The organism is Myxosarcina sp. GI1(2024) (genome assembly GCF_053543375.1).
In genome coordinates this window covers 56,782-114,452 of record NZ_JBKGTY010000012.1, presented here as the reverse complement: position 1 = coordinate 114,452, position 57,671 = coordinate 56,782, and the positions used below count along the sequence as shown (strand labels likewise).

Here is a 57,671-nt window from a genome sequence, read left to right as displayed (position 1 = left end):
CAGGAACTCGATCGTGCTAAATCCCAACTCAACAGCGTTAATGATGAAGTTCGGCAGATCCTACAAAATGCTCGACAAATGAACCAGGGGTTAGAGGATGAGGTAGAAAATTTCCGACAAGAGTTAAATTGCCAGCGAGAAACTATCTCTGGGTTAGTATCAGAACTTGGTAGTGCCCAACAGCAGGGAGTTAAAACTATTAACGGTGAAATCGATACCTATCGAGAAACATTAAGTAAATTAGAGGTTAAATTCACTAGTCAACTGAAAGAACTGGAAATAAATAGCGAAGAACAAAGAGATCTCTTGCTGCAAAATTTGGCAAGTTTGAGTTCTGAGTTTACTCCTCAGCTCGAGCGAATTCAGGCAGAGGTTGAGGAAAAACAAAAAACGGTAGTTGGAGAGCTAGAAACATCAGCCAGCGAGTTTGCCGTTCGACTTACTCAATTTAAAAATACCACTGAAGAACGACGGGATTCTCTGCTTCGAGATTTGGCAAGCCAAGCCAGTGAATTTGCTCCTCAAATCTCTAGTTTGCAAGCAGAAGTTCGTCAACGACAAGATAGTCTTTTACAAGAGCTACAACAAGCACGAACTAATTTTACAGAGCAGTTATCTAAGCTACAAGCAGAAGCGCAACAACAAAAGAATGAATTGGGACGACAGCTCAAACAATTAAGTTCTCAACTAGCACCTCAACTTACCAAACTACAATCCGATTTACAGGAACACAAGCAACAGTTTCGAGAAAATTTACAAAGCTCAAAAACTGAATTTATCAACCAACTATCAACGCTGCAACAGACAGCACAACAACATAAAGATACCATTGTCCGCAGTCTGACCAAACTAGAATCTAAATTTGCCAAACAAATCTCCGAATTACAAACCAATGCCGAACGAGAAGTGCAGCAACAGCAGGAAATAACCACCAAGAATTTGGAGTACTTAAGGACAGAACTCGCTACTCAACTATCAGATTCACAATCCCAAATCGAGCGGCAAATCCAACAGACTCTAGAAAATTTACGTCAGCTAGAAACAGAATTTGCCACGCGCATCTCTCAAGAAAACGCGGGAATTGAAGCTCAAAAAGAACGGGGATTGCAAAACCTCGCCCAACTACAAACCGAAATTGACGCTCGATTTACTGAAGCACGAGCGCAAATACAACAGCGTCAGGAATCAATAGTGCAAAATCTAGAACGCTTGCAAACCGAAAATGCTACCCAGCTTTCGCAACTATACTCAGATGCCCAAACTCAAAAAGAACAAATCTTGGCAGATTTAGCCCAGATTAATCCACAAGAGATTGCTGGAACTGCCCTAACCGAAATCCAACAAAATCTGCAAAATCTCAGCGAACCACTAGAAAGGCTTCAACAGAATCATCCTCAATTATTTCTCAATCCCGATGATTTTATCGAACGAGGAAACCAACAATTAGCTCGAGAAAATTATCAAGAGGCGATCGCATTTTTTGACCGAGCTTTAGAACTCAAGCCAGACAATCCTAGTGCTTGGAATCAACGTGGCATTGCTTTAAGGGAGTTACAAAGATCGGAAGCGGCGATCGCGGCTTTTAATAAAGCAGTTAGAATTGACCCCAATTTTTACGAGGCTTGGTGCAATCGCGGCATTACTTTAAGCCGGATGAAACGCTATCGAGAAGCGGTTGCTAGTTACGATCGAGCAGTAGAAATTGAACCAGATTATTATCAGGCTTGGGTAGATCGTGGTGTTGCCTTGGGGATGTTACTGCAACACGAGCCAGCTTTTCAATCTTTCGAGCGTGCCGTAAAAATACAACCAGATAGTGCCGTTGCTTGGATGAATCGCGGCATGGCTTTAGAGATGTTGGAACGCTACCAAGATGCACTGACTTCTTTAGATAAGGCAGTAGAGTTGAATCCCGAATTACTTAAAGCTTGGAACTATCGAGCCAAAATTGCGATCGAGCTAAAACAGTATGAAGAGGCAATAACTAGTTGCGATCGCGCTTTAGAGCTTCGTGCCGATTATGCTGCAGCTTACTATAACAAAGCAATCTGCTATGCTCTGACAGGTCGAGTCGAGTCAGCCGTCGATAACTTAAAGCAGGCAATTAAACTCAATTCTAAATACCGACAACAAGCTAAAACCGATCCCCATTTTAAAGGTATTGTTCAAAATGAGCTGTTCGCTCGCCTCGTGGGACAACAGGGGTACTCAAAACCTGTGGATGGTAAGTAGATCTTTAACAAGAGATCGCTCTTTGAGCATTCTGGCTTAACTTGTCACCGATGTTTCTTGGAAGGGGCTCAAGCTTGTTTCGAGCCGGCGACAACTATAGCCGACCTTCCTAAAAAAGTAGTGACAGATGGACTCGCTTCCTATCCTGGCGCAGTTACGGCAACTTGAGGAGAAGAGGTCGAGCATCAAGTCAGAGGTTGTCAAGCTAATCCGCTCGAGCAGAGCCATCGAATAGTGAAGTGACGCTACTATCCGACGCTGGGTTTCCGAGAGTTGGAGACTGCCCAGAGTTTTGGTCAAACCCTTGATGAAATCACTCAATTCTGCCGCCCCAGGAAGTCGATGACAGAAGTCGTGTCCTTATCTGAGCAGAGGCAACTATTTCGAGAACGGGTCGATGAGCTACGTTTCTTGCTTCAAGCAGCTTAAGGAATAAAGAGTCACTAACAAGTCTGTTCAAAGAAAATGAGCAGATTTTAAAAGTCAATCCTGACATTTTCCTTTCTTGTAGTTGGTCAATAATTGTTTACTTAGTTGATTGTGACTGATAATCTCGCTAAAGTTAAGTTATATAAATAATTTAAACTTTTTGAACCACAAAATCCACCCCGCTCGGGGGTTTGAGTTTCATAAAAGCTATAAAAGTTAACTTAAGTTTTAAACTTATGTCCCAACGAATTCTCTATGTTCGTCTTCCCTGCAATCCAATCTTTCCCATCGGAGTCGTCTATCTCTCAGACCACGTTCACAAGCTGTTTCCTCAAGTAGAGCAAAAAATTTTTGACTTGGGAACGGTACCGCCATTAGACTTTAATCGAGCATTAGATCGCTGTATCGATGAGTTTAAGCCCACCTTGTTGGTATTTTCCTGGCGAGATATTCAAATTTATGCCCCGGTGGGAGGTAGAGGAGGTAATCCCCTCCAAAATGCCTTCGAACTTTATTACGCTAAAAATCCGTTAATTAAACTCAGGGGTGCTTTAGGAGGACTTAAAGTTGCAGCGGCTTACTACGGAGAACTCTGGCGCAATCTTGGTTTGATTAAGCGCGGGTTGAAGCGAGCGCAGCGGAATTGTCCTCACGCTCATGCGGTAGTAGGTGGAGGAGCAGTTAGCGTGTTTTACGAACAGCTTCAACAGCAATTACCTCGCGGCACTATTGTTTCAGTTGGAGAAGGAGAACAGTTACTCGAAAAGTTATTACAGGGAAAAGAGATTCGCGATGAGCGATGCTACATCGTAGGAGAAAACCAGCCGAGAGTGGGCATGATTCATGAATGGCCGACTCCCATCGAAAAAACTGCCTGTAATTACGATTATATAGCCGAAATTTGGTCTGAATTTGACTATTATCTTCAAGAAAATGATTTTTATCTTGGCGTACAAACCAAAAGAGGCTGTCCTCACAACTGCTGCTACTGTATTTATACGGTAGTTGAAGGTAAACAGGTGAGAATTAACCCTGCTGATGAAGTAGTCAAAGAAATGCGTCAGCTATACGACAGAGGCATTCGTAACTACTGGTTTACCGATGCCCAGTTTATTCCCGCCCGTAAATTTATCCCAGATGCGATCGCTCTACTCCAAAAAATTCTCGATTCTGGCATGAAAGACATCCATTGGGCGGCTTATATTCGTGCTGATAACCTCACACCAGAACTGTGTAAATTAATGGTTAAAACGGGGATGAACTATTTTGAAATCGGAATTACCAGCGGTTCTCAAGAGTTAGTCCGCAAAATGCGCATGGGCTATAACCTGCGTACCGTCTTAGAAAACTGTCGCGATTTAAAAGCGGCAGGTTTTAACGATTTGGTTTCGGTCAACTACTCTTTTAACGTCATCGATGAAACCTACGAAACAATTCGACAGACTATTAGTTATCATCGAGAGTTAGAAAAAATTTTCGGTGTGGATAAGGTAGAACCAGCGATTTTCTTTATCGGACTTCAGCCCCACACCCATTTAGAAGAGTATGCTTTCGAGTATGACATACTCAAGCCTGGTTACAACCCAATGAGTTTGATGCCTTGGACAGCAAAGAAACTGCTATGGAATCCCGAACCGTTGGGTTCTTTTTTTGGAGAAGTTTGCCTTCAGGCTTGGCAGCAAAATCCTAATGACTTTGGGAGAAAAGTGATGCAGATTTTAGAAACTAAATTGGGTCGCGCTCCACTAGAAGAAGCACTCTCAGCACCTGTAGAATCTAATAATCGGAAGTTAACGGCGACTGGATCGAGTCAGTAAAACCCCGTACTGGCGGGATCTGGCGCGATCGCCGATTATTTTTACTAAATAACTAATAACAAGATATGTTAAAAGGCTCGATCTTACAGAAATTAAATCAGGCTCATTCCAGCGACAAAAAACCGCTAAATTTAGGAGTCTACTATAAAAACACTTTGGTAGTGCTGTGTCATGCTTTAGAAGATTTTATTTTGCAATCTCAAAGCTCTCCCCTGATAGTTACGGCTTTCCAACGTGGTAAGTGGTATTTACAAGAAGCAGACCGCTACGGCAATTTAGCTCAAAAAGCAGACTGGATTGCGATTATGGCTGCGCCGGACTCTGGATTTGATACTCATCCTACTAGCCAAAAAAACAACGTAGACTTAGTTCATCTCCAACCAGGCGATCCGGTAGAGCAAGAGTGGCACTTGATAATTTTGTCTCCTACCTATACCGCAATGGTTCTTTGCCAAGAACTATCCGAAGCCGATTATGGAGAAAATAAGCCACAAGAAGATTTAGAGCGTAAATTTTACGGCTTTTGGACTTTCGAACCAATATTAGTCCGCGAAACGATAAATCTAGCTATCGACCACATTAACAACTACCGACCCGAGCTCGCCCGAATGTTGGCAGCCAAGGCAGAAGCGGTTAACGCCCAATTTAACGCCAGACGGCGAGACGATATCGATGCAGTAGTATCACTAGTGGTGAGATATCTACAGGCTTCCCAAAAAAATTTACACCAACCAGAAACACAAGCAGACATCGATATGTTTGAGGCATTGGATCGCAATATAGTTTCCAATGGAATGCAAGCCTTTTTACGCATGGCACAGCTTTTAGACCGCACCGATGTTAGCAATCCTATGGCTGCTTCTGAAGTGACGGCAATGGCAGAAGCTATGGCGCAACTGCTCGATCTTCCCGCTTGGCAAGCCAAACGGTTATATTTAGCTGGATTATTACATCGAGTGGGACTACCCAAACTTACTAAAACCCACAAACAATCGTCTGCCCAACAAAAAATTTTGCAACAGAAAGATGCTTTACCCAATGCATCGGTATTGCGCGTTATGCCCCAATTAGAGGCAATTTCCAAAATCTTGCTCTATCAACGGGAATCTTGGGACGGTTCGGGAATCCCAACGGGATTGGCTTACGATGATATTCCCCTAGAATCGCGGATTATCGGTCTACTTACTGATTTTCAGCAGAAAATGAAAGCTTACAAACGATATGCCCCAGATAAAGATCCCTATATTCAGGCATTGTCTGATTGTCAGGCTTTAGCGGGTAAGAGATACGACCCCAAATTAGTCGAAGCTTTAGGTTTATTGGTTATGGGATTACAGCAGGGAATGAGTCTGCAAGCCTATCAACCTAAAATTTCTGGGGGAATGTGGCTGATCGATTCTGAGAAAATGCCCGAGACTCAGATTCAATCGACTTGAATTGGCTTGAGTTTTGACCGAAAAATTCTTTAACGTTTAATTAACCAGATCGACAATGATATTATGACAACTGAAGTAGACGCAATTCTTGCGGGGCAAAGCAAACAGTTCCCAGGAGTCGATTTAGAAGATGAAGATCTCTCTGGCTGTCAGCTAGAGAAAATTAATTTAGCTGGAGCTAATTTAGTCGGTGCTAATTTATCTGGTTCTAATCTCAAAGGAGCTAGATTAGATGGGGCTAATCTTCTAGGTGCGCAATTCAAATTAGCCGACTTGAGAGCTAACCTTTTAGGAGCGAGTTTAATGCAAGCAGACTTGAGTAACGCTGACTTGCGCGGTAGCAATCTTCGCGGCGCTAATCTCATGGGGGCAAAATTGACTCGCGCTGCACTAGCAGGCTCATTTCTCAGCGGTGCCAATCTTACTGGGGTCGATTTTCAAGGTGTAGATTTGCGGGGTGCAGACTTAAGAGGAGCCAATCTCAACGGTGCCAATCTTAAAGGGGCAAATCTCGCTCAAGCTGATTTACGAGGTACTAATCTCAGCGAAACTAATTTAGAAGAAGCCGACTTGCGTGGAGCTAATTTAGCCGGAGCTAATTTAGCCGGAGCTAATTTATTGTGCGCCGAAACCGAAGGCAGCCATTTAGACGGCGTTAATTTAGAGCGGTCTTGCACTATCGGTACGGCGATCGCCAAATAGGCAAGGATTTATTCTTAAATAATTGCTATATTTGACTCGTCAACGGGACTGGCCGGATTTGAACCGGCGACCTAGCGCTTCAGATTGGTGTGAGTTTCCTCACTCTCTGGACTATCTCTTCACCTTGGACATTTTCCTATGTCTTTAGGTGGTGGTCGTTATGTTCTAGGTACAATTCGCTTGATACCAAGCAATTTGATGAACTTTTCCTTGATTTCGTACCTACAACTAGTCTCTGCACCTTCTCTACCAAGAAATATAGAGCTTGGCTCAAGATTACCTTGTTCGACAGGGCGAATTTAGGCTTCCCTGAATTAGACCACATTCACAGATGAAGTTTCCCTCATCGTGCCCGATTTTTCAGGAGGCGCTTGCTCTATCCTGCTGAGCCACAGCCCCAGGCAACTTTAGTATATAGTCAGAGATTACTGCGCAGTAATCTCTGTCTTACAGATTCTAAAACAGATTCTACTTGTCGAGCTAAAAATTAGGATTTGCTAGCAGATTTAGATAAAAAACTTTACTTAATTAACAAATATTGCAGCAATAATTAGTCAGCGATCTTTGTAAGGCTTTAAGAAATATAATAATTTTCAATTTGACATCATAAAATAAACGGAGGAATTATTTTGTATTATTTAATAGCCGCAGCATCTTCTACACCGAATACCGTCTCATGGAGTTATAAAGTAGCCATAGTAATGATTTTTTGCAACATCGTGGCGATCGCTCTAGGAAAATTTGCTTTAAACAACTATAGTGCCTACAGTGCAGAACCGAGTTTGCCTTCTCCCGAGTTTTTTGGCGGTATGGGTTTACCCGCCTTATTAGCAACGACTAGTCTCGGTCATATGATCGGTGCGGGAGTCATTTTGGGACTCGCAAATATTGGTGCCCTTTGAAATTAAATTTTGTTTGGCTTTGGGGCGAATTGTTGATTTGCCCCAAATAAACCCATAGAATCTCAAAAAAATTTCATAAATTTGCTAGTTCCTAGTTAAATAATTAGGTACTGTTAGAGTATTTTAGAGTGTTTCTGTTTACTAGTACCTATTTTCTATAGACCTGTTATGAAAATGAATCTTTTATACCCTTGTATCTTAAAAGAGGTAGTTAATGATGATTCGTGCGAGAAATCTTATGATTTTCCTTCAACACAGAGGTCTAATTAAAATCGATCTTCGATCCATTAGTTTTCTCAAGTAAAATTGCTTCTCGGTCGTGAGCTAGTTTCAGAAAATACAGGTTACCCTAGATAGACTCGATAGAATAGTTGGTGGAAGACTGCCAGATGTCGAGCAAACTTGTTTAATCACTGTCAAATCAAACCGATGAATTTAGTCGATGCGATCGCCACAATTAAATCTCAGTTGGAGCAATTGGCGCTTAGAGAACAAGCCAATCAAGAAGAACAAGCTACAATCAATCAGCGTGTTAGACAACTAGAGATAGAAATTGAGCAAAATCAGCTACGTCAAAGTCAGTTAGACGAAGAAGCAATCCAACTATACGGATGTGCAGAGTCATTAAAATTTAAATTAGCCAAACTAGAGCGTATTGTCCAACTATCTCAAGAATTTCAAAATTTACGCTCTGAGTGTCAACAAGATCGAGATTTACTCGATGCTTTACATGCTTCAATATCTGAAACACCATTATCAGAAAACCCAAGTCAGGGTAATAACTGGCAAACTGAAAGCGAATTAAATTTTAGCCGAGAGCGGGAAATTAGCGATCGCCAAATAACTATCGATACTATCAAACAAACTTTGCCCAATGCCGAAAAATTATATCAACAGTTAGTCGCCAACTATATAGAAATCTGTAATAACTATCAAAATTTTCTGGTGGATGACTTAGATGTGATTTGGTGTTCTCTGGCATTTATTGCTTTCGGGCGACCTTCTTATCGTCAAATGTGCTTGAAATTCCATCCCGATCGCCAAGGTTGCGAACGCGCGATGCAGCTAATTAATACTGCTTGGGAAATTGCTCGACAATATCTAGAAAATGTAGAAACGACTGATAGTGTCCAAACTCTTTAGGAGGGAAAATTTGAAAGAGACAGAAGTTAAATCATCGAACTTATGCTTGGGGAAATACGAGCTTTACCAGTCGAAGTAATAGATTTAATTGCTGCAGGAGAAGTAATTGATTCTCTAGCGGCAGTAGTACGGGAATTGGTTGAAAATGCTTTGGATGCAGAGGCAGATCGCATTAGTATATCTATAGTTCCCGAAGTGTGGCAGGTAATAATTACTGATAATGGCAAAGGAATGTCTCTCGAAGATCTTCAAGCTTGCGTTCGACCACACAGCACCAGTAAAATTCGTACTTGTCACGACCTCTGGCATATAACTAGCTTGGGCTTTAGAGGAGAAGCACTACACAGTATCGCTCAGGTAGCAGAATTGAAGATTAGCAGTCGCTGTTTGGGAAGAGACAATATTGGTTGGCAAGTTAGCTATCGACAGAACCAGTTAGTCAAACAAGAAGTTGTAGCCATCGCTCCAGGTACCACTGTTACGGTTTCCAATCTATTTGGTAACATACCCGTACGTCGTCGGGGTTTACCCCCATTGCCTCGACAGCTCAAATCGATCCAGAAAATAATTTATCAAATTGCGCTGTGTCACCCACAAGTTACCTGGCAAGTTAAACTCCAACAAAAGTCATGGTTCAATCTCAGTCCTGGTAAGAATGCCAGAGACATATTACCTCAAATTTTGAAAAGGATCGATCGGGGAGATTTGCACTATCTCAAGCTAGAAATCCCTACCCCTCAAAACCCGACAGAAGTAGTGCAAGACGAAGAAATCGAAAGGTTGGGGGAATGGGCACACGAAAAAAATGCTAACTCTCAATCCCCCATAGAATTGGTAATTGGGTTGCCCGATCGCTGCCATCGCCATCGAGCCGACTGGGTTAGAGTTGCAGTAAATCGACGGTTCGTGCGCTCGCCAGAATTAGAGCAGACGATGTTAAACGGTATGGCAAAAACTCTGCCCCGCAACCGCTATCCCGTCTGCTTATTGCACCTGCAAACTTGTCCCAGTCAAATAGACTGGAATCGACACCCAGCCAAAACTGAAATCTATCTCCATTCTCTAGCTTACTGGCAAGAAAGAGTCAGTCAGGCGATCGAGGAAGCATTAAAACTCAATACCGATAAACTTCCCGCTCAGGTTGGCGATCGCCGTATCGGTAAAATACTTCAGGTAGCTGAAGCCAGAGGCAAATATCATATTAATTCCAACCTAAATCCGCCACTAATTAGAGAACCAAAACCCAAAATTAGTTCTCTTGCCTTAAAAGCAGTAGCTCAGGTTAATCAAACCTATATCGTTGCCGAACATACTAATGGTATGTGGCTCATAGAACAGCATATTGCTCACGAAAGAGTATTATACGAACAGCTACAGGATGACTGGCAGTTAGTTTTGCTCGAAACTCCGATAATTTTACCTAATTTAAGCCTCAGACAAATCGAGCAGCTAGAGCGATTGGAAATTGCCCTCGAACCTTTTGGGGAGAAGCTGTGGGCGGCGAGAAACATACCGCGAATGCTAGCCCAACGAAGCGATCGCAGTGAAGCTCTAATAGAACTAAGCTGGGGCGGTGACTTACAAACCGCTCAAGTTGCCACCGCCTGTCGTAGTGCTATTCGCAACGGTACGCCTTTGAGTATAGAAGAGATGCAAAACCTCTTAGATCGCTGGCAAGTAAGCCGCAATCCCCGTACTTGCCCTCACGGTAGACCAATTTATCTCTCCCTAGAAGAAACCGAACTGTCTCGCTTTTTTCGTCGTCACTGGGTAATTGGTAAAAGCCATGGCATTTAAACCAGAGTTAGTTTAAGATCGTTTAGGTGATCGCTTAGCTATGAATTAATTGACTGCAGGGAACTCTTATCGGATCTAAACGTAAATTGCTGAGTGAAGTATTCTTAACCCCAATTTATCAGCGGCAGTTAGAGCTTTTATCGCATATCAAGAGGTTTAAGGTGCGGTCGCACCAGTACTACTATTGATATATTAATGATATATTGATATACAGCTCTAGCACCAGCATCTTCAATAATGCTCGTTACCCCTTTGACTTTGTGGGCAGGTAAATTATCCATTACTACTACTGCCCCAGACCATAATTTAGGTAGCTAACTTTTCTCGCAGAAATTGTTGAAAATTTTCTCCGTTCATCCCTTTGTCAAGATTTTTTATTCCTAAGCAACAATTGATAGTCATTGTCCCCATTACCGTAATTCTTTTACCTCGATAAAATGGCTTGATGTCATACGCCTTTTCTCCTCTAAGACTTCTTGCATGAGTTCGCATTAAACCTAGCAGGACTCCCATTTCAGCGATAAATATTAAGTCTTTAGTTTCTACTCCTTTTATCTGTGACCAATACTCTAATCGCTGTTGCTGTTTTTCTTCTGTTGCTGCTTGAATAATACGTAGCGTTTTTTTAATTGTCCATTTTTGTTTTTGTAATTCTCGGCACATGGTACTGGCACTAACTCTTACACCTGTTTGTTCCTGCCAATATTCACAATCGAGTAAGGTTTCATTTAAATATTAAGAGCGCGATCGCCTGCTTTGGATAGCTGAGATTGTTAGATTATATTTGCAGCAATTATCGTTTCATATCGATATGCAAACCGCTGTAGTAGAAATTAATCTTAACTATGTGTTTTTTAATACTAAACAACGAGTCGGCAGTAATAGGAGTGTTGCCACTATTTGTTGCCACTATTTTTTATTTTGTAAACTACCAAACGTAAATATTATTGACGATAGTGCAAACTTGAGGCAGCGCATTGGGCGGGTTCCCCAACTTGAAGCGACTGCCGTGTCGTCGCCAAAGACATTCTGTCATTGAATTTTTCTGTACAAGCAATGGTCAATCCTTCAGTAGAGGCACCAACTTTAATTCCTCAACTTTAGTCATGAATCCTTACTGATTGACAGTTAAAATTTTTTATTTTTATTGTTGCTAAAATCGGGCTTTAATTGCGAGAATTTTATTTAAGTAAAATCCCGTAGATATCATAAAAATTTCGTACATACATAATCCTAGAGCAACTCAAGTTGATTTGAGTGTCCCAGTTCCTTTAAGATAAATAAAAATTTGCTTTACCAAATCTTTAAGGTAAAATTCAACCGTGAAATCTACAATTATTTATGAAGAATAAATGAATTGCCATACAATTCAGCGAACAAATACAATTCAGTGAATAAATTTACTTTACTATTAAAGCTTTAGACGAGACAAAATCATGAAGGTAGCTATTCTTGCTGGTGGCTTAGGAACCCGTATTGCTGAAGAAACTGAAAATAAGCCAAAACCAATGGTAGAAATTGGCGGACAGCCAATCCTCTGGCATATTATGATGCATTACTATCAATATGGTTTTCAGGATTTTTGCATTGCATTAGGTTACAAAGGTGCGGTAATCAAAAAATATATGGTAGATTACTGCGCACTCAACAGCAATCTTACCGTAGGATTACGCAATGGTGAAGTAAAAACTCATGGCGGTTATCAATTAGATTGGACTGTAGACTTAATTGATACGGGAGCAATGACCAACACGGGTGGTCGCATCAAGCGTCTCGCCCCTTATTTAGGTAATGAAACTTTTATGTTAACTTGGGGTGATGGAGTTTCCGACATCAACCTTCGAGAATTACTAGCTTTTCACCGCGCTCATGGCAAGTTAGCTACTCTTACTGCCGTCCGTCCTCCAGCCCGCTTTGGTCACTTGGAGTTAGAAGGAGAACAAATTGTCGAATTTTCTGAAAAACCACAAACTAAAGAAGGTTGGATTAATGGTGCTTTCTTCGTTCTCGAACCAGAAGTCTTTGACTACATTGACGGCGACGAAACTCAATGGGAAAAACAACCCCTAGAAAGATTAGCTAGAGATGGTCAGCTCATGGCATACAAACATGATTCTTTCTGGCAGTGTATGGATACTTTACGAGATAAAAAACGTTTGGAAGCATTGTGGGAGAGTGGTAAAGCACCTTGGAAAACATGGGAGGATAGCAAATATGAAAGTACTATTAACTGGGCACAAGGGATATATCGGTACGGTTCTGGTGCCAATGTTGATGGACAAAAAGTATGAGGTCGTCGGTTTAGATAGCGATTTTTACGAGAGAAGTACTTTTGGCACGGGAATTAAAGAGATTCCCGAACTGAGAAAAGACATTCGGGACATAGAACCAGAAGATTTGTCTGGTTTTGAAGCAATACTACACTTAGCAGGGCTTTCTAACGATCCCTTAGGTAATCTCAATCCTCAACTAACTGATGAAATCAACTATCAGGCTTCGGTAAGATTGGCAAAATTAGCCAAACAAGCAGGTGTCAGTCGTTTCGTTTTTTCTTCTTCTTGTAGTAATTATGGTGCGGGAGGACAAGACTGGCTGGATGAAAACTCTCAGTTTAACCCCGTAACTCCCTATGGAGTTTCCAAAGTTCGGGTAGAACGAGATGTCAGTAAGCTAGCAGATGAGGACTTTAGCCCTACTTTTTTACGGAATGCTACTGCCTTTGGCGTTTCTCCGCGACTGCGATTCGATTTGGTACTCAACAATTTAGCTGCCTGGGCTTTTACTAAAGGTCTAGTTTATATCAAAAGTGATGGTACTCCTTGGCGGCCAATCGTACATATTGAAGACATATCTAGAGCTTTTATTGCCGTTCTCGAAGCACCGCGAGAGTTAATTCACAATGAGGCTTTTAATGTCGGACGCAACCAAGATAACTATCAAATTCGGGATTTAGCCGAAATTATTAGAGCTACAATTCCTAACTGTCGCGTTGAATATGCTCCTAATGCCGGACCAGACAAACGCTGCTATCGAGTTGACTGTAGCAAGATAGCTGAAACTCTAAATTTTCAGCCTCAATGGGATGCTCGCAAAGGAGCTATGGAGCTTTACCAAGCTTTTAAACGAGTGGGACTAACTTTAGATGAATTTGAAGGTCCCAAATATCAAAGAATAGCTCACATCAAATATCTTATTAGCAATGGATTATTAGATAATAACTTGCGCTGGCAACATGAAACTTTGGCTACGATCGCTTAAAAATAACCGATAGGCTAGCTAAGAAATAATCAGATTGAATGAATTGAATTATCACTCATCCTCTAGTTTAGTCTTGCTTAGCTAGTAAAACTATCCGACGGTCAAAGGTTACTCACTGCCAAGCAGCAAAGTAATTTTTGACTAGAGAAATTAAGTTTTTGATTAAATTAATAATTTGTCAACATAACTATTATGAATAGCGATCGCGCTACCTGTCTTTCCTGCGGTTACTCCGCTTTAGATACGATTATTTCCTTTGGATATACTCCCTTAGCAGATAATCTCTTAACTAAGGAGCAGCTAGTCCTACCAGAATATACCGCACCATTAGATTTGGCTTTCTGTCCTAACTGCTCTTTGGTGCAAATTACCGAAAAAGTACGACCAGAAATCTTGTTTGGGCGAGATTACCCCTATTTCTCTTCTGTTTCTCCTTCTTTACTCAAGCATTTTGGAGATAGCGCACTAAATCTAATCGCAAAGAGGAAGTTAGATCGTGATAGTTTAGTCATCGAAGCTGCCAGTAACGACGGCTATATGCTGCAATACTTTCGCGATCGTCAGATTCCCGTTCTCGGGATCGATCCCGCACTCGAACCGGCAAAAGTTGCTCAAGCCAAGGGAATTGAGACTTTATGCACTTTTTTTGGCAAAGATTTGGCAGTAAAACTCAAAGGCAAAGGTAAACAAGCCGATCTATTTTTAGCTAATAATGTTTTGGCGCACGTACCCGACCTCAATGGCTTTGTGGAGGGGATCGCTATTTTACTCAAGGATATTGGCGTAGCGGTTATTGAGGCTCCTTACCTCGTAGATCTAGTCGAACACTGCGAATTTGATACGATTTATCATCAGCATTTGTGCTATTTTTCGGTTACGGCTTTAGATAAATTATTTAGGCGACATTCGCTGTATCTCAATCAGATTGAGAGAACTTCAATTCACGGAGGATCTTTGCGGCTGTACGTCGAGCCTCGAGAAGCAGTAGGAGAATCGGTTAAATCCTTACTAGAACGAGAACGAGAACTAGAAGTAGATTGTCTCGATTACTATCGTAATTTTGCCGACACGGTAATGTCCTTAAAGTATTCCTTGTTAGATCTTCTCTGGGACTTGAAAAAACAAGGAAAAAGAATGGTTGGCTATGGTGCTGCTGCTAAAGCCACTACCATGCTAAATTATTTGGGAATTAACAAAATTCTTCTCGATTATGTCGTCGATCTCAATAAATTCAAACATAACCGCTTTATGGGGATCAATCATTTACCTATTTTTCCTCCAGACAAACTCTTAGAAGATAAGCCAGACTACGTCTTAATCTTGGCTTGGAATTTTGCCGATGAAATTATCAAACAACAAAAAGAGTTTCGTGCTCATGGCGGTAAGTTTATCGTTCCCATTCCTACGCCTAAAATTATTGAGTAGCGAACCTGGCTGGTTTTTATTGATGTATCTCTCCATTCCACATAGACTTTAACTTTAAATACATTCAATCGCTCTTAACATGGTTCAAAATTCCCTACGCCACGATGACCAATTACAGCAACTATCGACTAAATCGAGTTTAATAGAACGTACTTGTCCTAGCTGCGGTCATTTGGAACTATCAGTTTTCTATGAAGTTCGTAACGTACCCGTTCATAGCTGCTTGATGTTGTCAAGTCGGGAAGAAGCCTTAAACTTTCCTTGTGGCGATGTCGTTCTAGGCTTTTGTAGCAATTGCGGTTTTATTACTAATATTGAGTTCGATTCTAAATGGTCGGCTTATGCCCCTAACTACGAAGACCAACAGAGTTTTTCTCCTACTTTTAACAAGTTTGCTCGTAATTTAGCCAACAAATTAATTGAGAAGTACGACCTGCACGATAAAGATATCGTAGAAATTGGCTGTAGCAAAGGCGATTTCTTATTAATGCTATGCGAATTGGGTAATAATCGCGGCATAGGTATCGATCCCAGTGTCGTTCCCAACCGAGTTCAAAGCAAAGCTGCTAGCCGAGTTACTTTCATCCAAGAGTATTATTCCCAACAGCACGCTAAATATGTTGGCGATTTTATTTGCTGTCGCCATACCCTCGAACACATTCAACCTACGGCGGAATTTATTAAAACAGTACGCAGCTCGATTGGCGATCGCTTAGAAGTTAACGTAGTTTTTGAAATTCCCAGCAATACTAGGGTTTTACGAGAACTAGCTTTTGAAGATATCTATTACGAACACTGTTCTTATTTTAGTCCCGGTACTTTAGCGCGTTTGTTCCGCCATTGTGGCTTTGAAGTCAAGGATCTCTACTGCGACTATGGCGAGCAGTATTTAATTATCGAAGCGCAGCCTAGAGATACGCCTTCAGCAAAGATTCATTCGTTAGAAGAAACAGTAGCTCAAGTTGCTAGTGATGTCCGATACTTTGCCGAGAATATTACCAGCAAGCTTAACTACTGGAAAGAATATTTAATCGATGCACAAAAACAGCGCCAAAAGGTTGTGGTTTGGGGTTCGGGTTCTAAGTGTGTTTCTTTCTTAACTACGCTCAATACAGTCGATAAGATCGAGTATGCGATCGACATTAATCCTCACCGTCACGGTAAATTTATTCCTGGGGTAGGCAAGGAAATCATGCCACCAGAATTTCTTAAAACCTATCAACCCGATCGCGTTATTATAATGAACTCAATTTATCGTGAAGAAATTGGCAAAATGCTTCGAGACATGAATGTTTCAACTGAAGTGGTATCGTTATAAATACCCTAAAAAAAATCTAGACTAAACATCGATCGAGGGTAACGTACTAGCAATTAATGCTTTTCGTTACTCTTTATTTTCAGGAGCAAATTAAATAAAGCCGTAAGTTTGGGGAGCGAAAGCAAGTAGTGAATCGTCATTTTTGGTATTATTGCTTAACTGCCAGTGTTATCTTGGTAATCGCGGCGACTCTCGCTCCATTTAATTTTGTCATTCCAGAATATATAATATCGCAGTCGCTAATTTTCGAGGAGTTTCGATATAGTAGTACTGTTAAAGACTATTGGCAAAATATTTTGCTTTTTCTGCCGTTTGGTATTAGTTTGGCAGCAGTTTTATCGACTACAAAACTCAAGTCTGCAATCGTTTTAATTCCTGCAATTCTTGCTAGTTGCACTCTATCTTTGTTGGTAGAAAGTCTGCAACTTTTTTTGCCCATTCGCGTTTCTAATTTTTCTGATGTGGCAACTAACACAATTGGCGGATTTTTGGGCACTAGTTTGTACTGGTGGCGGAACTCAATTGTCTCTCTCGCAAGAGCAATTTTAGGTGAAAATAGTAAGCGCCGGTTAAAGTCATTAATAACCGTTTTTGTCTGTTATTTTTTTGCTATTTACTTGGCTACTTATGTCATCTTAATTAATATTAATTTGAGAAATTGGAACGATGATTTTTATTTAGTAATTGGCAATGAAGCCACTGGCGATCGCCCTTGGCAAGGTTATATAAAAAGTTTTCAAATTAGCGATCGCCCCCTATCTTTCTCTGAAATCGAGAAAGCATTTTCAGAACGACAATTACCTGTTAATAGAGCGGACTATATCGTTTCTTATCAATTCGAAGACCAACGAGAAAGCTACATATCTTTAGGCGATAGTGCCAATGTATTGGTTTGGCAAGAAAATTCATCTTCAAACACAGACAATAGTAGATCGGATCAGACTGAAGTCGATCGTAACTCGATTTTAGTTAATGGCGATCGCTGGTTGATTTCCCCAACCCCAGCTTCTAAATTAATTGACGAGCTAAAAACAGCAGATCGATTTACTTTGAGCATAATTTTAGCGACCGATCGCACTCAGCAGATAGGACCTGCAAGAATTATTTCCCTTTCCAAAGATATTGTTTCTCGTAACTTTACCATCGGACAAGAGCAAAGTAATTTAACCTTTCGCTTGCGATCGCCTATAACAGGAGACAATGCCAGTCAACCAGAATTGGTAATTCCTGAAGTTTTTAATGATACTAATTTTCATCATTTATTAATTACTTTCGCTCGAAACCAACTGAATTTTTATATCGATCGCGAGAGTAATAAATATAGCTTTTTATTTCAACCAGAAATAAATTTTTTAGCTTATTATCCTTTGGCAATATCGAATTGGCAAATTAATCTGGCAGATTTTGCTCCACTAAAATATTATCTTGCTTTTTATGGAATAGCTTTTATCCCCTTGGGTTTAATCGGCGGGTTCATTTTGTCTCTAATTAGAAATAATTCTCTGGTTAAAATACTATCAATAGTAATTATCTGCTTCGTGCCACCGATATTACTAGAATTATTGTATGCTTCAATGACTTCCCAGCCATTTAGAAAATCAAACTTGTTACTTGCTACTTTAATGCTATTAACTACTGCTTTAATCGTGAACAAGGAAAAACTTAATTATGCCAACTAAAGATTATTAATTTGTTTCTAATTTGGCGTAAGTAGCTGCTTTTGGGGATCGGTTGGATTTAGCCTTACCTTGATAGCTTTTCTCATGCGACAATTATACATACCATTGTCACTACGGATATATTTTTGCTGTCCAACTAATAGCTAATCTCAGCGTTGGTAAGTAAGTAATGCTCTAAGAAAAAACAGAGGCGGTATTAGATCTAAGATAGTGTAATAGCAACCGAATAGAATACTTGAGAAAAACCAAAGATTTGGAATAGCAAAGAGTTTTACGGTGCAATCGAGCTAAACTAAATAATGTCTCAAACGAGTATTTTCACCCTCAACTCTGGTCATGTAAGTTTTGGAGATGAGATGCTCTTCTGGTTCTATGTACATTGGATAAACTTTCCATCCATCCGTTAGGTACCAAAAGCTATGCCAACACTTGATAATTGACCAAAGAACCGCAAATGTCTGATGAGAGCGATCGCCTATAGTCCAAATAATAATACCTTTTTTCTGGTGATTGACCACTGTCCAAATCGAGTATTGGTTTCTTTTGTTGCCCACAAAAGCTCGCCCGTTCACCTGAATTTGATTCAGGTGCTTGCGGGCGAGTGCATTCGGCATTTGAAGTTCATCAATTTCAGTAATTTCGGGCAGTTGTTCATCTTGAGGTTCATCCAATAAAGATTCTCCTGCTTCTTTAATCCAGTTCAAGATAGTAGGATGACTAATTTTGGTTACTCTTGAAATTCCTCTGATACCGATGCCATTGAGCTACATTTCAATACAAGTTTGTTTGGTTTGTGGAGAGTATGCTCTTGAACAGGAATGAGCTATATATTGAGTCCCACAATTTTTACACCTATATGACTGTTTTCCTCGGCGAAAACCATTTTTCTTACTTTGAAACGATATTCCATGAGCCACAAACTACCAATCCCAACTACTCGATTTTAGACCCAATAGCATTACGCATTTACCAACGCCAATATCACTTACTTCTGAGGTTGACCGCCAGCGATCGCCCGATCTCGGTTTCACCAAAAGCGTGCAAGAGCCTTTATTGCTAAAGTTTACACTTTTCTTTTCTCTTAGGATAATTTTAAAATCATCTTTTATCACTAAGTGTTATTACTTACTCCATTGTTGGGATGCACTCCACCTTTAAGCTGTCCTTTCCGTATCATGTTATCGCTTCGTAACCTCTAAGGGGACGTCGAGCAGTGTGGAAAGAACCAAAACCCAGACCAGGTTTGACTAAACGCTTGAGGAAACGATGGTCTTGTTCGACTGTGTTATTCAAGTATCTCACCTGCCGAAGTTTGCTGGTTTTAGGAAGATGTCGCTCGGCTTTGAGGTCGTCAATTGCTGCGGGATAAGCTGGATTGTTATCGACATTAATCAGACGTGGTTTTTGAGTAGGAGTTGCTTTCAAAGTCTTACGAAAGAATCGCTTCGCTGCTGCTTTATTCTGCTCTTTGTCCAAAGTCCAATAAAGTTCGAGATTCGAGCATTTCTAGCCTACCATCAAGCTATTTGTGCGACACAACCGCCTGCTTAATGTAAATTTACGAACAGTCTCTTAAAATACCAACCTCTGTACGATACTAATAAACGCATCTTCTAAAGAAAAAGGAATTGCTCGTTGCGAGTAAATATCTATTTGTTTCTCTGCTAAACTTTGTTTTATCTGGGATAATTCTAGTTCGGGATTATCTAAGACTAAATGAAGGCGATCGCCGAAAATGGAAACTCGCCAAGATTCTAATAGTATTTTGAGTAAGTTAGAAGCGGTTTGAGTATCCGATACCATTATTTCGATTAATTTTCCTGGTTGTTGGGCTTTAATTTCACTGGGCGAACCTTGAGTAACGATTTCTCCTGCTACCATAAACCCCATGCGATTACAGTTTTCTGCTTCTTCTAAATAGTGAGTCGTAACCAAAATTGCCGTTCCCTGTTGAGCAAAATCCCGAATTAATCGCCAAAATTGTCTTCTTGCCAAGGGATCGACACCAGAAGTAGGTTCGTCTAAAAATAAAATCTCTGGTTCGTGCATTACCGAAGCACCAAAAGCAACGCGCTGTTTCCAACCCCCAGGAAGTCTACCCGTCACTGTATTTTCTTTCCCTACTAAACCACAAGTAGCTAAAACCCAGTCGATCTTCTCCCGTCGCAACTTACGAGGAACGCCATAGACACCACAGTAAAATTCTAAATTTTGTCTGATGGTCAGGTCATCATATAAAGTAAATTTTTGACTCATATAACCCAAGCGAGAACGAACTGGAGAACTATGCAAATTCTCAGTTTGACCAGCTAGAATCATCTCTCCACCACTGGCTGGCAGCAAACCGCAGAGCATTTTAATTGTAGTCGTCTTTCCCGCTCCATTTGCCCCTAATAAACCGTATATTTCCCCATATTTAACTTCTAAATCGACTCCTTTTACCGCTTGAAACTCCCCGAAAGTTTTTTGTAAATTGTTTGCACCTATGGCAATTTGAGATGTTACCGAAATTTTATTTATCTGCCCTGCACCTCTGCCCCTCTGCCCCTCTGCCCCACGATAACGGGGAAATTCAATAAAAGCCGGTTCTGAATCTTGTTGGCGCAAGCGCGTGACAAAGACATTTTCTAAAGTCGGTTCATCTGGTTGCAGGCTATCTAATTCTAATTGCTGCTGTGTTAATACCTGACGAATTTTCTTGGTGCTTTTTTCGAGATCGGAAACTAACACATCCAAGCGATCGCCAAAAGATTGTAAATCGGAAATGCCATTTTCTAGAGAATTAACCGACAATGCTTTTTCTACAGCAGATAAATTTTTTGCCCTCACTTCAAGGCGATACAAACCCAAACTTTCCCTTAATTGGGTCAAAGTACCGATTTGTTGAATCTTTCCTCCATAAATCAAAGCAATGCGGTGACAGCGTTCTGCTTCATCTAAATAGGGAGTTGCTACCACAATACTCACTCCTTCGGCAGCGACGGAGGCGAGTAAATCCCAAAACTCACGACGGGATACGGGATCGACTCCTGTAGTCGGTTCGTCTAATAACAATACTTGGGGTTCGGCAATCAAAGCACAACAGAGGGCTAATTTTTGCTTCATCCCTCCCGAAAGTTGACTGGCAAGACGATTAGGAAATTGCTCCAAACTAAATAGATGCAGTAGTTTGGCTTTTCTTTGCTTGAATTTCGCTTCTGGCACTCGACGCAAACCAGCACTGTAGTGTAAATTTTCTTCAATGCTCAAATCGGGATAGAGAGAAAACTTTTGCGTCAGATAACCAATGCCCAAACGAGCTTCACGAGGTGGTTTACCCAAAACCTCGGTTTTACCCGCACTAGCTTCCATTACCCCCGCTAAAATCTGAAAAGTAGTAGTTTTACCCGCCCCATCGGGACCAATTAAGCCAAAGATTTCACCTTGCCGAACGGTAAAATCAATTCCCTTAACGGCTGCTAGTTTGCCATAGTGCTTATGCAGTCCCGTTACTTCAATTGAGGTTATATTTTGAGTCAATTGGCTGTTTTGCATCGACCTGCGATCGCTTGTAGTTTTTTTGGTGTTTGCTTTCTAGCACGATTAAGTCCAGATTAGATTGATGGATATTATGATTAATCATATACATTATTTGATAAAGACAGAAGATAACTCACTGCTTCCCTATTCCCTTTTTCTTTCCTAATAATTTCTCCATCGGCTGGCATTCCTGGTTTGGCAAAGCCGTTAGGGTTTTTAATCTGAAGTTTTAAGCCAAATACTTGCGTAACGCGATCGCTCTGGAAATATATATTTTCTGGGGTAAAGGAAGCTTCGGAGTCTATTTGAGTTACAGTAGCATCTAAGGGTTTGTCTGGTGCGGAATCTAAAAATACTTGCGCTGCTTGTCCGACTCTTACTAATCCTATTTCTCCTTCGGGTAGATAACCTCGTAGATAGACATTGTCGAGATTTACCAGAGTCATCAAAGTCGTTCCCGTCGCCACGACTTCCCCAGGTTCGCTAGTGCGGGTTAATACCACTCCATCAATGGGACTGGTGATTTTGAGATCGTCTAACTTGGCTGCAATCTCTGCTTGGGCTGCTTTGGCATTAGCTGCTTCTGCCTGGGCTGCTTCTAATTGTGCCTCTGCCTGTGCCAGTTGTTTGTTTAAACCTGCTATCCTGGCTGTATTGATTTCGGGATTTAAACTGCTAGTTTTTGCTTGGGTTAAAGCAGCTTGAGCTACATTAACTTGTTTTTGGGCAGCTTCTACTGCTGCTTGTGAAGCTTGCAGGTTGGCTTGGGCGGTATCGAGTTGAGTCTGGCTTCGGTCGAATTGTTGCTGGGGAATTACCCCATCTTGTAGTAAAGTTTTATAGCGATCGCGGTCTACTCGTGCTAGTTGTTTTGCTGCTTCTGCTTGGTTTACCTGTGCCTGCGCTTGTGCTAATTGTGCCTCAGCAGCAGAGACAGTTTCTCGTGCCTGGTCAATTCTTCCCGTCGCATCTTCTGTAGATTGTCGTAAGTTGAGTCTTGCTTCTTTTATTTGACTGCGAACTACATCAATTTGTAAGCGAGCCTGGTTTACTTGCTGTTGGGCGGCATTAAAACGGGCTGTGGCACCTTCTAACTGGGCTTGTAATTCTGCATCGTTGAGTTGGGCGATAACTTGTCCTGTAGTGACGCGATCGCCTTCTCTTAGTGCGATCGATTCGATTTTTCCATCTACTTTAGCTCCTATATCGGTTTCATAACCTTCTATTCTGCCGCTAAGTTCTAAATTATTATCTTCCGACTGACCAAAAAAATAGTAGCGTACTCCGATCCCTGTTCCTAGCAACAACAAGATCGAAGGAATTATTAGGCGTAGTTTACCCAAACGTCGCTGTGGTTGTTGAGAAGGAACGACTTTTTCTTCCTGAAAATGAGAAGTTGTCTGAGACATGGCATTTAGCAGTTGGTTACGAGGGAAATTAGCTATTCTATTTAGTTTTTGTATGGTGAATAAAACTATACTGTATAGTCCTATTTTATATTTTTATACTATACGGTATAGTTGAAAATATAAAGCCAGCTAGTTAAGAAAATTTATCTAAGAGATGACCGCAGCCAAGTCAAAATCCGATCTTATAGAAATCAATCCCAAACGGGAACAAATTTTGCAAGGGGCAATGCAAGTTTTTCTCGAACAGGGTTATGCAGCTACCAGTATGGATCGAGTAGCAGAGGTAGCAAAAGTCTCTAAGAATACCATCTACAATCACTTTCAGGACAAAGAAGGGCTATTCACCGCCCTGATCGAACAGGTTACGACTAATCGCTTTCAAATCGTGTTTGGTTCGGTTCCCTTACAAGGAGAACCTGCGGTTGTTTTACGTCAAATTGCCGAGAAATTGCTGACGACAATTTTACCTGATCGCGAATACATCTCTTTTCTGCGTCTTTTGATCGGGGAATCAGAACGCTTTCCTCAACTAGCGCAGTTGTTTGTCAGCAATTTACCAAAGAAAGTTTTGTCAATTCTGAGTGAATATTTTCGTTCCCATCCCGAATTAAATTTACCGAATTACGAAGCAACGGCGCGGATTTTTATGGGTTCACTGATGGGATATGTGGTTACTCAAGAGATTTTAGGGGGTAAAGAGATTTTTTCTTTAACTCAAGAAGATTTAATTGAGAATTTGATTGTTTTAATCGCGGAGCGAAAACATGAACAGGATTCTAGCTCAATGTCTTAAAGAATTAAATCAATTCAGGCGCGATCGCTTGTCGGTAGCTTTGGCTTTAATTTTGCCGTTGGGAATGTTGCTCATCTATGGCTATGCAGTTCGTTTGGAGACAAAAAATATTCCTTTGAGTATCCAAGATTTTGATAATAGTTTTCTCAGTCGCAGCTATGTAGAAAGAATATATGCGACTAATCAATTTATTCCCGCACCGACAATAAACGCTTCCCCTATCGCCGCGCTCGATCGCGGTGTTGCCAAAGCAGTAGTAGTGATTCCCCCAGATTTTTCCCGTCAGATTAAATCAAACAAAGCTGTTGACGTGCAGGTATTGGTAGATGGCACCGATGTCAATAATGCTAGAGTCATTCAAAATAGCGTTCGCGCCACGACAAACTTTTTTTCACAGAGTAATAATCTTCAGCCTAGTACTCAAAAAATAAGTACTAGAATCCGTCTTTGGTTTAATCCAGGAAGAAAAGAAACCTTGTATATCATCCCAGGGATTTATGGGGTGACTTTGTGGGTCTTTCCGTCTATGTTAACTGCGATCGCTATGGTACGGGAAAAGGAACAAGGTACGATTATTCAAGTTTATGCTTCCGATCTCAGTGCTGTAGAGTGGTTGTTGGGTAAAGGTATGGCATATTTACTAGTAGCACTAGCAGAAACGCTGGTAGTTATGGGGGTGAGCGTTATCTTATTCGGACTGCGCTTGCAAGTAGAACCAATTCCTCTAATCGTTGGCACTCTAACTTTTTTAGCTGCCAGTGTTTCCTTTGGGTTATTCGTTGGCACTCGCGCTAGTAACCAAACCGTTGCCGTTCAAGGAACTGCGATCGCGGGTTTTTTAACTGCCTTTTTGCTTTCTGGGTTTATCTATCGTCTCGAAAATATCCCTTTTCCCCTATCTCTAATTTCAAATATTATCCCTGCTCGTTACTATATCTTAATTACTCGCGATGCTTTTATTCGGGGTACGGGTTGGGCTGGAGTTTGGTACGTGCCTTTGATTGTGGGATTAATTGGCAGTGTAATTTTTATGGCAGCAACTCGCAATTTAAAACGAATGCAACTTCCCGATTAATTAAATTTAACGGTATTGCCTTTATATCTATATATCTATATATCTATATATCTATATATCTATGATAATTCTCCGTCGCCTATTAGAAAGTCGTTTTTGGGCGTTAATGCTCAAAGAAATTCGCCAAATTTTGAGTAATAAACAACTAATTTTCTTGTTGATTTTTCCGCCTACAATCCAGTTATTAATTTTTGGTTCGGCACTTAGTCCCGATGTCGATCGCTTGAATTTAGGTTTGTTAGATTATGCTAATAGTCAAGTAAGTCGGGAATTAGTCTCTGCTTTAACTGAAAACCGCATCTTTCAAGTCAAATCTGCACCTAATAGTCAGGATGTACTGGATCGACAAGTTCGTACTGGTGAAATTGATGTTGGTTTGGTAATTCCACCAGAATTCGATCGCGATTTATCTTCTCAGAAAACGGCTGAAGTTCAAGTAATTATTGATGGTGTTGATGCTAATACCGCTGGTATTGCCCAAGGATATATAAACCAAATTGTGGATCGATATAGTCAAAAGTTGCGTTGTCAAAAAGTTAGTTGTCCTCCCGCACCAGTACGACCACAAGTAAGATTTCTCTACAATCCTGGTTTAATTAGTAGTTGGTTTTTCGTACCTGGGGTAATTGGAATTGTTTTAACCCTAACTGGTTCGTTAGTTTCTTCTGTAACTTTAATCCGTGAAAAAGATGTTGGCACTCTCGAACAACTACTAATGACTCCCGCCGCCGCCTGGGAAATTTTACTGGCTAAAATCGCGCCTTTATTTATCTTGTTAATGGGAGATGTGTTGTTAGCTTCTGGAGTATCTCGTTTGGTTTTTAAACTGCCTTTTCGCGGTAATTTTGGCTTATTCTTACTATTATCGGGACTTTATCTGTGTGTTTGTATTGGAATTGGTCTTTTACTGGCTACCTTATCCCGTACCCAACAACAAGTAATCTTGACTTCTTTCTTTTTTAACGTGCCGATTATTCAACTTTCTGGCGCGATCGCACCTGTTGAAAGTATGCCTGTTTTATTTCGCTTTTTATCTTTCTTCGATCCCCTACATCATTATGTTGCTATTAATCGCAGCCTGATTCTTAAAGGTGTGGGTTTTGGAGAAATTTGGCATGATGCGATCGCTATTTTAGTCTTGGCGATCGTGTTGTTAACTATTAGCATCAAACGTTTTCGCTCTCAGCTTACCTAAAAAGGTTGTGTCGCAAAAAAGCGATCGCCTATAGTCCAAATAATAATACCTTTTTTCTGGTGATTGACCACTGTCCAAATCGAGTATTGGTTTCTTTTGTTGCCCACAAAAGCTCGCCCGTTCACCTGAATTTGATTCAGGTGCTTGCGGGCGAGTGCATTCGGCATTTGAAGTTCATCAATTTCAGTAATTTCGGGCAGTTGTTCATCTTGAGGTTCATCCAATAAAGATTCTCCTGCTTCTTTAATCCAGTTCAAGATAGTAGGATGACTAATTTTGGTTACTCTTGAAATTCCTCTGATACCGATGCCATTGAGCTACATTTCAATACAAGTTTGTTTGGTTTGTGGAGAGTATGCTCTTGAACAGGAATGAGCTACATATTGAGTCCCATTTATCTTCAAGGTCTTAAAGCTATGAAGCGCATACAGAGTATACTTTAGCATGGTTGTCACCCCGTCAGGATCTCATATCTATTTTATGCTTCAGTCAATAACATGGCTGTAATAGCGGGATCGCGCCATGATAAATTTAGATGAGAGTTGGTGGTGGCGATCGCTTTAGTTTTTTTGCCCCGATGTTCGATTCTGGGTTTCGCCTTCCTTGCCCCCAATTCTAGTTCTAGAAAGAACTACTGTTTACTTACAAAATTAGAAAGATTAAATTAGGTAATTAAAAGAGAATATTTTATTGAGTGAAACATAACCAGAGAATTCGCGGTACGACTCCAGAAATCGAACTAGCTGCAAAGAAATTAAGAAACAATCTGACATCAGCAGAAGCTCGCTTATGGCAAGCACTCAGAAATAAGCAACTTGAAGGGTTGCGTTTTCGTTGTCAGCATCCTGTGGGCAATTTTATTTTAGATTTTTACTGTCATGCTTGTAAGTTGGTCGTAGAAGTTGATGGAGATATTCACCTTAGTCAGACTGAGTACGATGAAGCGAGAACTGCGGAACTAGCAAAATATGGTTATAAAGTGCTGAGATTTAGCAATGAACGGGTGATGAACGATTTGCCGCAGGTTTTGGCGGAGATTAAGCAGGTTGCACTTTCGCCGTAGCTTCTCGGTTTTGCCCCCCTAACCCCCCAACTCTGGGGGGAACAAGATCTCAAAGTCCCTGCCCCCTCTAATCTTCCCCAAATTTGGGGGAGACCATTCGTTCCCTCCCCAGCATTGGGGAGGGGTAGGGAGGGGCGGGAGATATAGGGGGGCTGTATTCCTGCGCAGTTCATGTGTTTCGCCCCCTAGCCCTCCAACTCTGGGGGAAAGTACTCTAAATCTCTGTTTACTTGTCAATCTAACCGACTAATCTAAGTCCCCCAAGCTTGGGGGATATAGGGGGCTGTATCCTTTTTCACTTCATAGGTTTCGCCCCCCTAGCCCCACCAAAGCGATCGCTAAAAACTTTTAGGTGAGAGCGGCTGAATCTCAGTTAACTCTTCAAAAATTATTCTCCAGAATTAATGATAATCGACTATTTCTACATCATAGGCATTACTTTTATCCCAAACAAAACAAAGCCGCCATTGCCGATTAATCCGAATACTATCTAAGGTTTGTCACATATAAACGACAAATATCAGTAAAATTAATTTATGGAAAGCCGACAATGGGAAATTAGAAAATATGTCACAGCAGATGGAGCTTGTCCTTTCGATGAATGGTTCGATAAGCTTGATTCGACTCTACAAGCTAGGATCGATGTCAGACTAGATCGAGTACGGCTGGGAAATTTCGGAGACAGAAAAAGTCTGAAAGGAGGAATTTCTGAGCTTCGGTTTCAGTTTGGGGCAGGTTATCGGGTCTATTTTGGACTTTTTAAGAATCAGATAGTGCTTCTACTCGTCGGTGGCTCTAAGAGAACCCAGAAGAAAGACATTAAAATAGCCTGTCGCCTCTGGCAATAGTATCAGCAAGAACAAGGAGAAACTTAATTATGCCAACTAAAGATTATCAATCCGATTTACTTCAGCGATTAGCCAATCCTGAATATGCGGCACAGTATTTAAAGGTAGCATTCGATGAAACTCTAGCCGATGGTAACAAATCGGCTTTTTTACTGGCTTTAAAAAATGTAGTAGAGGCTAAGGGAGCAATGCAAACAGTGGCAAATGAGGCTAAAATTTCGCGTCAGCATTTATATCGGATGCTAAGTGAAGAAGGAAATCCGACTTTAGAAACATTAACCTCTGTGCTTCAAGCAGTGGGCATGACGATTGATTTTAAACCTTTGGTTAGTCAATAATGCAACGCCCGTTTATTCAGCTTCTTTTTTGTTATATGTCAGTAAATGCTTTGTATTTTTATGTTGTCGGTTAATTCTAGCAATTTTAAATTCTAGGGTTTCGCCCCCCTTGCCCCCCAATTCTGGGGGGAAATAGTCAAAAGTTCCCCAAGCTTGGAGAATTCAAATTGCTCGCGAGGCGTAAAGAATACAAAATATTACATTGTGATACAAGTCACAGTCATTATTGCACCCATGCGCTTAGCCAAACCCGCCAAAAATATTTTTTTGTGGTGATATGTATTTTGAAAAATTGGGTAATTTCTAAATAGGGAAACAAAAAAAACCCAAACAAACTAACACAAATAACAAGACAAAAACTAACACTAATTCTTATTTTTGGAAGGATATCATGAACAGCGTTTTTACTGCAAAATTTTTACAAAATCTTCGTAACAAAAAAGCTAACAAAGGTTTTACTTTAATCGAACTATTAGTAGTTGTAATTATCATCGGTGTCTTGGCTGCTGTTGCTCTACCTAACCTCTTAGGTCAAGTTGGTAAAGCTCGCGAGTCTGAAGCGAAAACTGCTCTTGGTGCATTAAACCGCGCTCAACAAGCTTATCGCTTAGAAACACAAAAGTTCTATGTAGCAACTGGAGATAATGCAGTCGAAGAATGGGAGAATACTCAAAATGCTTTAGGTGTTACTCCTGGTGCAGAATTTTATACTTACGAAAACACTACTGCAACTGCCAGTGAAGCAGAACGAGCTACTTTTACGGCAGATGGTATAGATCCAGCTAATAGTGGAGTTCGAGATTTTGGTTCAGGTGTCGCTTATGAATCGGGAGCTTTTAGTACTACTCTATGTATTGCTGATACAAAAGATACTGAAGGCGGTACACCCTCTGCCACAATGGAATTCACCGCGGCAGAGGTTGATGGTGACGGTAACATAACTACTCCTGCATCATTTGAATGCATAGAAGGTTCGTCAGAAATTAAATAAAATCGATTCTTTCGGTCGCATTTACACATAAAATCTATATCTTTTAGATGCTTCTTTAATATCAGCCAGGAAAATTTATTAATATTCCTGGCTGTTTAATTAAATATAACCGAATTTCTATCAATTATCTAAAGATGAAATATAACACAAATGTACAATTAATTAGGTATTTTATTTACTGTAGAGATAAAGGTTTTACGCTAGTCGAATTATTAGTAGTGGTGGTTATTGTCGGCGTATTAGCAGCTGTAGCAATACCTAACCACTTAGCCCAAATTGGAAAAGCCAGAGAAACAGAGGCTAAAACCAGTCTTGGCGCATTAGCGCGAGCACAACAAGTCTATCATTTTGAAACCAAGTCTTTTTATAATGGTAACGATCTCAGTAGCTTTGCTGATATTAATATAATCGGACAATATTATGTTTATACGGTAGATAACACTGCCAACCAAAATAAAGCTATTCATTCAGCTTATGCTATTAGCCCTGGTACTTTACTGGCTAGAGATTTTTCAATTGGAATATATTTTGATGCTCCTAGCTATACACAAATATTATGCATTGCTGATAGTATCGATAATAATGGTAATAGTTCTAGCGTAGAAGCTCAAGCAGATGGTACTTGTTTAGGAGGCAGTAAAATTAAATAATTTTAATTTTGTTTTGTCTATAAGTAAGCCATTAACATGAAAGTCTCAAACCCGATAAAGTTAATCTCAAGTTTATTATTATCAGCTGCTCTATCTAGCGGCATAGTTTTATTACAAAAGCCAAGAGTCGATTTAGAAAATAAATTTACTAATGAAGACTATCAGCGACTTGAAGAACGAGAAAAAGCTACCGCAAGTTTACTAAAACAACTGCCTTCTTTTGGTTACGATAATTTAATTGCAGACTGGGCTTATCTTAAGTTTTTAGTTTATTTTGGCGATACTGAAGCAAGAGATATTACGGGTTATGCTGCAACTCCCGATTATTTTGAAACTGTCGTAAAAAACGATCCGCGATTTATTAAAGCTTATTTTCCCATGTCTCCTGCCACTTCTGTATTTGCAGGTAGACCAGAATTGAGTACAAATTTAATCGAAAAAGGTTTACAAAAAATTACTCCGCAAACTTCACCAGATTCCTATTTTCTTTGGATCTATAAAGCCGTTGACGAAGTATTATTTTTAGGTGACTCTCAAGCAGCAAAAAACTCCTATGAAATGGCGGCTAAATGGGCAGATATCGTCAATGACGACAGAAGTAAAGCTGTAGGAAATCGGGCGAAAGTAATGGCGAAATTTCTTAAGGACAAACCAAATAGCATAGAAGCCCAAATAGGTTCTTGGTTTCAACTGCTAACTAATGCCAGAGATAAAGCCACTCGCCAAAAAGCGATTAATAACATTGAAGCACTAGGCGGAGAAATCACCATTACCCCAGACGGCAGGGTACGAGTTACAGTACCAGAAGAACATCGAAGAAGTTAATTGAATATAATTTGGCGCGATCGCATTTATAAAATGATTGCAACAACCAACAAACTCTATGGGGGCGAACGGCGGTTTGCCCCTTTTACATTTGTGGAAAACACAACACCGTTGCGATTGGCGGTTGCGACGAAATAAAAATGGCGATGGATATTATAGGCGTTCTTCGTACGAAGCGATCGCGATTGTTCGAGATGACAAAATAATAATGGCGATCCATCCTTAAAAGTATTTTCCTATTCCCCTCAATTCCTCTCTAAAACAGACTTTCAGCTACGTTGACAATTACTGTGGTGAGGTTTAACCCTCATTTATCTCGTCGCGACGAGAAGACCTCTTCCACTTTGGGAGAGGACGGGGCGTTTAAACTGCGCGGCGGGGTTCATAAACGCCCGAACTAAATTCGGGCGACGATCCCTTGGAATTGGAAACCCACGCAGTCAGCCCCTCATGAAAGTCGCTCCTCGAAGGAAGAAGAAACTACTTCAAATTGGGAGGGGCATGAATCCCCTTTCAATTTGTCCCCTCTTCCCTCTTCCTTCGTCAATTGATGTGCCACGTACGTTCTCAGCACATCGTTGATTAAGGTTTGATAGCCTCTGATTTCGGGGTTGGTAGAGGCTGTATTACGAAACCACTCTAAAGTGTCGCTGTCAACTCTTATCGAGATAGCTTCTGTTGCTGGTTTCCTTTTGACTAACTTAGCATTTTTAAAAAAGTCCTCATCAAGTTCGGGAATATCTGAATAGTCTATGTCTTCATCTGACATATTGACTAATTTACGATGTCGTTCTTTATCTGACATATCGAGACTAAAGCGATCGTTGCTCATATCTTCTTCTCTCCTTTTTATTTGCTCGTCGCGCAGATATGATTCTGGTTACTTCGTTTCGATCTGTATGAACTACTAAAACCACAATAACTGGTTGCTCTGGTAGGAATAGTTGTCCTATTGAAAGTTCCCTTATTTCCTCGTAGTTAAAGCGATCGTCTACATAGGTTAGCAGTTTAGGATCTTTAAATACCTCTTGAGCTTCTTGAAACGAAATACCATGCTTAATGATGTTGGTTTGGTTTTTTTGTTCATCCCACTCAAGTTCCACATCTTAAGTATACATTTTTGTATATACAAAATCAAGAAACGGTAGCAATCGCTCGTCACGATAAAATAACAATTGCGATCGCATTTACAAAGACATGGTAATTACCGATATTTACAAAGACATGGTAATTACCGATAAATCCCGTAGGGGCGTGTCTTGGTCAGCATTCCCTTGCGTCTTACGCCGACGCGGGGTCTGACCCCTTTCGCGAAACGCCCCTACAAATATTTGCAACACCCGAACGATAATCAAATTTAATGAAATAGGATCGCAACAGACATCATAGACGTTCGATCCGATTAAAAGGATACGATTACAGCCAGTCTGGGGCGTATTTTGTCACCATTTGCGCGTTTCAAAGACAATGTTTGTTTGGCGAAATTGTCAACGGACAGATGCGTTTGAACCGACTTGGTGAAATTGTGGCGGAACAATGGCAAAAATCCGCCGTAATTAGACAGGAAATTGAATTGGATACGTGGGTTGTGATGCCCAATCATTTTCACGGAATCGTCATGATTAATGATGGCGATCGCGTTGTGGTGCGCGACGTGGTACGGGCGAACGGTAACGATGTGGTAGGGGCGAACGGCCGTTCGCCCCTACGTGACGATTTGTATCCGTCGTTACGAATGAAACCCAAATCGTTATCGTCATTAATTGCGGGATTTAAATCAACCGTCACCAAACAAATTAATATTTTGCGCGATGCCCTAGGTACACCCGTATGGCAACGTAATTATTACGAGCATATCATCCGCGATCGCGACGCTTTAGAAAAAATTCGGCAATACGTTATCAATAATCCTAATTCCTGGGAAACAGACCAACTACATCATCAAAATCCTTCAAAATGGTAAAGGCGATTTTCCGACCGAGAAGTAGATTTCTCATAACCTCGCAATGACTCATTCTGACAATCCAACCCAAAATTGTGCCAACCGTTCCAGTAATAATCATTACAGCAATTTGCCGCCAATTTTTCAGTTCGCCAACCTTTTCGGCTAAATCAGGTATCTTTTGGATCGAATTAGACCATTCATCTAATTTTAAAATCAATTATTCTTTAATTTTATTGCGATCGCACAGTAGTGTAGCGATCGCATTTAAACTATAATCGAAACAAATCGTGAAATTAATGCTAATGCGATCTCAGCTTTGATGAGGCGCGGAGCGATTGCATCATAGTGAAATCTTTACTTAATTTATCTATTAGATAGAATGAATGCTGGAGTACCCCAAGGAGTAAATAGTACTAATCTCTACGAACAAGACTACTATCTCTGGTTGAAAAATACCGTTCAACTCCTGCGCGACAATCGGTTATCTGAACTAGACAAATTGAACCTAATTGAAGAACTTGAAGACATGGGGAGGAGTGAAAAGAGAGCTGTCAAGAGCAATTTAACTATTCTCTTCATGCATTTACTCAAATATAAGTATCAGCCAGAAAAAATAAGTAAGAGTTGGTTGAGAACAATTGTCGAACATCGTCGTAGACTATTAATCTTACTGGAAGAGAGCCCTAGTTTAAAAAATTACCTTCAAGAAGTTTGGCACAACTGCTATCAAGCCGCCAGACAAGATGCAGCTACAGAAACCCTATTACCGCTTACTACTTTTCCAGTAGATTGCCCTTTTTCTAGCGAAGAGATTCTTAATCCCAATTATTTACCTTAATATAATATCCTTAACGGTAGCAAGAATATCTAAATCAATGACTGCTGGAGTACCTCAAGAAATAAATAATACCAATCTCTACGAACGAGATTACTATCTCTGGCTGAAGGAGATGGTTCAACTTCTGCGCGACGATCGGTTATCTGAACTAGACAAATTGAACCTAATTGAAGAACTTGAAGACATGGGGAGGAGTGAAAAAAGAGCGGTTAAAAGCAATCTTATTAGAGTATTACAACATCTTTTAAAATGGAAATACCAACCAGAAAAACGATCGGATAGTTGGTTAAGCACTATTGTCGAACATCGACAAAGAATTATTCTTGCTTTTGAGGATAGTCCCAGTCTCAAGGGTTATTACTTAGAGGTATTTGATAAATGTTATCAAGATGCTCGAAAAAATGCAGCTACAGAGACTAGACTTTCTCTTACTATTTTTCCACTTCAATCTCCTTTCAACCCTCAAGATACTCTCAATCCCGATTATTTACCCGATGAGTAATAAATTGTAATCGGGAAAAGAATTATAATTGAATGGCGATCTCTGATATCTTTCTTTAATAAACTAAATCAAATAATTTCATTAAATAGTGGCTACACTTTAGCTATTGATGAAAAATTCAAACATCACTATTTATCTTTTATTGAAAAAAACTTGTTATTCCTGCCCGTAAAGCTACCCGAAAAGAACGCAGACAATATGAGGGAGAATAGATGAACGGAGAATATGATTTCAGTCAGGGAAAAAGAGGTGCAGTTGAATCGGTTTCGCCAGGCAAAACTCGCATTACTATCGGTACTTAAACAATTTAAACAGACAAAATAAGATAGAATACCTTTGCTGATTAACTTTAACATTATTCTAAAGCCCGATCGCACTTTATGAAAGAAACTACTCCCGCAGCCATGCCTCCCTGTTTCGATAGATGGTGTCAAAAGTTTGATGATTTACTGAGAACTAAAGCGCAAAAAAGGGAATTCAGACATTATTTAGGAGGATTATTAGGGGAAAGTGAGCGAAAAAATGTATCTCAAATGGCTAAAGACGCAGTAGAGGTCACATACCACAAATTACACCATTTCTTAACTGAAGCAACTTGGTCAGCGAACAAGATAAATGAACGTCGCTTAGAAGTGATGAACAAGTGTAATCAAACGAGAATCAGTAAGGGATTTAGTCTAATTGTTGATGACTCTGGGCATAGAAAAAGTGGTAACTTTACCGCAGCAGTAGGTCGTCAATATATTGGGGAAATTGGGAAAACAGATAATGGCAATGTTGTAGTAACAACTCATCTATATGATGGCCAAAAAAGCTTACCTTTAGACATAGAACTATATCAACATGGTAATTCGTTGCCCGAAGGAAAGAAAGACAGAGAATTCAAGAAAAAACCCACCTTAGCCTTAGAATTAATCGATAAAAGTTTGAAGAGGGGATATCGACCAGGACTAGTATTAATAGATTCGTCCTATGGTAACAACACAACTGTTTTACTCGAACTGGAAAAAAAGAAATTAAAGTATATAGGAGGAATCGCTAAAAATCGTAATATTTTGGTTAAAACTCCATCAAATCAATTAGAAAAAATCAGAGTAGATGAATATGCTCAATGGTTATCTGATGAGGAATTTAAGGAGATTCAAATCCAGGGTGAAAAACCTAGAACCGTCTGGGTAGCAATAATAGAAGCAGAAATATCAAGGCTAGAAGGAATCAGAAAAATAGCTATCGTCATGAGTGCACCAATCTTTGAAGATGCTGAAGATATTGACTACTTACTCACAAATGTTGAGGGAGAAATAGTAACCGAGCAATGGATAGTTCAAACTTATGCTCAGAGAAACTGGATAGAAGTTTTCTATCGAGAAGCCAAGGGATGGTTAGGATTAAAAGAGTATCAAGTTAGAGATAAGAAGAGTTTGGAAAGACATTTTATTCTAGTTTTTTGTGCCTATACTTTTATCCTTTGGCATAAGCTTACTGGAGGTTTAAGAAGACGTTGGGCGAACAAACCTTTGGAGACATTTCCTGAAGCATTAGAAGCTTTTCGTACAGGTATATCTTATCGTTTTGTCCAATGGTTGAACCAAAATCGCGACGTATTCGTAGCTTATAAAGCTAGTTTGGGCTTTGTTTGGGCTTGATTTTTGTTTAAGTACCGCTATTCGCCTAGATGACGATATTTTGGCATGGTTTCGCGCTTTAGTTCACGAAAGAGGTGGTGGTAACTATCAGACGTTAATTAACGATGCACTACGACAACACATTCAGCAAAAACGCGAGTCATTAAAGGAAACATTACGCCGAGTTTTACGCAAAGAACTAAAACAAGTGGAAAAATAGCATGAGAGATCGTTCTTCCTCATTGAATGAGGAAATATGGCGATCGCCCGACGCGATGAAATAATAAATGCGATCGCATTTACAAAGACATGGTAATTACCGATAAATCCCGTAGGGGCGTGTCTTGGTCAGCATTCCCTTGCGTCTTACGCCGACGCGAGGTCTGACCGCTTTCGCGAAACGCTCCTACAGTCATGGGTAACACCCGAACAATAATCAAATTTAATGAAATACGATCCCAGCCAACACCACAGGCGTTCGATCCGATTAAAAGGATACGATTTCGCCCCCCTAGCCCCCCAACTCTGGGGGAAAGTCTTCAAAGTCCCTGCCCTCTCTAATCTTGTCCAAATTTGGGGGAGACCATTCGTTCCCTCCCCAGCATTGGGGAGGGGTAGGGAGGGGCGGGGGATTTAGCGATTGTCTTGAATGTCAAGTCTAATTTCCCAATCCAGGCGATCTCCGGTCACGATGAAATAATAATTGCGATCGATTATCTTACCAAATAACAGTTATTATGCCCGATGCAGTAATGTTGCGATCGCGAGTCAGCAAGGCTATCTTTTCTCCTCGATTTTCCCAAACAATTGCGGTTGCGACGATTAGGCGATCGTGCATTTCAGTAATAGCAGACAAACTTAGGCTCTGCTTGATAACAGATTTATCTACCGGATAGATAATAATTCGGGGATCGGCATCAATTGCATTGAGCAAATCTCTCACTGAAGAAATTGAGGTTCTAGCACGATCGAGAATCCAAACTGCTTCGGCTAAAGCGATCGCTGGCAAAATTAATTTACTACTACAGATCGGCAAGAATATTTTTTGCATCGATACCCAAACGGGAATTACCTTCTAAAAACCACACTAACGTATGAGTATCGATGACGTATTTCATAACTGTTTAAGACCAGTCTAAATTGTCATCAGTATCGCCTGTAAACTCCTTTGATAGACTGGAGCATCTTGAATATTTCTCTTGAATCTTTGAGATAATAATTATAACTCAAGCGATTTATAAGCCGAAACTATAACCAGATCGCCCGACGCAACAAAATAAAAATTGCGATAAATTTAGATGAATTTTATCTGTTGCGATCGCCTAATAGAAAGAGACAGCGATCGCGCTAATCCGAACTGAGCGTCGATAAAAACTCAGTGGGGTTAACTATTTTTATATCCCGATCGTTAGAACTCTTGCATAAGTCCAATAAACTTTGGTTGACGCAAGGGAAAAGATTAAAGGAATAATAAAACAACCTTTTATCGTTTCCCTTTCCCCCTTAACCTTTTTCTTAAATAGCTAATGTGCGCTATGACCAAACCCAACCCAATCTCTGCCTGGCTCGATCGCGATAGTGTTGCTGCTTGGACATTTCTCGCCCCTGCCCTAACTTTACTCGCCGTTTTTTTGTTTTTTCCGGTCGCATATTTACTCTATTTGAGTTTTACTACTGGTAGTTTTACAGTCGATGGCGTTCGCTGGGTAGGCTTACTCAATTATCTGCGATTGTTTACCGATGAGGATTTTTGGCAGGTAATTGGCAATACAGTTTATTTTACTGTCGCCACAGTCATTCCTACGATTGTGATTCCCCTAGTTTTAGCCATGTTATTAAATAAATCTCTTGCCTTACGAGCCGTGCTGCGCACTGCCTATTTTATTCCCTCAATTACTTCTCTAGTAGCAGTAGGCTTAGCTTTTCGCTGGCTGTTTCAAACTCAAGGACCTGTCAATAATTTGCTAATTCAGTTGGGTTTAAATCCAATTTCCTGGTTGAGCAGTACCGTTTGGGCAATGCCGGTGTTGATTTTATTGAGTAGTTGGAAACAGTTGGGCTTTAATTTAGTGGTCTTCTTGGCTGGCTTACAAACTATTCCTCAATCTCGATACGAAGCCGCCGAATTAGATGGTGCTAATGGTTGGCAAAAGTTTTGGTACATAACCATACCAGGATTAAAACCCACTTTGATTTTCGCCATTTTAACTACCACTATTTTTACGCTCCGCAGTTTCGAGCAGGTTTACATTATTACCGGCGGAGGTCCTTTAAACTCAACTAATATTCTGGTCTACTATATTTACGAACAAGCTTTTGCTCGTTTTGAATTTGGCTATGCCGCTGCCGCCGCTACGATCTTACTGGCGATCGCTTTTGTCTTGGTTTATTTTTATTTGCGGGTTTGGAATGAACGGGCAGAATAATTTCTCGCTCGGTTAACTTGCAATTTAATTTAAAATAATGCTGCACCATTTACTAAGTTAAATTTTTCACAATGCAGTTTCAGGAAATTATTGAAAAATTAGAGCTAGCGGTTGAAAATACTAGCTTGAGCCATAATCGCTATTTAAATCCTGAAATTACTGGCGTTGCTGCCATAGATCGCGCCACTTCTGGCAATCTCAGCTATATCGAAGGAGGTAAATTTGCTCAGTTGCTCGACACAACTGCTGCTAGTGCCTTAATCTTGCCTCAAGATGAATCTCTACAGTCCCAGGCTAACGAAAAAAATATTGCTTGGATGGCAGTCAAAGAACCGAGACTAGTATTTGCCAAAGCGATTGCTTTATTTTATCGTTCCTTTCGACCAAAGCCAGCGATTCATTCTAATGCGGCGATCGCGCCCGATGCCGAGCTCGGTAAAGATGTCTATCTTGGTGCTAATGTGGTCATTGAAAGCGGAGTCAAAATTGGCGATCGTGTCTGCATTCATCCCAACGTAGTTATTTATCCCGAGGTAGTAATTGGTGCAGATACCGTACTTCATGCTAACTGTACGATCCACGAACGCAGCCAAATCGGTGCTAACTGCATCATTCATAGCGGCGCGGTAATTGGTGCCGAAGGTTTCGGATTTGTACCCACTTCCCAAGGCTGGTACAAAATGCAGCAGTCTGGATATACGGTATTAGAAGACGGAGTAGAAATTGGTTGCCACAGTAGTGTAGATCGTCCTGCGGTAGGAGAAACTAGAATTGGACGCAATACCAAGTTAGATAACTTAGTTCAAATCGGACACGGTTGCCAAGTCGGACAAAACTGTGCCTTTGCCGCTCAGGTGGGGTTAGCCGGAGGGGTAAGGGTAGGCAATGGCGTGATGTTAGGGGGACAAGTTGGAGTTGCCAATCAGGTAAATATTGGCGATCGCGCGATCGCTACTGGTCAAACTGGGATTACTAACGATGTTGCTGCGGGTGAAATGGTTTCGGGAATGCCCCATCTTCCTAGTCAACTATATCGAAAACTATTTGTAATTTATAAACGTCTACCAGAAATCTATCAAATGTATAAAGCTTTTAAAAAGCATTAACTGTCATAATTTTTTAGATTCGTAGAGCGTATTTATGAAGTGAAGGTAAGTTATGCATCGCAGCGCATTTCTGGTTGATTAAAAATTCCCGTTCTGGGTTAGGCTCTAATTAGGTCATGGAAAGCAGGAGCAATAAGAATGTGTGATTCTATGGTAGCTCTACCAGATGTTACCAAAGAAGGAGATTTAGTTTTCGGCAAAAATAGCGATCGCCCAGCAGGAGAAATTGAAGATGCAATTTTTATTCCCGCTCGTACTTATACGACTAAAACTTCTCTTGAATGTACCTATATAAAAATTCCTCAAGCCGAACATACCCTAGCTGTAATTATTGCCCAACCCAGGTGGATTTGGGGCGCAGAAATGGGTGCTAATGAGTGTGGTGTAGTCATCGGCAATGAAGCTGTCTGGACAACAGAACCCACTCGCAGCACTGGTTTACTGGGCATGGATTTAGTTCGGTTAGGTTTGGAAAGAGGCACCAGCGCGATCGCTGCTTTAGAAATTATTGTCGAGTTGTTGTCCCAATACGGACAAGGAGGCAACTGCGCCGAACACTTTCAGATTTTGAAAATAAAGCATGGGTGCAACATAGTTCGGGTTGTCTTTTGGGTTATGTAAGGGTAACAGCCACGTTTAAACCTGCCAAGCAAGCAGAAGACCTGCTTCCTGACCAACGAAAACGAATTAATGTTGATTTTCAACAACGTTTTCTGGGAGTTAATCGAATCTTAGGGATAAAGACGGATTTGCTCGATCCGATTAGAATTGTAGAAGCTAGAAATCCAGTTGGTAGAATTCCCAGCCTAAATCTTACTTATATCGATGAAACAATGAGAATTGGTCGGGGTGGCGATGATAGTTTATTTATTCTAACCAGAACCTAAATCAATGTAGTTAACCTGACGGGGTGACAACCCTGTGAGAAGTCAGACAGTGTAGGGAACAGAGACAACCTATGGTAAAAAAGATTCGGTCAGTTATTGAGAATCCGACCGAACCCTAAAAAATGTTAAACCAATTGTACCGCAATCATCTTTCACGTTATCTGAGTGATGACCAACTAATTACTTTGGAAGTGCTGGTATACCTTATCCAGACCTACAAACAAGTAAAGATAGAAAGACTAGCTGCATACTTCCCTTTACCAATTAAATATGAGAGCCGTCGTCGCCGAATCCAAAGGTTTTTGAAGTCCTCAGCTTTATCAGTTTCGTTAGTCTGGTTTCCCATAGTCAAAGAAGTAGTTCAAAAGAAATTCTTGCCAGACCAGACAATTTATCTAGTCTTAGATAGAACTCAATGGCAAGATAAAAATCTGTTCATGGTTGGAGTAGTGATGGCGAAAAGAGCTTTGCCTATATACTGGCAGTTTCTAGAGAAGAAAGGAGCCAGTAACTTCGCTCAACAAAAAGCCATATTACGTCCAGTATTGAAGCTGTTTAAACAACACCAAATCGTTATTTTAGGAGACAGAGAATTCCAGAGTGTTGAACTAGCTAAGTGGCTGACCCAGCAGCAGGTCTACTTTGTGCTTCGACAGAGAAAGAGTACGAAGATAATGGTAACTCAATTAGGTTTTACTCCCTTAAAAGACCTAGACGTTAATCCAGGAGACCAACGGTTTTATCAAGAAACTAAAGTCACTCAACTGCATCAAGTTTCGGGGATTTATTTAGGGGTCTATTGGCGACGTATTTACCGAGGCATGGGGGCAAAGGAACCCTGGTATCTGCTGACAAATTTACCCAATTTACCTGAAGCTGTCAAAGCCTATAAAAAGCGCGTAGGGATTGAGGCGATGTTTAAAGATTGCAAGTCAGGTGGCTACAATCTCGAGGGGTCGCAAGCTCAGATTGAACGCCTTACTCGTCTAGTTTTGCTCATCGCCATTGCTTACACTCACTCGGTGTTCAAAGGACATACTCTTAGCCTTCGAGGTCAGTCTAAATACATCGGTCGCCATCGAAAAATTAAACAATCTTTGACTCGCAACAGCTACTTTTGGCTTGGTTTATATGGTAGTAGCTGGCTGGTTTCATTTACCTTGATGAAGGAATGGATAAACAAATTGATGTGGCTCAATCTCAATAAGCTGCCTTTTTACCAGAGGGGTCTACGAGCTATGTTTATTATCCAGCAATCTTTCTAGCTCCCTTGTCACCCCTTCAGGTAGTTAACCGAGTTGAAAAAATAAATTATTGAAACTAGAATAAATAGCTAAATTGAAACGCGATCGGGGTTGGAAATTTTCGAATGAACGGCAAATACTATAGTAATTTTTTTAATTTATTGTTACTCTAAATCGGAAATAATGCTGAGATATTCAGACACTACTTGCTAGATCCCCAAATCGATCGAAATCTACTTACTCCCACAAGACTTACGCAGTTCGGTTGATTTCGCCCCTCCCTAATCCTCTAAAGCTTCGATTGGATAGAGGGAAGAAGCTTCGCCATCCCTCTCGCTCAAGTTTGGGGGAACAAATTCTAAGTCCCCGATCCCTCCAAACTCGGGGGGATTATATAGGGGGCAAGTACGTAACTTCTATCCCACACTTTTCAAGAGACACCCAAGTATTTATTCGAGCTTTTCTTCGTTTACTAAAGTACAGTTAACCCAGTTACCTTTTTGGTTATAGGTACGAATAATTCTCTGTCTTTTAGTTGGCTGCCATAACCAACCAGTTTCGAGAACGAAATTAGCTCCGAGTTTGGCTTCTAGCGGACAGTTGCAGGATGCTCCATCGGGTAAGAGTAAAATTTGTAAGGGTAAGTTACTATTCTCAAATAATAATCGCGAGCCTTCTATTCTAGCTTGAGAAGCAATGGTGCGATCGCCCTTGGCGTTACGCGGAGCGTAATCGCGCTCTGCGCGCTGGCTGAGTCCTTCGGACTTGCTTCGCAACTGCCAATCGCCAAAAGTCAATTTTTGTTCGATAAGATTATTACCCATCGCCGCGATTTGTAACTCAGTACTATAGATATCGGGATTGCGATAATCAGGATACATAGTAACGGCTTGCCCCCGCCACTTTCCCAATAAACGCTCTACAGTTAGTGGTGGTTGTTCGGGTGTCTTACTGTCCGGTAACTTTTCTCTAATGACTACTACTTTTTCTAGTTGTCCCAAACCATTGTAAAGGATTACCGTGCGTAAGCGACGATCGCCCATAATTAGACCAAACTCAGCACCAAAAGTGCTGTAGGGTGCCAGCTGCATACTCCCCTGACAAAAAGCACCGTCCTCAAAAAAGAGAATACTACGGTTGAGAGAATTATGGCTATACTCTACAACTACGTCTCGGGGTGGTCGATCGTGAGGCAGATAGCAAACTACCTGATGGACGGCTCGGTTATCATCTCTCCCTTCTAGAGTTACTATACTTGGAGTATGCTCGGTTTCTTCTCCTTCTGGTGAAAAGCTAGTAAACGAACCGTGCCATTCACCTAAATTTTTTAAAAAGCAATCCCATTGAGATAGCATATTTACAATTAGCAATTAGTAGGATGTAGAATATCGTGTCGTCCATACGTAAAACGCAGGCTAGTTTGTTGCCCGTAAATAGTAGGCAATAATTAGTAGTTAGATAGTACAATAGCATTCCGAGTTAGAGTAAGATTTCCGTGTTCATCCCCCGTCTGCATCCAGATACCATCGAAGAAGTCAAACAACGAGTCGATATTGTCGATGTTATCTCCGAACACATAGTATTGCGCAAACGAGGTAAAGACTACCTGGGGTTATGTCCGTTTCACAATGAAAAAACTCCCAGCTTCAGCGTCAGCCAAGACAAGCAGCTTTATTACTGCTTTGGCTGTAATGAAGGCGGAAATACTTTTAAATTTCTCATGGAGATTGGCAAACAATCCTTTGCCGAAGTAGTTCTCGACCTGGCTCGTCGCTACCAAGTTGAGATTAAAACCGTCGAACCAGAGCAAACACAGGAAATACAGCGTCAACTAACTCTGAAAGAACAACTCTACGAAATTTTAGCAGTTACCACCAGTTTCTATCAACACGCACTGCGACAACCACAGGGAGAAACGGCATTAAACTATCTTAGAGAACGACGGAAGTTGCAAGAAAATACCATTAGTAACTTTCAGTTGGGTTATGCCCCCGCCGGTTGGGAAACTTTGTATCGTTACTTAGTAGAGCAAAAACGCTATCCAGTAAACTTGGTTAAAGAGGCGGGATTAATCAAACAGCGAAAAAATGGTAAGGGGTATTACGATATATTTCGCGATCGCTTGATGATTCCCATACTCGATACTCAAAGTCGAATTATTGGATTTGGTAGTCGCACTCTCAAAGAAGATGACAGACGACAATGCTTTGAGGAAACCTCAACGCAACGCCCTCATGTTCCCAAATATTTAAACTCTCCCGAAACTACTCTTTTCGACAAAAGCAAAACTTTATTCGCTCTCGATCGAGCCAAAAATAGTATTACTAAAGCAGATCGTGCTGTAGTGGTGGAAGGTTACTTCGACGCGATCGCTCTACATGAAGCTGGTATTGATAATGTTGTAGCTTCTTTGGGTACGGCGTTTACCAACGATCAACTCAAACAAATACTGCGCTACACTCCTTCCAAACAGGTAATTCTCAATTTTGATACCGACAACGCCGGTACAAAAGCCACTGCCAGAGCGATCGCAGAAATTGAAGATTTAATCTATGGGGGAGTGGTACAACTCAAGATACTCAATTTACCCGATGGTAAAGATGCAGATGAATTTATCAAGAGTCGAACGGAGCTCACAAGCGCCCGAGGTCCCCTCGGGCGACGGCTCCTCGATGATGCAGTAGCAGCTTACTCTCAATCTTTAGATAATGCTCCCTTGTGGTTAGATTGGCAGATCGAACACATCATTATCCAACAAAATGCTCTAGCTGCTGATGAGCGACAACACGGGGCGGATAAACTCCGGAGGAACTCTCCTGAGACAGTCCCTCCAGGTGTCAAAGCAATTCAGGGGATGAATCCTCACGAGTTACAACAGGTAGCTAAAGAAATGGTGCAATTATTAGACAGATTGCAGGATGCTAACCTCCGCAATCACTATCTTACTTACTGTGCCAATTTACTCAGTCAGGGAGATAGCAGACTTTTACAACCAAACTTGGCTAATTTGCGCTCGCAACTCAAAACTCTTCATCGGCGAATTAAGCCTTCCAAAAATTTCCAACAGGGGCTTGCTAGAAAATCTCCTGCGATAAGCTCGAAGGGCATGGGCTTTGCGAGCGCTGCAGCTGAGATTCCAGCAACTTCCCCATCTTCACGAACTGAGCTTGCACGCCCAATAGCGATCGCTACTAATCCAGAAACAGAATTATTAGAACGAGCCGAATCTTTATTACTGCGTATTTATATCCATTGTCCACAATATCGAACCACGATCGTCGATTATTTAGAAGCAAGAGATTTGATTTTTAATTTATCTGCTCATCGATTTTTATGGCAGCAAATAATTGACATCGAACCAGACTTAAGTAATGCAACCGAAGCAGATCCCAATCCCTTGCTAAACGAATTACACAACCGCAGCCTAAATTTTCCCGAAGCAATGGCGCGGATAACTAAATTGTTCTATCTCGATGAAAAAACTCAAGAAGATATCTTTCGCGCCGAGATCGTCATTGAAGAAGCGATCGCCTCTCTCGAACGAGTAGATTGCATTAGATATCAAATGTACTGTATCGAACAATTACAAAAACTCAGTTTAGATCGCGACACAGAACTTATGAATCACTATTATCAAGAAATTCGCCACTCTAGCCAGAAGCTCGAACAGCTAGAGCAACAGCGACTGGCAGCAACTCAATCGGTCGCTGGATGTAAAATCCAGCGCTGCGATTGAGAAGGAGGCGGTTGCTGAGGAGGGGCTGTGGGGCGGTTGCGAAGCAAGTCGGTACGACTCGGTCGCCTCGCCCCCTTGTAAGCCTCGTGCTTCCTCAGCAATTAAAGACCTCCGTCGTTGCTCAAAACTCATAGTTAAATTAGTACGTCGGATTTTAAAGTTTTGTAGTCAATCTTGACACAGGCATGCGCGATCGCGTCCTTCTGTCTTAGCTTCATATAATGCTCTATCTGCCATAGCGATCGCTAGGTCGGGACTAGAGTTAGAATTAGGAATTAAACTATAAATTCCCACACTGAGAGTAACGTAGCGACAAACGAGGGAATTTTGATGCTCGATCTTGAGACTTTTAACCGTCAAGCGAATTTCATTGGCAATTGCCAGCGCTTGTTGGCTATCGGTATTGGGTAAAATTATGCCGAACTCTTCCCCTCCATAACGAGCAGCCAAACCACCATAGGACTCAACAATAGATTCTAGCGACAAAGCTACTTGTTGTAGGCAATAATCACCGATTAAATGACCGTAGGTATCGTTGTAAACTTTAAAATAATCGATATCGCAAAGGATCAGCGACAAAAAAGCCGATGTTTGTCGTAGTTTTTGCCATTCTTGTAATAAGTAATCGTCGAATTGACGGCGGTTGGCTATTTGAGTCAAACTATCGGTAAAAATTAGCTTTTCTAGTTCTTCATTGATTTCGAGGAGGACGGCTTGCGCTTTTTGCTGTTCGATAATTTTTTTTTGTAGTCGCGATTCATTAACATTAGTTTGCTCGACCATCCGGTCTAAAATAATTTCCAGAGCGAGCTTTTCTTGTCTGAGAGTTTGCAACTCTTGCTGTAGGGCTTCGATATGAATTAGAAGTTTTGCTGAGGATAAATTACTTTGATTTGCAGTGTTTTGTTCTGCCGAGTAAACTGGTTGGTTTATCTCTGGTAGTAACTTCTGTAGGCGATCGCTAGCCTGAGTTTTAAAAGTAATACCGATCCGGCATTCAATATGATGCGACTTAGTAAATTTAAATCTTTTGATATTTAAAAATAAAGCTGAATTATAAGAAAAAAAACTTTTGTTAGTTTGAAACTGTTCGATCTGCTCTATCGCCCATTTCTTTAAAATTTCAATCCAACCTGATAATGACTGAGTTTTCGCGCGATCGCATTTAAGTTCGAGTTCTGCTGGATTAAAGGCCAAACAGCTTTTATGCCGGTCAAAAATAATGATAGTATTGTCTGCGCTTTCTAGCAGCGATTCAGATTGGAATAAATACTCGGTCGTTACTAATCGCTTGTTCTTGACAGAATTAGAATTACTACTCTCAGACATATTTTATTCACTATTTAAAAGCAAAGTTAATCGCCCTTTGAAAAAACTGGAATATTGGTTTTTTAATAAGTCCGAAGATGTCAAATTTAGTCTCATTGGAGGAGAAATGATAAATATTGGCTTATTCAAACCATAGATTTCGACCGATACATATTAGTTTCTGAGAAAAAAATGTACACTGAGTATCTACTCAATTTTTTTTTAAATTATTATTAATATTTTTGCGCTTAAAAAGTTTAAGTTTAAAGTTTATCTGAAGAAAATTGGGTTTTTATTTATTTTTGTAGTATAAATATGGATAGAACCAAAATAGTTATTAAAAAAAAATATCGTTCTAGGTAAAAATACTAAAAATTAAAAGTTTTGTCGCTCGAAAAACAGGCAATAGATGTAGCTGAAATAGCTTATCTATTACCCTTAACTCTGTTATTAATATTTTGAATTGCGAGCGCTACCTCAAATCGGTAACGATTTTTCTTTTAAGCATTCTTATGCCTGCTCGAACTTTCGGTGTGGCAATTTGACATTTTTTGCCAGTCCTAAAAACTTTAAAGTTAAGATCATCATCCAGGTAAGATCGATTTCCCACCATTGCAAACCGTGTCTCGCTGAATACTGATAAGCATGATGGTTATTGTGCCATCCTTCACCAAAGGTAAGCAAAGCTACCCACCAGCAATTTTTAGAGTCATCATTAGATTCGTGACTTTTGTAACCAAACTTATGAGTCGCGCTGTTAACAAACCAAGTGCAGTGAAATACTACTACTAGGCGGACGAAAATTCCCCAAATCACCCATGACCAACCGCCAAAATAAAAGAGAATTAAGCCTAAAATGACTTGAATCGGGATCATTCCTATTTGACAAAATTGATAGAAACGATCTCCAGCAATATCCTTAGTGTAGCGAGGAATTTTTTCGTTGGCGGGATTTTGGCATAACATCCAACCTAAATGACTCCACCAAAATCCTTTATTAGAATCATGAGGATCGAGTTGAGTATCGGAATACTGATGATGAATGCGGTGTAGTCCCACCCAATCTAAAGGTCCTCCTTGACAAGCTAAAGTACCGCAAAACACCAAAAAATATTCAACTAACTTAGGAGTTTCAAAGCTACGATGGGAGACTAAGCGATGAAATCCTAAGGTAATTCCCACACCAGCAGTTAGACAGTAAAGTACGAAAGCAACACCTATAGCCTGCCAGCTAAAGTTACTAGGAACTAGAGCGAATAAGGCAACTAGGTGAATTGAAGCCATGTATATGATAGTTCCCCATGCTGGAGGAATTTTTTCTACTTGAGCGACTGTCATTTTATAACCTAAATTTCAATTCTTTACAACAAATTTGTGCTGTGTAATAAACATATTTAAATCTAGAAGCAAAAAGTAAAAACGTCGATCGTTTTTAACTCTCTGACCTCTAAAAACGTTCATTCAATTGGACTATTCGTAAATTTATCATGGGAATACATCCCAATCCGAAAACCCAATAAACTATTCTGCCGGATAAGAGTGAGAATAAAATTGAAGTCTCAATTGAAATCATGAACAGTTACCAGCTATTAAGAGAAGCCGAAAAAACACTATTACCGATTTTTTCTGGTATCGACACTAAGGTCAAGCAAAATCTGCAAAAAGTGCTGTCGGCTTTTCGCGATTGCCGCCTGGGAGTACAGCATTTCTCGAGCGTCAGTGGTTACGGACACGATGATTTGGGAAGGGCGACTTTAGATAAGGTATTCGCTCAAATCGTCGGTGCCGAGGCGGCGGCGGTAAGAGTACAGTTTGTATCCGGCACTCATGCGATCGCCTGTGCTTTATTTGGCGTACTTCGCCCGGGTGACGAAATGCTGTCCGTTACTGGTACACCCTACGACACTCTCGAAGAAGTAATCGGATTGCGAGGTAACGGTTGTGGTTCCCTTGGAGAGTTTAACATTGATTTTCGTCAACTAAACCTTACAAAAGATGGAAGAATCGATTGGCAAGCATTAAGTTCTGCAATTGGCTCGAAAACACGCTTAGTTTTAATTCAGCGTTCTTGCGGTTATGCTTGGCGACAGAGTTTATCGCTGTCTGAAATCGCCAAGATTGTTGAGATGGTCAAACAGCAAAATTCTCATACCGTTTGCTTCGTAGATAATTGCTATGGCGAGTTCGTCGCCGAGCGAGAACCTACGGAAGTGGGGGCAGATTTGATCGCGGGTTCGTTAATTAAAAATCCTGGGGGTACTATTGTTACTGCGGGAGGTTACGTGGCGGGTAAAGCCGAACTAGTGGAGGCTGCGGCATGCCGACTGACTGCACCGGGAATTGGTAGTAGCGGCGGCGCGACTTTTGGGCAAAATCGCCTACTGTTTCAGGGATTATTTCTAGCACCGCAGATGGTAGGAGAAGCGATTAAAGGAACTCACCTTACGGCTTATGTATTCGATCGCTTGGGCTATCCCGTCAATCCCCCACCTTTAGTTCCCCGCCGTGACGTAATTCAGGGTATAGAATTCGGTTCGGCGACCAAACTGATTGCTTTTTGTCGTGCCATTCAACAAAATTCCCCCGTAAATTCCTATTTAGAACCAGTCCCCGCCACGATGCCTGGATATGAAAGTCAACTAGTCATGGCAGGAGGCACCTTTATAGATGGCAGCACTTCGGAGTTTTCTGCCGACGGTCCTTTACGAGAACCCTATATTGCCTTTTGTCAGGGTGGCACTCATTGGACTCATGTGGCGATCGCTCTCGAAGCAGCAGTAGCAGCAATAATTAAAAGTTAACTAGATTTTTTTCTCTGGCGATTTTTGAGTAAACTGACAAAAAAGAGCGAAGGTTTTTTGGTATTTATGAGCATCAGTACGAACTTACAGCCAACAGGTATTACTTCAGGATGTCTCCGTCGGGTACATCATATTGCTTTAAACGTTAAAGATATGGATGCTTCGCGACATTTTTATGGCACGATTTTGGGACTCCACGAACTAATAGGTGAGGAAGTACCAACAACCTTGATTGAGTTGGTAGCATCGGGAAAAGTTGCCAACTTTGCTACTCCAGACGGCACGATTATCGATTTATTTTGGGAACCAGATTTATTACCGCCAGATCCCGATCCCGAAACAGGTTTTACTCGCGCCAATCATTTAGCTTTTGATATCGAACCCCAGTTTTTCGACCGCGCTGTAGAAATACTCAAACAAAACTCGGTAAAGATAGCCAGCGATATAGTGACTCGTCCTACTGGAAGAGGCTTTTATGTTTACGATCCCGATGGTTTTATCGTTGAAATTCGCTGCGATCCGCTGCCGATCGTTAGTACAGAGTAGAAAGAGCAGAGGTGAACGATTTTTACCTTTGATTTCTTAACTTTCTAGTTGTTTAGAGTCCTAAGTTCTGTTCTCGTCAAAAAAAGTTATCTGGCTACTTGTGTAAATTCGCATTTCAGGTTAATCTTTCGTAGAAATAAAATTTTCTAGATAATTTTAGATACAAAATAGACAAATTTCATATCCATATCGATGAAAAACCCAATAAATCCAACTAAACGATGATTGGGTTGAATCGATTTTTGCTATTGATTGCAGCTTAATTAGTTTACTAGCCATTGACAGCATAGTTTACATCAAACCGTTTTTAATCAGATTAGGTTTGAGGTCTATTTTTTTCTAAACATTCAGAATATGTCGAATTTTTCTCTGTTTTTCCAACTATTATTTAGGGGTTCTAACCAGAGCGATCGCGCTTTGATTTGCCAACAAGCACCAGTTAACAGTTTCTATCGTAGAATTAGGCGAACGGCGCTCTTGTTTCTCTTAGGCTTGATTTTTTTTTGTAGTACTAGTGCTTTCGGTTTCGGGCGACATCAGCTATTCAAAGCCGTAGCATTTACCACAGCTGAGCATCGATCTGAAGCTATAGTTAACGCCGCTCCCGAAAATCCCTCAAAATCCTTAGAGTTAGAACCAAACCGCCAGAATGTAATCTTGGCTCAACTATCATCTTCCAACGATAGCTCAACTCCAGTTGCCAAAATTCCCAAGCTTTTGGATAGTTTCAACGAAAATAAGGTTGACGAGATAAATAACCAAGACGAGGAAAACCGGCATAGTTCCACTGCACTGCGGAAAGAGCTAGAAAATTCTTTCAACTCAACTCACTCTACTAGTGAACTCTCCTCTAACTCGACTAATCCCGAACTCAGCAATCGACAAGCGTCAATATTATTAGAAGAACAAACTTCTTTAGAACTGCCTCCTCTGTCTTCACCCGAGGAATATCTTCCAGAAACGTTTGAAGGTTATACTTGGCCGGCACAAGGAACTTTGACTTCTGGATATGGCTGGCGTTGGGGAAGATTACATCAGGGAATCGATATTGCCGCACCAATTGGAACTCCAATAATAGCAGCGGCAGCAGGTACGGTAATTACTGCTGACTGGAATTCGGGCGGTTACGGAAAGTTAATTAAATTACAACACTCTGATGGTAGCATTACCCTCTATGCTCACAACAACAAGCTTTTAGTCAGTCCCGGTCAAACCGTCCAACAGAACCAGCAAATAGCCGAGATGGGTAATACGGGCTATAGTACTGGCTCTCATCTTCACTTTGAAATCCATCTTAGTGAAAATTCGGTAGTCGATCCGATGACCTTTTTAAGCAAAAAGTAAATTCTGAGGTTGAAACTTCGTTAGGTGCGAGAAGTAGAGTCTTGCCGCAAGTGCTATTTTTCATCTATCCAATAGCGATCGCCTGTATCAAGATCGAACCAGTGAATTTTGTGACTGGGTAATAACAGGTTAATTCGGTCTTCCTCCCAGTCGCGATCGCTGGGAAGTAACACTCGTAGGGTAATCTCGGGTTCGACTCGGACGCTGACCAATTTTTCTTTACCCAATTGTTCCACGAGAAAAACTTTGCCTTCAATGGAGTTGGCATCCTCTGGTGCGGCCAGGCAAATATCTTCAGGGCGAATGCCTAGCAGAATTTGGGAGGGATAGGAAGCCAAAGGCGGTAGAGAAACTTTATTTGTTCCCAAGAAGGCAAGATTTCCCTCGCATTTAGCCGTCAGTAAATTCATCTGGGGACTACCGACAAAACTAGCTACAAATTCATTAGCAGGATGAGAATAGATGCGACTGGGGCGATCGAGTTGTTGAACTGCACCTTGGTATAGTACTGCAACTTTACTCGAGAGGGTCATCGCTTCGGTTTGGTCGTGGGTGACGTAGACTACCGGTTTATTTTGCTGTTTGAATAACTGTTTCATCTGCGCCCTAACCTGTTCCCGCAGTAAAGCATCTAAGTTACTCAAAGGTTCGTCTAAGAGAAAAACATCGGGGTTACGGACTAAAGCTCTTGCTAAAGCTACCCTTTGTCTCTGTCCGCCAGACATTTGACCTGGTTTGCGGTCTAGTATGCTGTTCAACTCTAGCTGGTTGGCGGCTTCAAAAACTCGTTGGTTAATCTCTTCCTGGGGAATTTTTCGCAGTCTGAGAGAGGTACTAATATTTTCTGCTCCAGTCATGTGAGGGTAGAGAGCATAACTTTGAAATACCATCGCCATATTGCGATCGCCTGGAGGAACTCGATTGATGTTTTTACCTCCGACGATTACCTTTCCTTTGGTAGGTGTCTCCAAACCTGCAATCAAGCGCAATAAAGTGGATTTGCCGCATCCTGAAGGACCTAGCAAAGTCAAAAATTCTCCGTCTTTTACAATTAGAGAAATATCTTTAACGGGAATAACATCGGGACGATATTTTTTTTGCAGATTTTGTAATTCTAAATTTGCCATTAGCTATAGAGCAATTATTATAGTCCAACTTCTACAATAAAAAGGTAGCCCAAAAGTTAGAAAGTGCGATCGCGATGGCAGTAACGATACAACAATTAACAAAATGGAAACAGCAGGGACGTTCGATTATTTCTTTAACTGCCTGGGATTATAGTCTGGCACGAGTCTTAGATGAAGCAGGAGTAGATCTGATTTTAGTCGGCGATTCTCTGGCAATGGTCGGTTTGGGACGTGCTAATACTCTATCGGTCACTCTCGAAGAAATGATCCATCATGCTCGAGCCGTATGTCGGGGAGTCGAACGAGCTTTGGTGGTTTGCGATCTGCCCTTTATGAGTTATCAAATTAGCACGGAACGGGCTTTAGAAGCGGCAGGCAGAGTTTTAAAATCCACAGATGTCGCTGCAGTCAAACTAGAAGGGGGACACCCCCGAGCGATCGCAACCGTAGCCGAATTAACCACCATTGGAATTCCCGTTATGGGTCATGTGGGTTTGACCCCTCAGTCAGTTCGCACCCTCGGTTATCAACAGCAGGGCAAAACTAGTGAAGCGGCCGATCAAATTATCGATCAAGCGATCGCCCTAGAACGAGCTGGAGCATTTGCTATTATCTTAGAACATATTCCTAGCGATCTAGCGGCGACAATCACTTCTAAGCTGGCAATTCCCACTATCGGTATTGGTGCTGGTGAGCGATGCGACGGTCAAGTTTTAGTAACTGCGGATTTACTGGGTTTATCCCCTAAGAAACCGCCTTTTGCTAAAGCTTATGTCAACTTAACTCAAATTATTACCGACGCCGTTAGCGACTTTAGCCGTGAAGTGCGCGATCGCAGTTTTCCCCAATCCTAATTTACTGTTTACTGGTTTCTCATGCCTTGTATTGTTGCGACTTTTTATAAATTCGTTTCCCTAGACGATCTTCAAACCAAACAAAAGTTAATTTTGGCATACTGTCTGGCTAAAGATGTTCGAGGCACGATTATCTTAGCCACAGAAGGGATTAACGGTACTATTACCGGCAAACCAGAGGCGATTACTGCAGTATTAACTTATTTACATTCATTCTCTGGTTTGGCAGACTTGGAGATTAAAACTGCTACTGCCATCGATCCCCCTTTTGGCAAAATGAAAGTAAAAATTAAGCAGGAGATCGTTACTTTAGGTTTACCTGAAGTCAAACCCAATCGTCAAGCAGGTACCTATGTCGAGCCGCAAGACTGGAATCAACTAATCAGCGATCCGGAAGTTACGGTAATTGACACCCGCAACCAGTATGAAACGGCAATAGGTAGTTTTCAAGGTGCGATCGACCCTAAAACAGATTCTTTTCGGGAATTTCCTGAATACGCAGCCCAACTCGATCCCCAACAGCATTCTAAAGTAGCCATGTTTTGTACTGGTGGAATTCGCTGCGAAAAAGCCTCATCCTACTTACTATCCCAAGGATTTAAGCAAGTCTATCACCTCAAAGGCGGTATTCTTAAATACTTAGAAGAAGTACCACCAGCAGAAAGTCTCTGGCAAGGAGAATGCTTTGTTTTTGACGAACGAGTTGCAGTCAAAGAAGGCTTAGAAACGGGTAGTTACGATCTCTGTTACGCTTGCGGTCATCCCATATCCAAAGTAGATAAGGCTTCTCCTCACTATGAACCGAGCATTTCTTGTCCTTATTGCTACGACCAGTTAACTCCTGAAAAAAAAGCCCGTCAAGAAGACAGAAGAAGACAAAGAGAACAGAAGAACACTTTGCGCGACAATCGAACTTAATTAGGACGATACAGAGCGAGCTAACTGGCGAAGCTCATTTTAATACTGTAGAGCTGTATAAAAATAATCTTTTCTCATCTTGATAAAATAAACACAGCGGAATAATCTACTACGGAGCAGTATTGGAGTGACAGTAAAACCAGAATGGTTGAGAGTAAAAGCACCGCAATGGCAGCGTGTCGGTAGCGTAACTGAGATTTTGAGAGATTTAAGTTTGAACACCGTTTGTGAAGAGGCTTCTTGTCCCAATATTGGTGAATGTTTTAATGTAGGAACGGCAACATTTCTAATTATGGGTCCTGCTTGCACTCGTGCTTGTCCTTACTGTGATATTGATTTTGAGAAAAAACCTCAAGCACTCGATCCCCGCGAACCTCTACAGCTAGCAGAAGCAGTACGCCGTCTCAAACTCAACCACGTAGTAATTACCTCGGTCAATCGAGACGACCTAGCCGACGGTGGTGCTTCTCAGTTCGTAGGCTGTATTGAAGAAATACGCAAGATTTCGCCCCAAACCACTATCGAACTACTCATTCCCGATCTTTGTGGTAACTGGCAAGCCTTGAACCACATTTTATCGGCACGACCAGACGTACTCAACCACAATACAGAAACTATTCCACGGCTGTATCGACAAGTACGTCCTCAAGGAAATTATCTTCGTTCTCTAGAAGTTTTAAAGCAAACTCGCGCGATCGCACCATGGATTTATACGAAGTCGGGCATTATGGTAGGCTTAGGCGAAACAGATGCTGAAGTCTGTCAGGTGATGGAAGATTTACGGAGCGTTGATTGCGATATTTTAACTATCGGTCAATACCTTCAGCCGTCTACCAAACATTTACAAGTTAAAGAGTTTGTAAACCCCGCTCAGTTCGCTCGCTGGCAAAAATTCGGAGAGTCTCTTGGTTTTCTCCAGGTTGTTTCTAGTCCTCTTACCCGTAGTTCTTACCATGCAGAACAAGTTAGGACTTTAATGAAACTTTATCCTCGTTCCCAACCCAATCATTTATCCGTATAAAGACTGTAAGTATCTCATCAAAGTCACTAGCTATCCCTTGGAAGAAGGAGTAATCTGCCTTCTTTGTTCTTAATTCTCAACTGACAAGCTAATAGCTAATGACTCTGCTTGTTTTAGCTGCGATCTCCAATCGAACTCACGATGGCGACAGAGTAATAACGGTTTTCAATTGTTAATAACCGTAAAATTTTGTTTTTTTCGGAACAATTACCGAGCATTTGGCTTCATCACTGCCATAGAGTCGTAAACTGCTCTGTCGTCCCTAGCTTGACGGCATAGCTCACCGCGAAATTAGTTAAGTATGATTCCTCAGGCGGGAAGATTCGTGTAATTTTTCTTTACATCAATGTCTCTTCTATCAAGTGAATTTAAGTTAAATCACTGACTGGTTTCAAAAAAACTTTTCGGAGATGTTCTTTTTTTGCTTGAATTTGGGCAACCTATCCTCAGAGGAATTATTCAAACCTAATTTTCACGCTAAGTCATCAATAAGAGATCTTTATGCTTGCCAGTTCTTTATACGTTAAAACCGAAAAAGCCAATTCTGCTGATACCATTTCCACTGTAGATTTAGAAGAAAAAGATGAAAATTCGCTTAAATTTGCCGATGAAGATTTAGTAGAACTCGATTTTGACAATTTAGATCCAGAAAGCTCTTTTGGAAGAGTAAATCGAACTACTACCGATCTAGTTAGACTGTACTTACAAGAGATTGGTAGAGTCCCTTTACTAGAAAGAGATGAGGAAGTTTCCGAAGCTCAAAAAGTTCAACGCCATATTAATATTTTAGAGCAACGCACCCAAGCTGCCAAGAACGGTGACCGAATAATTCAAGAATTCGTGGCATTAGTCGATGTTCACGACCGTTTAGTAACTCAACTCAGTCATCGTCCTTCTTTGAAAAGATGGGCTAAAGCTGTCGGAATGGAAATTGTCGAACTCAAAGCCCTCTTAAAACAAGGTAAACAACGTTGGGCAGAAGTTGTAGGCTGTGAGGTCAAAGAATTAGAGAACATTCAACGAAGCGGTATTCGTGCTAAAGAGCACATGATCAAAGCTAATCTGCGCTTGGTGGTTTCAGTAGCTAAAAAATACCAAAATCGCGGTTTAGAACTTCTCGATCTGATCCAAGAAGGAACTCTGGGACTAGAACGCGCAGTAGAAAAATTCGATCCTACTAAAGGATATCGCTTTAGTACCTATGCTTACTGGTGGATTCGCCAGGGAATTACCAGAGCGATCGCCACTCAAAGCCGAACCATTCGCCTTCCCGTTCACATCACTGAGAAACTCAACAAAATTAAAAAAGCTCAACGCAAAATTTCTCAAGAAATGGGACGCACTCCCAAGATTGAGGACATTGCTCAAGAGCTAGAAATGTCTCCGGCACAAATTCGAGAAGTATTATTGCGCGTACCGCGTTCTGTTTCTTTAGAGATTAAAGTCGGTAAAGAAAAAGATACTGAATTAGGAGATTTGCTAGAAACTGAAAGTGCTTCTCCCGAAGAAACCCTGATGCGGGAATCTTTGCAAAAAGACTTGAATTTTTTGCTTTCCGAACTCACTAGTCGCGAACGGGAGGTAATTCAAATGCGTTTTGGTTTCGGCGGCGAAAAACCCTTTTCATTAGCCGAAATTGGTCGCTGTTTGGAACTTTCTCGCGAAAGAGTCAGACAGATTGAAGCCAAAGCCTTGCAGAAATTACGTCAACCCAGACGGAGAAATATGATTAGAGATTATCTCGAATCTTTAAGTTGAGCGGTGAAATGTAGGAATATGTCAAAGTCAAGCACGTGTTCCTACACTAACTCTCTAATCTCATACAGTTTCGCGAATTTTACCTGCTTCTACCGACATAATCTGAGAATCTTTAATCCAATCGTGATTGAAAGATCCCAGATGAGTCGTAGTAATCAAAGTTTGAAAGCGATCGCCAATTGCGGCTAAAAGCTGGTTTTGCCGATTGGGGTCGAGTTCTGCTAAAACATCGTCAAGTAATAATAAGGGTGGTTCTCCTATTACCTCTTCAATTAATTTCAATTCTGCCAGCTTTAAGGCTAAAACCAGAGTGCGCTGCTGTCCTTGGGAACCATAGTATCTAGCTGGCGAGCGATCGATAGTGAATTCAACTTCATCTCGATGGGGTCCGACGACGGTTTTTCCCTGATATTGTTCGACATTACGACGCTGCGCTATTTTAGCTAAAAAAGCTCGCTGTACCCGTTCGGGATCGTCTTCGGTCCATTCCACATTGGGTAAATAATTTATTTCGAGCTGCTCGGTTTTGCTGCTGATGCGGTCGTGCCAGGCTTGAGCGATGGGAGTTAGTCTGGCTAAAACTCTAGCGCGTCTTCTAGTTACTCTCGAGCCGGCTGCAGCCAGTTGTTCGTCCCATAGTTGTAGTTGACGACTGTAGAGATCGCCAATCGCGGTTGGTTCTGTATCGGGGTGTTCTCGAGCTAGAGTACGAATTTTTTTGAGCAAAGCATTACGCTGACGTAAGATCTTGTTATATTGCTGTAAGATATGAGCATATACGGGTTCTAGTTGAATTAACAGGCTATCGACCCAATTACGGCGAGCATCTGGCGCACCGCGA

The 57,671-nt window shown here is 41.1% G+C and carries 54 protein-coding genes and 4 pseudogenes (2 of these 58 only partly in view); 40 read left to right on the top strand and 18 right to left on the bottom strand.

The features are described from left to right. The 7 genes from ACLFKQ_RS27455 to mutL form a co-directional block, all read left to right on the top strand. Window positions 1-2,232 carry the 3' portion of a tetratricopeptide repeat protein gene (locus ACLFKQ_RS27455; RefSeq protein ID WP_449002825.1) on the top strand. It extends 339 nt beyond the left edge of the window, so only the last 2,232 of its 2,571 coding nucleotides appear in the window; its start codon lies off the left edge, out of view; it ends in the stop codon at window positions 2,230-2,232. Window positions 2,233-2,897: 665 nt separating this feature from the next. Next, entirely contained in the window at window positions 2,898-4,478 is a 1,581-nt protein-coding gene (locus tag ACLFKQ_RS27450; RefSeq protein ID WP_449002824.1) for a photosystem II high light acclimation radical SAM protein, read from the top strand. Between the two features lie 65 nt (window positions 4,479-4,543). After that, entirely contained in the window at window positions 4,544-5,914 is a 1,371-nt protein-coding gene (locus ACLFKQ_RS27445; RefSeq protein WP_449002823.1) for a DICT sensory domain-containing protein, read from the top strand. A 63-nt stretch (window positions 5,915-5,977) separates the two neighbouring features. Then, window positions 5,978-6,616, top strand: coding sequence for a pentapeptide repeat-containing protein (locus tag ACLFKQ_RS27440; RefSeq protein WP_449002822.1), 639 nt, complete (start codon window positions 5,978-5,980; stop codon window positions 6,614-6,616). 626 nt (window positions 6,617-7,242) lie between these two features. Next, window positions 7,243-7,518: a photosystem I reaction center subunit PsaK gene (psaK, locus tag ACLFKQ_RS27435; RefSeq protein ID WP_449002853.1), complete on the top strand. Its 276-nt coding sequence runs from the start codon at window positions 7,243-7,245 to the stop codon at window positions 7,516-7,518. 429 nt (window positions 7,519-7,947) lie between these two features. Beyond that, entirely contained in the window at window positions 7,948-8,661 is a 714-nt protein-coding gene (locus ACLFKQ_RS27430) for a molecular chaperone DnaJ (protein ID WP_449002821.1), read from the top strand. Between the two features lie 42 nt (window positions 8,662-8,703). After that, on the top strand, window positions 8,704-10,458 hold the full coding sequence (gene mutL / locus ACLFKQ_RS27425; protein ID WP_449002820.1) for a DNA mismatch repair endonuclease MutL: 1,755 nt from the start codon (window positions 8,704-8,706) through the stop codon (window positions 10,456-10,458). 306 nt (window positions 10,459-10,764) lie between these two features. Here the strand turns inward: mutL and ACLFKQ_RS27420 are convergent, their stop codons facing one another. After that, entirely contained in the window at window positions 10,765-11,121 is a 357-nt protein-coding gene (locus tag ACLFKQ_RS27420; RefSeq protein WP_449002819.1) for a hypothetical protein, read from the bottom strand. Between the two features lie 773 nt (window positions 11,122-11,894). Between ACLFKQ_RS27420 and rfbF the strand changes: the two genes are divergently transcribed. The 5 genes from rfbF (at window position 11,895) to ACLFKQ_RS27395 (ending at window position 18,138) form a co-directional block, all read left to right on the top strand. Beyond that, window positions 11,895-12,749: a glucose-1-phosphate cytidylyltransferase gene (gene rfbF, locus ACLFKQ_RS27415; protein WP_449002818.1), complete on the top strand. Its 855-nt coding sequence runs from the start codon at window positions 11,895-11,897 to the stop codon at window positions 12,747-12,749. Continuing rightward, window positions 12,673-13,716 carry an NAD-dependent epimerase/dehydratase family protein gene (locus ACLFKQ_RS27410; RefSeq protein WP_449002817.1) on the top strand — a complete coding sequence of 348 codons (1,044 nt, stop codon included), beginning with the start codon at window positions 12,673-12,675 and terminating at the stop codon, window positions 13,714-13,716. Before rfbF ends, ACLFKQ_RS27410 begins: the two co-directional genes overlap by 77 nt. 192 nt (window positions 13,717-13,908) lie before the next feature. Then, complete coding sequence (locus ACLFKQ_RS27405) at window positions 13,909-15,141, top strand: methyltransferase domain-containing protein (protein ID WP_449002816.1); 1,233 nt, start codon at window positions 13,909-13,911, stop codon at window positions 15,139-15,141. Between the two features lie 79 nt (window positions 15,142-15,220). Beyond that, window positions 15,221-16,459, top strand: a complete 1,239-nt coding sequence (locus ACLFKQ_RS27400; RefSeq protein ID WP_449002815.1) for a class I SAM-dependent methyltransferase — start codon at window positions 15,221-15,223, stop codon at window positions 16,457-16,459. Window positions 16,460-16,587: 128 nt separating this feature from the next. Further along, complete coding sequence (locus ACLFKQ_RS27395) at window positions 16,588-18,138, top strand: VanZ family protein (protein WP_449002814.1); 1,551 nt, start codon at window positions 16,588-16,590, stop codon at window positions 18,136-18,138. 174 nt (window positions 18,139-18,312) lie between these two features. Here ACLFKQ_RS27395 and ACLFKQ_RS27390 read toward each other — a convergent pair. The 4 genes and pseudogenes from ACLFKQ_RS27390 to ACLFKQ_RS27375 all read right to left on the bottom strand — a co-directional run bounded on the left by ACLFKQ_RS27390 (window position 18,313) and on the right by ACLFKQ_RS27375 (window position 23,066). Further along, window positions 18,313-19,055, bottom strand: a pseudogene (locus tag ACLFKQ_RS27390) (IS1 family transposase). A gap of 233 nt (window positions 19,056-19,288) precedes the next feature. Continuing rightward, window positions 19,289-19,593, bottom strand: a pseudogene (locus tag ACLFKQ_RS27385) (DDE-type integrase/transposase/recombinase); the annotation flags it as partial. 117 nt (window positions 19,594-19,710) lie between these two features. Next, a complete protein-coding gene (locus ACLFKQ_RS27380) occupies window positions 19,711-21,672 on the bottom strand; it encodes an ATP-binding cassette domain-containing protein (RefSeq protein WP_449002813.1) in 1,962 nt (653 codons plus the stop codon). A gap of 80 nt (window positions 21,673-21,752) precedes the next feature. After that, window positions 21,753-23,066: an HlyD family secretion protein gene (locus ACLFKQ_RS27375; protein ID WP_449002812.1), complete on the bottom strand. Its 1,314-nt coding sequence runs from the start codon at window positions 23,064-23,066 to the stop codon at window positions 21,753-21,755. 154 nt (window positions 23,067-23,220) lie between these two features. Here ACLFKQ_RS27375 and ACLFKQ_RS27370 point away from each other — a divergent pair, with 154 nt between their 5' ends. The 3 genes from ACLFKQ_RS27370 to ACLFKQ_RS27360 all read left to right on the top strand — a co-directional run bounded on the left by ACLFKQ_RS27370 (window position 23,221) and on the right by ACLFKQ_RS27360 (window position 26,129). Next, a complete protein-coding gene (locus ACLFKQ_RS27370) occupies window positions 23,221-23,859 on the top strand; it encodes a TetR/AcrR family transcriptional regulator (protein WP_449002811.1) in 639 nt (212 codons plus the stop codon). Then, the gene (locus ACLFKQ_RS27365) at window positions 23,831-24,934 is read left to right on the top strand and encodes an ABC transporter permease (protein WP_449002810.1); all 1,104 of its coding nucleotides are present in this window, start codon (window positions 23,831-23,833) and stop codon (window positions 24,932-24,934) included. The genes ACLFKQ_RS27370 and ACLFKQ_RS27365 overlap by 29 nt, the downstream gene beginning before the upstream one ends. 61 nt (window positions 24,935-24,995) lie before the next feature. Next, window positions 24,996-26,129: an ABC transporter permease gene (locus tag ACLFKQ_RS27360; RefSeq protein ID WP_449002809.1), complete on the top strand. Its 1,134-nt coding sequence runs from the start codon at window positions 24,996-24,998 to the stop codon at window positions 26,127-26,129. Here the strand turns inward: ACLFKQ_RS27360 and ACLFKQ_RS27355 are convergent. Together ACLFKQ_RS27355 and ACLFKQ_RS27350 are read right to left on the bottom strand one after the other, a co-directional pair. Beyond that, window positions 26,126-26,386: a hypothetical protein gene (locus tag ACLFKQ_RS27355; protein WP_449002808.1), complete on the bottom strand. Its 261-nt coding sequence runs from the start codon at window positions 26,384-26,386 to the stop codon at window positions 26,126-26,128. The genes ACLFKQ_RS27360 and ACLFKQ_RS27355 overlap by 4 nt on opposite strands. Window positions 26,387-26,607: 221 nt before the next feature. Beyond that, a complete protein-coding gene (locus ACLFKQ_RS27350; protein WP_449002807.1) occupies window positions 26,608-26,742 on the bottom strand; it encodes a hypothetical protein in 135 nt (44 codons plus the stop codon). 81 nt (window positions 26,743-26,823) lie between these two features. On the opposite strand from ACLFKQ_RS27350, the gene ACLFKQ_RS27345 reads away from it, so the two are divergent. Continuing rightward, on the top strand, window positions 26,824-27,192 hold the full coding sequence (locus ACLFKQ_RS27345) for an endonuclease domain-containing protein (protein WP_449002806.1): 369 nt from the start codon (window positions 26,824-26,826) through the stop codon (window positions 27,190-27,192). Between the two features lie 401 nt (window positions 27,193-27,593). On the opposite strand, the pseudogene ACLFKQ_RS27340 reads toward ACLFKQ_RS27345, so the two are convergent. Beyond that, a pseudogene (locus tag ACLFKQ_RS27340) lies at window positions 27,594-27,680 on the bottom strand (type II toxin-antitoxin system RelE/ParE family toxin); the annotation flags it as partial. Window positions 27,681-27,728: 48 nt separating this feature from the next. Between ACLFKQ_RS27340 and ACLFKQ_RS27335 the strand changes: the two are divergent. From ACLFKQ_RS27335 to ACLFKQ_RS27310, 6 genes are all read left to right on the top strand, one after another. After that, complete coding sequence (locus ACLFKQ_RS27335) at window positions 27,729-28,040, top strand: type II toxin-antitoxin system RelE/ParE family toxin (RefSeq protein ID WP_449002805.1); 312 nt, start codon at window positions 27,729-27,731, stop codon at window positions 28,038-28,040. Window positions 28,041-28,069: 29 nt separating this feature from the next. Then, window positions 28,070-28,378, top strand: coding sequence for a helix-turn-helix domain-containing transcriptional regulator (locus ACLFKQ_RS27330; RefSeq protein ID WP_449002804.1), 309 nt, complete (start codon window positions 28,070-28,072; stop codon window positions 28,376-28,378). Window positions 28,379-28,769: 391 nt separating this feature from the next. Next, on the top strand, window positions 28,770-29,369 hold the full coding sequence (locus tag ACLFKQ_RS27325) for a type IV pilin protein (protein ID WP_449002803.1): 600 nt from the start codon (window positions 28,770-28,772) through the stop codon (window positions 29,367-29,369). Between the two features lie 134 nt (window positions 29,370-29,503). Beyond that, a complete protein-coding gene (locus ACLFKQ_RS27320; RefSeq protein WP_449002802.1) occupies window positions 29,504-30,019 on the top strand; it encodes a type IV pilin-like G/H family protein in 516 nt (171 codons plus the stop codon). A gap of 36 nt (window positions 30,020-30,055) precedes the next feature. Continuing rightward, window positions 30,056-30,844 (top strand): hypothetical protein, encoded by a 789-nt coding sequence (locus ACLFKQ_RS27315; RefSeq protein WP_449002801.1) that lies wholly within the window; start codon window positions 30,056-30,058, stop codon window positions 30,842-30,844. Window positions 30,845-30,881: 37 nt separating this feature from the next. After that, window positions 30,882-31,070, top strand: a complete 189-nt coding sequence (locus ACLFKQ_RS27310; protein WP_449002800.1) for a hypothetical protein — start codon at window positions 30,882-30,884, stop codon at window positions 31,068-31,070. A gap of 312 nt (window positions 31,071-31,382) precedes the next feature. Here the strand turns inward: ACLFKQ_RS27310 and ACLFKQ_RS27305 are convergent. After that, a pseudogene (locus ACLFKQ_RS27305) lies at window positions 31,383-31,676 on the bottom strand (BrnA antitoxin family protein); the annotation flags it as partial. Next, window positions 31,657-31,947 (bottom strand): BrnT family toxin, encoded by a 291-nt coding sequence (locus tag ACLFKQ_RS27300; protein ID WP_449002799.1) that lies wholly within the window; start codon window positions 31,945-31,947, stop codon window positions 31,657-31,659. The pseudogene ACLFKQ_RS27305 and the gene ACLFKQ_RS27300, both read right to left, overlap by 20 nt. A gap of 368 nt (window positions 31,948-32,315) precedes the next feature. On the opposite strand from ACLFKQ_RS27300, the gene ACLFKQ_RS27295 reads away from it, so the two are divergent. From ACLFKQ_RS27295 to ACLFKQ_RS27275, 5 genes are all read left to right on the top strand, one after another. Further along, on the top strand, window positions 32,316-32,807 hold the full coding sequence (locus ACLFKQ_RS27295; protein ID WP_449002798.1) for a transposase: 492 nt from the start codon (window positions 32,316-32,318) through the stop codon (window positions 32,805-32,807). 361 nt (window positions 32,808-33,168) lie between these two features. Further along, entirely contained in the window at window positions 33,169-33,627 is a 459-nt protein-coding gene (locus tag ACLFKQ_RS27290) for a DUF29 domain-containing protein (RefSeq protein ID WP_449002797.1), read from the top strand. A gap of 37 nt (window positions 33,628-33,664) precedes the next feature. Beyond that, window positions 33,665-34,129 carry a DUF29 domain-containing protein gene (locus ACLFKQ_RS27285; protein ID WP_449002796.1) on the top strand — a complete coding sequence of 155 codons (465 nt, stop codon included), beginning with the start codon at window positions 33,665-33,667 and terminating at the stop codon, window positions 34,127-34,129. Window positions 34,130-34,509: 380 nt separating this feature from the next. Further along, a complete protein-coding gene (locus tag ACLFKQ_RS27280; protein WP_448999339.1) occupies window positions 34,510-35,775 on the top strand; it encodes an IS701 family transposase in 1,266 nt (421 codons plus the stop codon). Then, window positions 35,762-35,974, top strand: coding sequence for a BrnA antitoxin family protein (locus ACLFKQ_RS27275; RefSeq protein ID WP_449002795.1), 213 nt, complete (start codon window positions 35,762-35,764; stop codon window positions 35,972-35,974). The genes ACLFKQ_RS27280 and ACLFKQ_RS27275 overlap by 14 nt, the downstream gene beginning before the upstream one ends. A 79-nt stretch (window positions 35,975-36,053) precedes the next feature. Here the strand turns inward: ACLFKQ_RS27275 and ACLFKQ_RS27270 are convergent, their stop codons facing one another. From ACLFKQ_RS27270 to ACLFKQ_RS27260, 3 genes are all read right to left on the bottom strand, one after another. After that, window positions 36,054-36,194 carry a hypothetical protein gene (locus tag ACLFKQ_RS27270; RefSeq protein ID WP_449002794.1) on the bottom strand — a complete coding sequence of 47 codons (141 nt, stop codon included), beginning with the start codon at window positions 36,192-36,194 and terminating at the stop codon, window positions 36,054-36,056. A 278-nt stretch (window positions 36,195-36,472) separates the two neighbouring features. Then, complete coding sequence (locus tag ACLFKQ_RS27265; RefSeq protein ID WP_449002793.1) at window positions 36,473-36,790, bottom strand: type II toxin-antitoxin system VapC family toxin; 318 nt, start codon at window positions 36,788-36,790, stop codon at window positions 36,473-36,475. Continuing rightward, window positions 36,777-36,872, bottom strand: a complete 96-nt coding sequence (locus ACLFKQ_RS27260; protein ID WP_449002792.1) for a twitching motility protein PilT — start codon at window positions 36,870-36,872, stop codon at window positions 36,777-36,779. Before ACLFKQ_RS27260 ends, ACLFKQ_RS27265 begins: the two co-directional genes overlap by 14 nt. A 417-nt stretch (window positions 36,873-37,289) precedes the next feature. Between ACLFKQ_RS27260 and ACLFKQ_RS27255 the strand changes: the two genes are divergently transcribed. The 5 genes from ACLFKQ_RS27255 to ACLFKQ_RS27235 all read left to right on the top strand — a co-directional run bounded on the left by ACLFKQ_RS27255 (window position 37,290) and on the right by ACLFKQ_RS27235 (window position 41,438). After that, on the top strand, window positions 37,290-38,180 hold the full coding sequence (locus ACLFKQ_RS27255) for a carbohydrate ABC transporter permease (protein ID WP_449002791.1): 891 nt from the start codon (window positions 37,290-37,292) through the stop codon (window positions 38,178-38,180). A 71-nt stretch (window positions 38,181-38,251) separates the two neighbouring features. Continuing rightward, window positions 38,252-39,286 (top strand): UDP-3-O-(3-hydroxymyristoyl)glucosamine N-acyltransferase, encoded by a 1,035-nt coding sequence (gene lpxD, locus ACLFKQ_RS27250; protein WP_449002790.1) that lies wholly within the window; start codon window positions 38,252-38,254, stop codon window positions 39,284-39,286. A 138-nt stretch (window positions 39,287-39,424) separates the two neighbouring features. Next, a complete protein-coding gene (locus ACLFKQ_RS27245; RefSeq protein WP_449002789.1) occupies window positions 39,425-39,907 on the top strand; it encodes a hypothetical protein in 483 nt (160 codons plus the stop codon). Continuing rightward, window positions 39,871-40,173: a PAP/fibrillin family protein gene (locus ACLFKQ_RS27240; protein ID WP_449002788.1), complete on the top strand. Its 303-nt coding sequence runs from the start codon at window positions 39,871-39,873 to the stop codon at window positions 40,171-40,173. Before ACLFKQ_RS27245 ends, ACLFKQ_RS27240 begins: the two co-directional genes overlap by 37 nt. 122 nt (window positions 40,174-40,295) lie before the next feature. Continuing rightward, on the top strand, window positions 40,296-41,438 hold the full coding sequence (locus tag ACLFKQ_RS27235; RefSeq protein WP_448998311.1) for an IS4 family transposase: 1,143 nt from the start codon (window positions 40,296-40,298) through the stop codon (window positions 41,436-41,438). A gap of 428 nt (window positions 41,439-41,866) precedes the next feature. On the opposite strand, the gene ACLFKQ_RS27230 is transcribed toward ACLFKQ_RS27235, so the two are convergent. Next, entirely contained in the window at window positions 41,867-42,772 is a 906-nt protein-coding gene (locus ACLFKQ_RS27230) for a DUF3598 family protein (RefSeq protein ID WP_449002787.1), read from the bottom strand. A 140-nt stretch (window positions 42,773-42,912) separates the two neighbouring features. Between ACLFKQ_RS27230 and dnaG the strand changes: the two genes are divergently transcribed. Next, window positions 42,913-45,153, top strand: a complete 2,241-nt coding sequence (dnaG, locus tag ACLFKQ_RS27225) for a DNA primase (protein WP_449002786.1) — start codon at window positions 42,913-42,915, stop codon at window positions 45,151-45,153. A gap of 168 nt (window positions 45,154-45,321) precedes the next feature. Here dnaG and ACLFKQ_RS27220 read toward each other — a convergent pair whose 3' ends face one another. Beyond that, window positions 45,322-46,482: a GGDEF domain-containing protein gene (locus ACLFKQ_RS27220; protein WP_449002785.1), complete on the bottom strand. Its 1,161-nt coding sequence runs from the start codon at window positions 46,480-46,482 to the stop codon at window positions 45,322-45,324. A gap of 489 nt (window positions 46,483-46,971) precedes the next feature. Beyond that, complete coding sequence (locus tag ACLFKQ_RS27215) at window positions 46,972-47,799, bottom strand: acyl-CoA desaturase (protein ID WP_449002784.1); 828 nt, start codon at window positions 47,797-47,799, stop codon at window positions 46,972-46,974. Window positions 47,800-48,032: 233 nt separating this feature from the next. Between ACLFKQ_RS27215 and ACLFKQ_RS27210 the strand changes: the two genes are divergently transcribed. From ACLFKQ_RS27210 to ACLFKQ_RS27200, 3 genes are all read left to right on the top strand, one after another. Beyond that, window positions 48,033-49,262 carry a methionine gamma-lyase family protein gene (locus ACLFKQ_RS27210; RefSeq protein ID WP_449002783.1) on the top strand — a complete coding sequence of 410 codons (1,230 nt, stop codon included), beginning with the start codon at window positions 48,033-48,035 and terminating at the stop codon, window positions 49,260-49,262. 66 nt (window positions 49,263-49,328) lie between these two features. Next, window positions 49,329-49,808: a VOC family protein gene (locus tag ACLFKQ_RS27205; RefSeq protein WP_449002782.1), complete on the top strand. Its 480-nt coding sequence runs from the start codon at window positions 49,329-49,331 to the stop codon at window positions 49,806-49,808. Between the two features lie 354 nt (window positions 49,809-50,162). After that, entirely contained in the window at window positions 50,163-51,152 is a 990-nt protein-coding gene (locus tag ACLFKQ_RS27200) for a M23 family metallopeptidase (protein WP_449002781.1), read from the top strand. A 53-nt stretch (window positions 51,153-51,205) separates the two neighbouring features. On the opposite strand, the gene ACLFKQ_RS27195 is transcribed toward ACLFKQ_RS27200, so the two are convergent. Next, on the bottom strand, window positions 51,206-52,279 hold the full coding sequence (locus ACLFKQ_RS27195; protein WP_449002780.1) for an ABC transporter ATP-binding protein: 1,074 nt from the start codon (window positions 52,277-52,279) through the stop codon (window positions 51,206-51,208). Window positions 52,280-52,353: 74 nt separating this feature from the next. Between ACLFKQ_RS27195 and panB the strand changes: the two genes are divergently transcribed. From panB to sigC, 4 genes are all read left to right on the top strand, one after another. Continuing rightward, complete coding sequence (panB, locus tag ACLFKQ_RS27190) at window positions 52,354-53,133, top strand: 3-methyl-2-oxobutanoate hydroxymethyltransferase (protein ID WP_449002779.1); 780 nt, start codon at window positions 52,354-52,356, stop codon at window positions 53,131-53,133. Window positions 53,134-53,154: 21 nt separating this feature from the next. Next, complete coding sequence (trhO, locus tag ACLFKQ_RS27185; RefSeq protein ID WP_449002778.1) at window positions 53,155-54,051, top strand: oxygen-dependent tRNA uridine(34) hydroxylase TrhO; 897 nt, start codon at window positions 53,155-53,157, stop codon at window positions 54,049-54,051. A 121-nt stretch (window positions 54,052-54,172) separates the two neighbouring features. Then, the gene (lipA, locus tag ACLFKQ_RS27180) at window positions 54,173-55,072 is read left to right on the top strand and encodes a lipoyl synthase (RefSeq protein WP_449002852.1); all 900 of its coding nucleotides are present in this window, start codon (window positions 54,173-54,175) and stop codon (window positions 55,070-55,072) included. Window positions 55,073-55,573: 501 nt separating this feature from the next. Next, window positions 55,574-56,830: an RNA polymerase sigma factor SigC gene (gene sigC / locus ACLFKQ_RS27175; RefSeq protein WP_449002777.1), complete on the top strand. Its 1,257-nt coding sequence runs from the start codon at window positions 55,574-55,576 to the stop codon at window positions 56,828-56,830. 60 nt (window positions 56,831-56,890) lie between these two features. Here sigC and recF read toward each other — a convergent pair whose 3' ends face one another. Further along, window positions 56,891-57,671: the 3' portion of a DNA replication/repair protein RecF gene (gene recF, locus ACLFKQ_RS27170; protein WP_449002776.1), read on the bottom strand. The gene runs 374 nt beyond the window's last position; 781 of the gene's 1,155 nt are visible here — the last part of the coding sequence; its start codon lies off the right edge, out of view — the gene reads right to left on this strand; the stop codon is at window positions 56,891-56,893.

Coding starts and splice junctions, on each gene's coding strand:
- ACLFKQ_RS27375 (WP_449002812.1), bottom strand. CDS start 23,066: ATGTCTCAGACAACTTCTCATTTTCAGGAAGAAAAAGTCGTTCCTTCT.
- sigC (WP_449002777.1), top strand. CDS start 55,574: ATGCTTGCCAGTTCTTTATACGTTAAAACCGAAAAAGCCAATTCTGCT.
- ACLFKQ_RS27450 (WP_449002824.1), top strand. CDS start 2,898: ATGTCCCAACGAATTCTCTATGTTCGTCTTCCCTGCAATCCAATCTTT.
- ACLFKQ_RS27430 (WP_449002821.1), top strand. CDS start 7,948: ATGAATTTAGTCGATGCGATCGCCACAATTAAATCTCAGTTGGAGCAA.
- ACLFKQ_RS27410 (WP_449002817.1), top strand. CDS start 12,673: ATGAAAGTACTATTAACTGGGCACAAGGGATATATCGGTACGGTTCTG.
- ACLFKQ_RS27255 (WP_449002791.1), top strand. CDS start 37,290: ATGACCAAACCCAACCCAATCTCTGCCTGGCTCGATCGCGATAGTGTT.
- ACLFKQ_RS27260 (WP_449002792.1), bottom strand. CDS start 36,872: ATGAAATACGTCATCGATACTCATACGTTAGTGTGGTTTTTAGAAGGT.
- ACLFKQ_RS27445 (WP_449002823.1), top strand. CDS start 4,544: ATGTTAAAAGGCTCGATCTTACAGAAATTAAATCAGGCTCATTCCAGC.
- ACLFKQ_RS27365 (WP_449002810.1), top strand. CDS start 23,831: ATGAACAGGATTCTAGCTCAATGTCTTAAAGAATTAAATCAATTCAGG.
- ACLFKQ_RS27335 (WP_449002805.1), top strand. CDS start 27,729: ATGGAAAGCCGACAATGGGAAATTAGAAAATATGTCACAGCAGATGGA.
- ACLFKQ_RS27195 (WP_449002780.1), bottom strand. CDS start 52,279: ATGGCAAATTTAGAATTACAAAATCTGCAAAAAAAATATCGTCCCGAT.
- ACLFKQ_RS27380 (WP_449002813.1), bottom strand. CDS start 21,672: ATGCAAAACAGCCAATTGACTCAAAATATAACCTCAATTGAAGTAACG.
- panB (WP_449002779.1), top strand. CDS start 52,354: ATGGCAGTAACGATACAACAATTAACAAAATGGAAACAGCAGGGACGT.
- ACLFKQ_RS27280 (WP_448999339.1), top strand. CDS start 34,510: ATGAAAGAAACTACTCCCGCAGCCATGCCTCCCTGTTTCGATAGATGG.
- ACLFKQ_RS27205 (WP_449002782.1), top strand. CDS start 49,329: ATGAGCATCAGTACGAACTTACAGCCAACAGGTATTACTTCAGGATGT.
- ACLFKQ_RS27315 (WP_449002801.1), top strand. CDS start 30,056: ATGAAAGTCTCAAACCCGATAAAGTTAATCTCAAGTTTATTATTATCA.
- ACLFKQ_RS27405 (WP_449002816.1), top strand. CDS start 13,909: ATGAATAGCGATCGCGCTACCTGTCTTTCCTGCGGTTACTCCGCTTTA.
- ACLFKQ_RS27290 (WP_449002797.1), top strand. CDS start 33,169: ATGAATGCTGGAGTACCCCAAGGAGTAAATAGTACTAATCTCTACGAA.
- ACLFKQ_RS27285 (WP_449002796.1), top strand. CDS start 33,665: ATGACTGCTGGAGTACCTCAAGAAATAAATAATACCAATCTCTACGAA.
- ACLFKQ_RS27360 (WP_449002809.1), top strand. CDS start 24,996: ATGATAATTCTCCGTCGCCTATTAGAAAGTCGTTTTTGGGCGTTAATG.
- ACLFKQ_RS27200 (WP_449002781.1), top strand. CDS start 50,163: ATGTCGAATTTTTCTCTGTTTTTCCAACTATTATTTAGGGGTTCTAAC.
- trhO (WP_449002778.1), top strand. CDS start 53,155: ATGCCTTGTATTGTTGCGACTTTTTATAAATTCGTTTCCCTAGACGAT.
- ACLFKQ_RS27370 (WP_449002811.1), top strand. CDS start 23,221: ATGACCGCAGCCAAGTCAAAATCCGATCTTATAGAAATCAATCCCAAA.
- ACLFKQ_RS27230 (WP_449002787.1), bottom strand. CDS start 42,772: ATGCTATCTCAATGGGATTGCTTTTTAAAAAATTTAGGTGAATGGCAC.
- ACLFKQ_RS27320 (WP_449002802.1), top strand. CDS start 29,504: ATGAAATATAACACAAATGTACAATTAATTAGGTATTTTATTTACTGT.
- ACLFKQ_RS27400 (WP_449002815.1), top strand. CDS start 15,221: ATGGTTCAAAATTCCCTACGCCACGATGACCAATTACAGCAACTATCG.
- ACLFKQ_RS27420 (WP_449002819.1), bottom strand. CDS start 11,121: ATGTGCCGAGAATTACAAAAACAAAAATGGACAATTAAAAAAACGCTA.
- ACLFKQ_RS27330 (WP_449002804.1), top strand. CDS start 28,070: ATGCCAACTAAAGATTATCAATCCGATTTACTTCAGCGATTAGCCAAT.
- ACLFKQ_RS27245 (WP_449002789.1), top strand. CDS start 39,425: ATGTGTGATTCTATGGTAGCTCTACCAGATGTTACCAAAGAAGGAGAT.
- ACLFKQ_RS27235 (WP_448998311.1), top strand. CDS start 40,296: ATGTTAAACCAATTGTACCGCAATCATCTTTCACGTTATCTGAGTGAT.
- rfbF (WP_449002818.1), top strand. CDS start 11,895: ATGAAGGTAGCTATTCTTGCTGGTGGCTTAGGAACCCGTATTGCTGAA.
- ACLFKQ_RS27325 (WP_449002803.1), top strand. CDS start 28,770: ATGAACAGCGTTTTTACTGCAAAATTTTTACAAAATCTTCGTAACAAA.
- ACLFKQ_RS27210 (WP_449002783.1), top strand. CDS start 48,033: ATGAACAGTTACCAGCTATTAAGAGAAGCCGAAAAAACACTATTACCG.
- lpxD (WP_449002790.1), top strand. CDS start 38,252: ATGCAGTTTCAGGAAATTATTGAAAAATTAGAGCTAGCGGTTGAAAAT.
- mutL (WP_449002820.1), top strand. CDS start 8,704: ATGCTTGGGGAAATACGAGCTTTACCAGTCGAAGTAATAGATTTAATT.
- ACLFKQ_RS27220 (WP_449002785.1), bottom strand. CDS start 46,482: ATGTCTGAGAGTAGTAATTCTAATTCTGTCAAGAACAAGCGATTAGTA.
- ACLFKQ_RS27215 (WP_449002784.1), bottom strand. CDS start 47,799: ATGACAGTCGCTCAAGTAGAAAAAATTCCTCCAGCATGGGGAACTATC.
- ACLFKQ_RS27440 (WP_449002822.1), top strand. CDS start 5,978: ATGACAACTGAAGTAGACGCAATTCTTGCGGGGCAAAGCAAACAGTTC.